Source organism: Roseovarius nanhaiticus (assembly GCF_900156535.1).
GTDB lineage: Bacteria > Pseudomonadota > Alphaproteobacteria > Rhodobacterales > Rhodobacteraceae > Roseovarius > Roseovarius nanhaiticus.
In genome coordinates, this window is record NZ_FTNV01000001.1 from 1,968,252 (window position 1) to 2,023,552 (window position 55,301).

Here is a 55,301-nt window from a genome sequence, read left to right on the forward strand (position 1 = left end):
CGGCTGATGGCACGCGGACAGCTGGGGCGCGATTTCTTTGCCCGGGGCCGCCCCGAAGAGGTCACGCGCACGCGGCGCGTCACCTATACCGCGACGCTCCTGGACCTCATGCAGGGCTATGCGCGCACCCGTACGCGGGACGAGTTTCGCCCATATGCCATGGACCGCGACGCGATCTTCTCGCTTGATCAGGCGCTCGAGCGGATGCGCGGGCTGATCGGCTTTGGCGGGGATTGGACCGATATTTCGACCTACCTGCCCGACGGTTTCGGCACCGATCCGGCGCGGCGCCGCTCGGCCATGGCCTCGACCTTCGCCGCCTCGCTGGAATTGGCCAAGGAGGGCCGGATCGAACTGCGGCAAGGCGATGTCTTTGGGCCTATCGAACTTCGCAAACGGGATGGACAGCGTGGCTGAGGATACCGATATCAAAGAAGAAAGCCTGTTCGCGGCGCCCCCCATGGCCGAGCAGGAGCGGATGATCGAGGCGATCCTCTTCGCCGCGCCCGACCCAGTGACTGTGCGCGAGCTTGAGGCCCGGATGCCCCATGGCTGCGACGCCGCCGAGGCGCTGGTCCATCTGCGCCGCCGCTACGAGGGGCGCGGCGTGCAGCTTTGCCGCGTGGGCGACGGCTATGTCATGCGCACGGCGCCGGATCTCGGCTTTTTGATGGAGCGCGAGACGACCGAGACCCGCAAGCTGAGCCGCGCCGCGATCGAGACGCTGGCGATCATCGCTTACCACCAACCCGTCACCCGCGCCGAGATCGAAGAGATCCGCGGCGTCGCGGTCAGCCGCGGCACCGTCGATCAGCTGCTGGAGTTGGAGTGGATCCGCTTTGGCCGCCGCCGCATGACGCCGGGGCGGCCAGTCACTTTTGTTGTGACAGACACGTTTCTAGCGCATTTCGGGCTGGAAACGCCTCGTGACCTGCCCGGTCTCAAGGAATTGCGCGCCGCTGGTCTTCTCGACAGCCGTCTGCCGCCGATGTCGATGCCGGGTGCGAAATCAGAAGACGACGAGGACGAATTGCCCTTGGAAGAGGGCGATCAGAGTGAACTTTTCGAAGAATGACAGAAAGGCCCTGAAAATTCCTTGTTTAGATGCTAGATATTGAACAGAGGATATAAAGCAGGAGGGCGCAATGAACGCCAATCAGATGATTAACATGGCGATGCGCATGATCATGCGCCGTCTCATGCGGTCCGGCGTGGATGCTGGCATCGGCGCCGTGGGCAAGCGTATGTCCAAGGGCAAAGAGCCGGGTGCGGCACCTTCTTCGGGCGAGACTCAAAAACGCGCGCGCAGCACGATGAAAATCGCGCGCCGCATGGGGCGCATGTAAGAGGCCGATCTCATCCAATACATCAAGGTCGGCTTACACCGATTTGAAATGTTTCGATAGTTTCAGCCCCTGACCCTGATAATTCGAGCTGAGCCCGGCGCCATAGAGCGTAGCGGGCTCTTCGCTCATACGCTCGTATATCAGGCGTCCGACGATCTGCCCGTGCTCCAGCACGAAGGGGGCCTCGTGGCAGCGGACCTCCAGCACGCCGCGAGAGCCGGTGCCTCCCGCCGCACCATGGCCGAAACCCGGATCGAAGAAGCCCGCGTAATGCACGCGGAACTCGCCCACCATGGCCAGATACGGGGCCATCTCTGCGGCGTATCCGGGCGGGATATGAACGGCTTCGCGGCTGACAAGGATGTAGAAGGCGCCGGGATCGAGAATGATCTGCCCGCGCTCCGTATGGACCTCTTCCCAGAACTCGGCAGGATCGTAATGGCCGATATTGTCCAGATCGATCACGCCTGTATGAGGTTTGGCCCGGTAACCGACAAGGGTGCCACTGCTGGGGCAAAGATCGACCGAGAAGCCAAGACCGTCATCGATCACGGGCGCATTGTCGACCAGCGTGTCAGAGGCATGAAGCGCTGCCAATTCGGCATCGGTGAGCGCGGCGGCGCCGCCGCTGAACCGGATCTGGTTCAGGCGCATGCCGGGGCGCACGAGGACTGAAAACGAGCGGGGACAGATTTCGGCATAAAGCGGTCCCGTATAGCCCGGCGGCACGCGGTCAAACTCAGCGCCGCCATCGGTGATGGCGCGCGTCAGCAGATCCAGCCGCCCGGTCGAAGATTTGGCGTTTGCGGTGGCCTGGATACCCTCCGGCAGGTCCAGTGCCTCCATCAGGGGCACCACGTACACACAGCCCTTTTCCAGCACAGCGCCTGCGCTGAGGTCAATGCGGTGCATCTCGAACTCGGCCAGCCGGTCCGACACGCGGCGCCCGGCGCCCGCAAGAAAGGACGCACGTACCCGGTAGGCGACGGTACCAAGGCGCAAGTCGATGCTGGCGGGTTGGATCTGCTCGGGGCGCACAGGCGGGTCGGCTGTGATGGCGCCTTGGGCGATCAGCCGTTCGAGTTGCTGGCTGGAGAGAACCCCGGTCATCGCTGCGCCCCTATCAAACTTTCAACGGTTTACCCGCGTTGGAGGGGCTTTGCAATTGATTGAAAGGCGGTTCCGGCAGAGCGTATGACAGGTGTCGCGGGGTGGAAATGGTCGGGCTAGCAGGACTCGAACCTGCGACCTTCCGTCCCCCAGACGGACGCGCTACCAGGCTGCGCTATAGCCCGACACTGGCGCTTTCATACTTGTTTTCGCGGCGACGACAAGGGGTAAATCCCGATTTTCGCCGCAGCGATCAGGATGATTTCCGGCCATCGCCCATTCGCGCCCGCAGATCTGCGAGGCGCGCCGCGATATCGGCGTATTGTGCTGCGCTCTGGGTGTCGGCCTTGTCCATACCGGTCAGTGCCGAGAGGGGCGAGGGCGGCGCCGCGATATCGTCTGCGGGGTCTTCCGGCGTCTCTACGCTGGCAATCGCGGGCTTTTCCGGCGCTGCCTTGGGCATTTCGGACGCTGGGCTGTCGTTCTCTTGCGGCGCAGGCGTTTCGGTGGTGGCGCCAGCCTCTGATTTTTTGACGGCGGCTACTGCGGGCGATTCGGCAGGCTCCGGCGTTGACGCCGGGGCGGCGTCGGTATCGGAAGTCGCAGCCTCTTGGGGTGCCTGGGGCGTCGCGACCTCTTCGGCGCTTGTTGGCGCGGGGCTGGGCGCTGCATCATGCGGCGCGCGCATGATACGCGGCTTTTCCTTCTCTGCGCTTTTCGATGGCGCATCCGGCTGTGTCACAGGTGTCTTTGCTGTAGGCGCGGCCTCTTGCGGCGTAACCGCGTCTTCTGCGCCCGCAGCCTCATCCTCTGTGGCTGGCTCTTGTGCAACTTCTTCGGTTGCTGTCTCGGCCGTGCCGGCCGAAGGCACCGCCGCAGCGCTCCGGTCAAAACTGACGACTTCGCCGCGGGGCGGCTCGTCCTTGCTATCGACGTCCAGTGCGATGCCCGCCAGCGCCTCATCCTCACCTGTCTGCGCCTCAAGATCCGCCGCCAGGTCGGCATCGAGGGGCGGGGACATGGCGGCGACATGGCGCACGCCTTGCTCGCGCATAACCTTTTGCACGCCTTTGATGGTCATGCCTTCGTCGTGCAGGAGTTTACGGATTCCGCCCAGCAGCTGCATGTCGGCGGGCCGGTAATAGCGCCGCCCGCCAGCACGCTTGACCGGCTTCACCTGGGTGAACTTGCTCTCCCAAAAGCGCAGAACGTGGGCGGGAATGCCCAGCCAGTCTGCGACTTCACTGATGGTGCGAAAGGCATCCGCGGATTTGGCCATGATCAGCGCTTGTTGCCTGCGGCGACGCGTTCCTTCATCAGGTGCGATGGCCGAAAGCTGAGAACGCGGCGCGGATTGATGGGCACTTCTTCGCCAGTCTTGGGATTGCGTCCGACACGCGCCGATTTCTCGCGCACGGAAAAGGTGCCAAAGGATGAGATCTTGACCTGCTCGCCGCGCACCAGCGCGTCCGACATATGGTCCAGCACGGCCTCGACCAATTGGGACGAATCGTTTCGCGACAAACCGACCTCGCGAAAAATTGCCTCGCTCAGATCCATCCGCGTCAGTGTCTTGTCACCCATGGCCATCCCCCGATTGCTTTTGCACGACAATAGGGTGTTAGAAATTTGCGAGTCAATTACAATGGCTTGGAGCGGGCTGTTTAAGCGGGATTTGCGCCGAATGCCGCGCGCTACCAGCGCAGTGCGACGGCGCCCCACGCAAGACCCCCGCCGATCGCCTCGCTGAGAATCAGATCACCGCGCTTGATGCGCCCATCCGCGACACCCACCGACATGGCCAGCGGGATCGACGCGGCGGAGGTATTGCCGTGGTCCTGTACGGTCTGGATCACGCGGTCCATCGGCACGCCCATCTTCTTGGCGGTGCCTTGGATGATGCGGATATTGGCCTGATGCGGCACGATCCAATCAACGGCGTCCGCGCTCACGCCCGTCTTTTCCAGCGCGGCCTCGGCGGTCGAGGTCAGCTTGTCCACGGCCTTGCGGAAGAGAGGGTTGCCCTGCATGCGCAGTTTGCCCGCAGTGCCCGTGGTCGACACACCGCCATCAACATAGAGCATCTCGCGGTAGCGCCCGTCCGAGTTGAGGTCGGTCGCCAGAATGCCGCGATCTTCCGATGTGCCGGCGCCTTCCTCGGCACCCAGGATCAATGCACCGGCGCCGTCGCCGAAAAGAACGCAGGTGCTGCGATCGGTCCAGTCCATGATTCGGCTGAACGTCTCGGCCCCGATCACCAGAAGGCGGTCAGCCTGACCCGATACGATCATCGCGTTGGCATTGCACAGCGCATAGATAAAGCCCGCACAGACGGCCTGCACATCAAAAGCGAAGCCGCGCGTCATGCCCAGTTCGGCCTGCACCATCGTGCCGACCGAAGGGAAGGTCAGATCCGGCGTGGATGTGGCGACGATGATGCCGTCGATTTCGGATACGTCGATGCCCGCATTATCCAGCGCGGAGCGCGCGGCGCGCACGGCGAGATCCGACGTGGTCTGGCCTTCGGCGGCGAAATGGCGCCGCTCGATCCCCGAACGGGTGCGAATCCATTCATCGGACGTGTCGACCAGTTTCTCGAAATGGCTGTTCGGCATGATGCGGTCGGGCAGATAATGCCCAATTCCGAGGGGAACGGCGCGGCGGATCATCGGGACATCTCCGTGCTGCTTTGGCTTGTCACGCCCTCGTCGTCATCCGATAGGGCACTGTCCTGAGCCGGCAGTGTGGCCGAAGCTACGCGGGTGGCCAGTTTCTCGGAAAAGCCGCTTTGCGCCAGCTCGTAGGCCAGCTTGACGGCGGAGGAGACCCCGGTCGCGTCCGCGGCACCGTGGGATTTGACGACTGTACCGTTGAGGCCCAGAAAGACGCCGCCATTGACGCGGCGCGGGTCGATCCGCTTTTTCAGGCGGCGGAGCGACGGGTAGGCCAGCAGCGCGGCGATGCGCGACAGCCAAGAATATCGAAACGCCTCGCGCAGCTCATCGGCGATCAGTGTGGCGGTGCCTTCACCGGTTTTCAGCGCGACATTGCCGGTAAACCCATCGGTCACGATGACGTCCACGGTATCGCCCGGCAGGTCGCGCCCCTCGACGAAGCCGACGAAATCGAAATCCGCGCCGCGCGCATGGGCGGTGATCAGGTCATGTGCCTCGCGCAGCTCGGCGCGGCCCTTGTGCTCTTCTGTGCCGACATTCAGCAGGCCGATGCGCGGGCGCTTCACGCCCTGGCCGTTGCGGGCATAGGACGCGCCCATCAGCGCGTATTGCATCAGATCCTTGGCATCGGCGCTGATATCCGCGCCGCCATCCATCAGGAGGTTAAAGCCTTGCGGATTGCGCGAGGGCCACATGACGGCGATGGCGGGGCGATAGATGCCGGGCAGGCGGCGCAGGCGCAGTACGGACATCAGCATCAGCGCGCCGGTATTGCCGCAGCTGACGCAGACTGTCGCCTCACCGGCGCGCACCGATTCCAGCGCGGACCACATCGAGGTGTCCTTGCCGTGGCGCGCCACATGCCCCGGCTTGTCGTTCATCGTGACCACGCCGGACGCATCGCGCAGGACGCAGCAGTCGCTCAGATTGCGGTGCTTGGCGATAAGGGGGCGCAGCTCGGCTTCGGGGCCGTGCAGGATGAAGGCAATGTCGCTGTTGCGCGCGGCGCTTTCGGCGATGCCGGCAACGACTGTAGCGGGACCCATATCACCGCCCATCGCATCAACCGAGATGACGGTCTTGTCCTTGAACTTCGCAGCGATGTCGGGATCGGGTCGGTCGGCCGAGGCGCCGGATTGGTCATCGGCCGCGTTATCAGTCTTTGCGTCCTTGCCAGCCGATTTGGCGACGTCCCCCGCGCCTGGATCAGGCGCCGGGGACGTCGAAATATCGGCGGTGCCGGACAGGCTTTTGCCCGATTGGCTCGTGCCGGACTGGGCCGGATCTTTGTCTGGACGCGCGGTCATGCGGGCGGTCCGTCCTCAATTATGATCGGGCACGGGCGATCCCGGCGCCGAATGGGCCGGGATGGGGCGGAGGTCAGGCCGCGTCTTCGTCCAGATCGATGTCGTCAGCCATGGCGACGATTTCACGATCTGCATAGTGACCACATGCCGAGCACACGTGATGCGGGCGCTTCAGCTCGCCGCAATTGGGGCATTCGTTGGGGTTGGCACCCGAGAGGGCGTCATGCGCGCGGCGATTGTTGCGGCGCGATTTCGATACTTTGTTCTGCTGGACGGCCATGTCGCGATCCCGATTCCTGTGGGCCGCTTCGGCCCTGTTTCCATGAGGTTGTGCGGCACATAGTCCGCCTTGGGGCGCCGGTTCAACCCCCAATTCCTGTGAGAGCGCGAAAATACAGCGATTTGCCGCGCCCGCAAGCGAATTATCGCGTGGCTACTCGGGATCTTCGTCCTTGGCCGACATTTGGGCGCGCAGCGCGGCCAGCCCGGCAAAGGGCTTGACCGCGTCGTCGTCAAGCGGCGCCTCGCCGGGCGGGGCGGCGATGACGCGGGCCGGCCCGGCATCTTCCTTGCGCGGATAATCCGGCAGCGATAGCGCCAGCGTCTCGATCAGCACGCGCGCAAGGTCGATCACCTCGCCCAGGGGCTCTTCGGTGTCGTCCTGCGGCATCTCGATACCGTCATCGGGTGTCGGCTCCAACTCGGCAGGCCGCGGCATGTCCGACAAAAAACGCCGCTCGACCTGGGTGTCGATGCGCGATGTCACCGGCTGGAGCGTGACGACGCATTCTTGCGTCGCTGTCGCGCCCAGCTGCGCCACAAGGCGCCAGTCGCGCCGGCCCATCGGGGCCAGAGTGCCGCGAAAGGCCACTTTGCGCAGGCCAAGCACGCCCAGTTCCTGCGCCATCGCGCGGCGCGCATCCTCGTCCGGCACGATATCAAAGCTGAGTGTCGTGCCCTTGGGCAGTTCGGCCACGCGCAGCGCGGCGGCATCTGTCAGTGGCTTTGCCATGGCGAGAACCGCTTCCTTTCTTGAACCTTGGGTATGGAGTGTTGTAAGCGGGATAAAAGGCCCAGCGGGCCGGGATGCAAGAGGGCAGTCATGTTCGGGACCCATTTTTCGCTCAAGGCGCGTGCCGCGGGTATCGCCAAAGTCGCGGGGCTTGCCGGGATACTGGCGCTGGCGGGCTGCTCGGCCACCTACCAGAACCACGGCTACGTCCCTCCCGAAGAGGATCTGATGCAGCTGGCGCCCGGTGTCGACACCCGCGCCACCGTGGATGATGTGATCGGCGCACCCTCCGCGTCGGGCATGCTGTCCGAGGGCGATTACTACTATGTCCGCAGCCGCGTGCGCCACTACGGGATGTTCGAACCCGAGGTGATCGAACGGCAGGTGCTGGCGATCAGCTTTGACGGTCAAGGCGTTATCTCGAACATCGAGCGGTTTGATCTGCGCGACGGCAATGTCGTGCCTCTGTCGCGCCGTGTCACCGACTCGACCGTTCAGGGCAAGGGCTTCTTGCGCCAGATGCTGGGCAATATCGGCAACGTCAATCCCGCCGACTTCTTCTAGGGGGCGGTTGCGGGGGCTGGGCACATGACCTCCGTGGATGCAGGGCGGCGCTACATCGCGCGCATCGGGGCAGGGGCCGCAGATCTTGCGGCGGCGCAGGCGCTGCGCGGTCTGGCCTTTGGGCTGTCACAGGCGGATGGCGATGGCTTTGACGAAGGCGCGGTCCATGTTCTGATCGAGGATCGCCGCGAGGGGATATTGGCCGCGTGTTTTCGCTTGGGCCTTTTTGTATCGGGCATAGACGCAGCCGAGAGCAGTTATTCCGCGCAATTCTACGATTTGGCACGGCTCACCGCGTTTCCTGAACCAATGACCGAGTTGGGGCGATTTTGCGTGCGCCCGGGCGCGCGCGATCCCGACATCCTGCGCGTCGCTTGGGGCGCGATCACGGCGCATGTGGATGCGGGCGGCATCACATTTTTGTTTGGCTGTACGTCTTTTGCGGGCACCGACCCGAAACCGTATTCGCAGAGCTTTGCGGCGCTGGCCGCGCAGCATCTGGCGCCGCGCCGCTTTGCGCCCGCGCGCCGCGCGGCGCAGGTGGTTCCGCTGGCGCGCTCCCCGTCAGAACAACCGGGCGATGGGATAGAGGCGCGCATGATGATGCCGCCGCTCCTGCGCAGTTACCTGGGGATGGGCGGCTGGGTCAGCGACCACGCGGTGATCGACCCCGCAATGAATACGATCCACGTCTTTACCGGGCTCGAGATTGCCCGCATTCCCGAAGCACGCAAGCGCCGCCTGCGCAGCACGCTTGACGGCGCCGCCCCGGCACGGTAGCGGGCGCCATGGCAGCACGTCCCCCCCTTTTGCAACTCTCGGATATCTCCCTCACTTTCGGGGGTGATCCGGTATTCGCGGACCTCTCGCTGGTCGTCCAGCCGGGCGATCGGGTCGCGCTCGTCGGACGCAATGGATCGGGCAAGTCGACCTTGATGAAGGTGATGGCCGGTCTGGTCGAGCCCGATGCAGGCACGCGCGTGATCGCGCCCGCTTCCTCGGTCGGCTATATGGAGCAGGATCCGGACATGGCGGGCTTTGCCACGCTGGGCGACTTCGCCGCCAGTCAGCTGGACCCGGCCGAGCATTACCGCGTCGAGATGGCGGGCGAGGGCCTGAAGTTCGATCCCGCCCGCGCGGTCGAGACCGCCTCGGGCGGCGAGCGGCGGCGCGCCGCGCTGGCCAAGCTGATGGCCGAGGCGCCTGAGCTGATGCTGCTGGACGAGCCGACGAACCATCTGGATATCGAGGCGATCGCCTGGCTGGAAAACACGCTGAAAGACACCCGGACGGGATATGTCCTGATCAGCCACGACCGCGCGTTTCTACGTGAGCTTACCCGCGCAACCCTCTGGATTGACAGGGGAATGGTCCGGCGCCAGGAAAAGGGATTTACTCATTTCGAGGAGTGGCGCGACAAGGTTTGGGAGGACGAGGACCAACAGCGCCACAAGCTGAACCGCAAGATCAAATCCGAGGCCCGCTGGGCCGTCGAGGGCATCAGTGCGCGGCGCAAGCGCAATCAGGGCCGCGTGCGCGCCCTGCAGGACCTGCGCGCCGAGCGGTCAAGCCAGATCAAGCGTCAGGGCGCCGCCGCGATGGCGCTGGAGGCCGGGCCGAAATCGGGCAAGAAGGTCATCGAGGCTGAAGGCATTTCAAAGGCTTACGGCGACAAGGTGATCTTGCAGGACTTCTCGCTGCGTGTGCTTCGCGGCGACCGGATCGCGCTGGTTGGGCCCAATGGCGTCGGCAAGACGACGCTTCTGAATATGCTGCTGGGGCAGGAGGCGCCCGATACGGGCACCGTCAGCCTCGGCACCAATCTCATGCCTGCCGTCTTTGACCAGGCGCGCGCGCAGCTCGACCCCGAGATGAGCCTTTGGGATTCGCTGACGGGCGATCCCGACATGCGCGTTTCGGGCAAGGCCGATCAGATCCTCGTGCGCGGATCGCCGCGCCATGTGATCGGCTACCTCAAGGAGTTTCTCTTTGACGAGGCGCAGGCGCGCGCGCCTGTCCGCTCGCTCTCGGGCGGAGAAAAGGCGCGGCTGCTTCTGGCCAAGCTGATGGCGCGCGAATCGAACCTTCTGGTGCTGGACGAGCCGACGAACGATCTGGATATCGAGACATTGGATCTCTTGCAGGAGCTTCTCGACGATTACGACGGCACGATCATCCTCGTCAGCCATGACCGCGATTTTCTGGACCGGATCGCCACGACCACAATTGCGATGGAGGGCAATGGCCGCGCGACGGCCTATGCGGGCGGCTGGACCGATTATCAGGCGCAGCGTCAGCCCGAATGGGCTGCCTCGGCTAGCCCGGCGCCCAAGACAACATCAAAAAGTCAGAGTAACGCTCAGGTTTCAAAAGATAATCCTGAGAAGTTGAGCTTCACCGAGAAGCACCGTCTGGCCGAGTTGCCGGGCGTCATATCACGGCTTGAGGCCGAGATTGCCAAGCTGGAGGGGCTGATGGCCGACCCCGAGCTGTTCACGCGCGAGCCGGTGAAATTCCGCAAGGCGACCGAGGCGCTGACATCGCGCCAAGAGGCGCTGGCCAGCGCCGAGGAAGAGTGGCTGATGCTGGAAGAGAAGGCCGGCTGATCAGCGCAGCCGCGGTCCAAGCGCGCCGATGGCGACGACGGTGATGAGGATGCGCAGGATGTGGTGCATCGCCACAAAGGCCGGATCCGCCGCGAGGCTAAGCGCGATCAGCCCCATCTCGGTCACGCCGCCCGGTGCGAAACTGATCAAAAGCGTGTCGAAGTTTACGCCCATCAGCGGGCGTAACAGCAGCGCGATCGCCGCCGCCAGCGCCAGCATTCCCGCCACGGAGGCCAGCGCCAGCGCGGCACCGCGCAGCAGCATCCTGTGCCCGATTCCCGCAAAACGCAGGCCAAGCGCGGTGCCAATGACAACCTGCGCCAAATTGACGAGCCAAGGCGGCACATCCAGATGCACCAGCCCCGCGAGGTTGAGCGCTGCCGCGACCATTAGCGGCCCTGTCAGCTGCGGCGCAGGTAGGCGCAGCGCCCGGCCCAGGACCCAGCCGACAAAGCCCGCCAGCGCCAGCCAGGGCAGGGCGTTCCACGGGACGGGTGCGCTGGCCATGCTGACCCCTGCCGAGCTTCCGACTGGCGCCCCGAGGTAGAGGGACATGCCAATGGGCAGCACGCTGACCACGACGACGATCCGCAGAAACTGCTGTGTCATGAGGCGGGGCAGGTCGGCGCCCGCCGCCTCGCCAAGTGCGATGCTCTCGTATAGGCCGCCGGGCGCACCCGCAAAGAATGCCGTGGCCCGATCATAGCCTCCGACCCGCCTGAAGAGTGTGTAATTGCCGGCAAGCGCGATGAGCGTGAAGGCGGTAAGGGCTCCAAAGCTGATGAGAAGGTTTGGGAGATCCGCGAAGAGCTCCGGCACAACCTGCGCGCCGATCATCAGGCCGATCATGGCGATGAACGCCTCGCGAAGCGGCTGGGGAAAGCGGTAGCCTTGTGGCACGATGCGCGCCGCGCGGGTTGATATCAGCGCGCCAACGACGATTAGCGGACCCAGCATGAAAGGCAGCGGCACAGACAGCGCGCGTGCCACAAAGGCCGCGATGCTGCCCAAGGCCAGGAGCAAGATTGTCGAGAGGATTCGCACGCCCGGTGTCATGGCAAGTGCCGCATGTCGTGCGTTCCGGCGTCAATAATCAGTCTGGAGCGGGTAACGGGAATCGAACCCGTAACTAAAGCTTGGGAAGCTGCCGTGATACCTTTTCACCATACCCGCCGCGCCTTGCTGGTAGCACCTTGGCACGGCGGCATTCAAGCTGAAAAGAAGGGGAGCGAGCGGCTCTTAGCCGCCCCAGCTCCGGACCACGCCGCAATCCATATGCACGAAATTGGAGCGCGAATATTTGCCGACGCCGCCCGCACGGCACGCCATCGCGGCCCGGCCCATTTGGGTCACAGATCGCGAGCCGAGGCGCAGATCCGCCGCCTGACCCTTGAGGTGGAGCGAATTCTTGGCCACCCCGGAGGATCGGCTGCGCAGCATGTTATTGGTTTTAGGGCTGCGATAACCGGATAGCAGGGTATAGGGCTCGGTCGTGTCCAGAAGGTTGTGGGATGCGGCCATGATATCGACGGTGCGGATATCGATGCCTTTGACATCGTTGGTCCGCCAGTCGCGCATGAAGGCCGAAATCTCGTCCACCGCCTCGCGAATATATTCGCCCTCGATCCAGTAGATCGTGTCGATCTGCTCGCCCGTTCGTGGCGATGTCATCCGCAGGCGGCGTATATCGCCGGCGCCCCGCAGGAAGCCGAACGCGTTGCCATAGCTTGGGGCCGCAATCATTGCGGTTGCCGCGAATGCGCCCAAAAGCGCACGCCGCGACAGGCTGGTCGTCTTGGTGTCAGTCATTAGATTTGCCTGTCTGTCGCTTCAAGTTCTGCCCCCGCTTGGCGCGGGCTGTTCATCTTCCCCCAGATGCGACCTTAGCTATTGCACATTAAGATTCGCTAACCAAGGTCCGGGTTCCCGAATTTTTTGGACGCAACGTATTTCGGCGCAAATCCGCGCATTCGCAGCGTGGCGTGGCGTGAATGCCATGGCTTGGGGCCTTGGCGCAGCAGAGGGCGCTGCAAAGGTCTGATCGCGCGAATTTTAATGGACAATCGCGTTTATAACCGGCTGACTCGCAGCACCGATTTACGATGACTTGGGGAATTTGATGACCTTCGCAGCCTTGATGACCACCACCTTCCGCGCGCGCCGCGCCGTTCTGCCGGCCGTCGCCGCGCTGATGATCCTGGCGGCGCCGCCATCTGCGACTGCTGGTGTGACCGCTTTCAAACAGGCGGTGGCCGAGGGTGCGGCGCGCGCCGATGGGCTGGCCGCGCATTATCGTGCGACGGGTTTCGAGCCGATTTGGACCGCGCAGGACGATCTGGGCCGCGCGCGCCGCCAGGCGCTGATGCAGGCGATCGAGGACGCCCCGTCACATGGCCTGCCGGCCAGCCGATATGACGCACCCGGCCTTATGGCGATGATGCGCGCCGCGCGCACGCCGCGCGATCTGGGTGCGGTTGAAATTGAAATGTCGCGCATTTTCATTCGCTTGGCGCATGATCTTCACACCGGGATGCTGACGCCCTCAAAGGTTGTCGCAGACATCGTGCGCGAAATTCCGGTGCGCAGTGACGAGGATCTGCTGTCCAGCTTTGCGAGCGATCAGGGACCGCCAGCCGGCTTCTTTCGCGCGCTGACGCCCAAATCGGGCGAGTATGCGCGCCTTCTGCGGGCCAAGACGCAGCTGGAAGGCTTGTTGGCCACCGGGGGCTGGGGCCCCGCCGTGCCTGCGGCGTCGTTGGCACCGGGCCAATCGGGCCCCGCTGTCGTGGCTTTGCGCAACCGCCTGATGCGCATGGGGTATCTCGATCGCACTGCGACCGGTACCTACGACATCTCGATCCAGCAGGCGGTACAGCAGTTTCAATCGGCGCACGGTCTGGTCGCCGATGGGACCGCCGGCAGCGACACCATGGCCGAGATCAACAAGCCGATCTCCGAGCGTCTGCCAATGATCCATGTCGCGATGGAGCGCGAGCGTTGGCTGAACAAGCCGCGCGGCGATCGCCATATTCTGGTGAACCTCGCCGATTTCACCGCACGCATCATGGATCACGACCGCCTCACCTTTGAGACCCGCGCCGTGATCGGCAAGGATGCTTCGGGCCAGCGCAGCCCGGAATTTTCGGACGAGATGGAGTATATGGAGATCAACCCCGTCTGGAATGTGCCGCGCTCGATCACCGTCAAGGAATACCTGCCTCAGATGCAGCGCAATCGTGGGGCGGTCAGCCACCTCAAGCTGTACAATTCGCGCGGGCAGCAGGTCAGCCGGGCCAATGTCAATTTCAACGCCTATACTGCGCGGACCTTTCCGTTCGATCTGAAACAGCCGCCGTCCAATCGCAATGCGCTGGGATTGGTCAAGTTCATGTTCCCGAACAAGTACAACATCTATCTCCACGACACGCCGTCCAAAAACCTTTTCAACCGCAATGTGCGCGCTTTCAGCCATGGATGCATCCGCCTGCAGCGGCCCTTCGATTTCGCCTACGAGCTGCTGTCGCGGCAGGAGGCCGAGCCGAAGCCGTATTTCGACCGCATCCTGAATTCGGGTCGCCAGACGCGGGTCAACATGCAGGAACACGTGCCGGTCCATATCATCTATCGCACCGCCACGGCGCCTGCCAAAGGTCCGGTTCAGTACCGTCCTGACATTTACGGGCGCGACGGTCTGATCTGGGACGCACTGCAAAAGGTTGGGGTTTCGCTGCCTGCGGTTCAGGGGTAGATATCGCACCGCCAGACGAGGGGTGCTTTCATGTCCTACACCATTTCCGAAATTGCCAAATCGCTGGGGGCCACGGCCCTTGGCGATGACACCATTCGCGTCGGGGCCCTGGCCGAGCCGGGGGATGCCGGGCCGAATGATCTGGCCCTCGCCACCAAGCCTGAATATGCCGAGGGATTGTCCAACGGTCGTGCCCGCGCCGCGCTGATCTGGGACGGCGCAGACTGGCAAGGGCTGGGGCTGAAGGCGGCAATCGTCGCGCCGCGCCCGCGCTACGCGATGTCCGGCCTGACCGCGATGATGGATCTGGGCGAGGGCTGGGGCGACGGTATTCACCCGTCGGCCATTATTCACGAGACAGCGCAGCTGGGCGAGGGCGTGCATATCGGACCGCTGACGGTGATTGGCGCGCGCGCTGTCATCGGTGCGGGCACGCGTGTCGGCCCGCAGGTCAGCGTCGGGGCGGATGCCGTGATTGGTGAGGGCGGCCTTATCCGCGAAGGCGTACGCATCGCGGCCCGCGTGCGGATCGGCGCACGCGTCATCCTCAATCCGGGCGCGGTTCTGGGCGGCGACGGCTTCAGCTTTGTCACGCCAGAAAAATCCGGCGCCGAAGCCGTGCGCGAGACGCTGGGCGATCAGGGCGACGCGGCGGCGCAATCATACGTGCGTATCCATAGCGTCGGCTCGGTCCGCCTTGGGGACGATGTGGAGGTCGGCGCCAACGCCGCCATCGACCGCGGCACCGTGCGCGACACGGTGATCGGCGACCGGACCAAGGTGGATACGCTGGTGATGGTCGCGCATAATGTGGTCGTCGGCACCGACACTCTGCTGTGTGGCTTGGTCGGAATCGCCGGTTCGTCGCGCATCGGCAATAACGTGGTGCTGGCCGGGCAGGTGGGCGTCGGCGACAACCTTTTCGTCGGCGACAATGTCATCGCCGGCGGCGGCACCAAGATCCTCAGCAACGTGCCCGCGGGCCGTGTCATCCTGGGCTATCCGGCGATGAAGATGGACGCGCATATCGATATGTACAAACATCTGCGCCGATTGGGCCGGCTTGTGGCCGATGTCGCACAGCTCAAGAAAGCGGTTTCAAACGGCGAGCGGAGTGACTAAATCCTAGGCAACCGCTGACGGGGGTTTGGGCGTCCAAGGAGACATTGCATGAGCATTCCGGATCGTGTGATCGCCATCATCGCCGAGCAGGCCATGCTGGATCCGGCGGATGTGACGCTGGACAGCTCGCTCGAAGAGCTTGGCGTCGACAGCCTTGGCCTTGTCGAGAGCATCTTTGCCATTGAGGAAGAGTTCGACATCAACGTGCCGTTCAACGCCAACGAGCCATCATCGGGCGATTTCGATATCTCGACTGTCGGGGCCATCGCCAACGGGGTCCAGCGCTTGGTAGCCGAGCAAAAGACGTGAAACGCGTCGTCATCACCGGCGCCGGCACGATCAATGCGCTGGGGCGCGATGTGCCCCAAACGCTGGAGGCGATGCGCGAAGGACGCAGCGGCATCAGCGAGCTGGAGTTTCGCGACGTTGAGCGTCTGGCGATCCGCATCGGCGGGCAGGTCAAGGGCTATGACCCCGATGGCGATTTCACCCGCCAGCAACTGGCGCTTTATGATCGTTTCACGCAATTCACCTTGATCGCCGCACGGCAGGCCATCGCGCAATCGGGTATCGAGTTCAACGAAGAATTGTCTCTGCGCGCGGGCGTCGTGCTGGGCAATTCGGGCGGCGGCATGACGACGCTCGATGAAAATTACCGAAGCGTTTACGAAGACGGCAAGAACCGGGTCCATCCCTTCGTCGTGCCAAAGCTCATGAACAACGCGGCGGCCAGCCATGTGTCTATGGCTTGGGGCCTGCGCGGCCCGGCCTTTACCGTCTCGACCGCTTGCGCGTCGTCCAATCACGCGATGGCCCAGGCGTTTCAGATGGTCCATGGCGGCCTTGCCCCCGTGATGCTGACGGGCGGGTCGGAATCCATGCTCTGCTTTGGCGGCGTCAAGGCGTGGGAGGGTCTGCGCGTCATGTCCAAGGATGGTTGCAGGCCGTTTTCGGCCAATCGCAACGGCATGGTGCAGGGCGAGGGGGCAGGCATCTTCGTCTTCGAGGAATATGAACATGCCCGCGCCCGCGGCGCCGAGATATTGGCCGAGGTCGCAGGCTACGCGATGACCTCCGACGCGTCCGACATCGTGATGCCCTCCAAGGAAGGCGCCGCGCGCGCCATCTCGGGCGCGCTGCGCGATGCGCGGATCGCCCCCGAGGAGGTGGGCTATATTAACGCTCACGGCACCGGTACCGCCGCGAATGACAAGACCGAATGTGCGGCGGTTGCCGATGTTTTCGGCCGTCACGCGGACAAGCTGATGATGTCCTCGACCAAATCCATGCATGGTCATCTGATCGGCGGCACGGGCGCGGTCGAGCTTTTGGCCTGCATCATGGCGCTGCGCGACGGGGTCATCGCACCCACCATCAATTACGACGAGCCGGACCCCGAATGTGCGCTGGACGTGGTGCCGAACGAGGCGCGCGAGGCGCATGTGGATGTAGCGCTCAGCAACGCTTTCGCCTTTGGCGGACTGAACGCGGTGTTGGCATTGCGGCGCGCGGGGTAGGGCGCGCGCCGCCCGGCCTCACCGGTCAGAGCGCATCCGTGACATTCGGAATATCGACCGTCCCAAAGACGCGGCCCGAGGGCGATCCGCTGGGCGATCCACCGGGTGGCTCTTCCGAGACGCCCAAAGTCAGCGTGCCGCGCACGGCCGCAATCTCGGGCGGCAGGGCCAGGCGCACGGTCTCGCCCGCGTGCCACAGGCCGACGGATTGTGCGGGCTTGTCCGGTCCATGTGCCCAGACTTGTAGAATACGGCCCTCGGGCGCGGCGCCTTGGGTGCGTGTCAGGATAACCTCGTCGCGGATCTTGTCGACCACGGCGACCACGCGAAAATCGCCCTCTTCCGATGCGATCTGCGCGCTATAGAGCGGACCGCTACCCTCGGGTGGTACCGGCTGCCAGAGTGTAACCGCAACGGCGATCAGCGCGGCGAGCGCGCCGCCGCTCAGCGCCTGCCACAGTCCCAGACGCTGCCAGAAAGGCGTTCGTACCGGCGCAGGGAAAAGGCGGGCCAAAAGCGCCGTGCGAACCGCGGCGCGCGGTGCCACCGGATCCAGGTCAGCCATCTGGGCGAGCCGCCCCTCCCACTCGGTGACCTGCCGCGCAAAGGCGGGCTCGGTAGCGGCGCGCTGCCGCGCCTCGCTTTGCTCTGTGCCGGTGAGCAGGCCAATGGCATATTCCGCGGCCAGCATCTCATCTTTGTCCTGATCATCTGTCATTGGCTCATGCACTCCCTCAGGGCGCTGAGGCCGCGGCGTAGCCAGGTGCGCATGGTGTTGAGCGGCACGGCTGCCCGCTCGGCCAGTTCGGCGTAGCTGCGCCCCTCGAGATAGGCGCCGGTAATTGCGGCGCGGCGGTCTTGGGGAAGCTCGCTTAGGCAGGCGCCAATCCGGCCCGCCTCGGACGCGGCGATGGCCGATTGTTCGGGCGTGGCGCCGGGCGCGGGCACTATGTCCTGATAATCAGCCATATCCTTGTCGTCGCGCCGCGCACGGACATGGTCGATGGCGGTGTTGCGGGCGATGGTGATCAGCCATGTCATCGGCGAATGACCGGTCACGCGATAGCGATCCGCGTTCTTCCAGATCTTGATATAAGCCTCTTGCATGGCATCCTCGGCTGCGGCGCGTGTCCTCAAGATACGAAGGCAAACCGCAAATAGTTTCCCGCAGCTCGCATCATAAAGCTCCGCGAAGGCGGCGCGGTCCTTCAAAGCGCATCGGGCAATAAGGTCTTCGAGCCGCGCCAGCGCCGGGTTTGCGGCGGCTGCATTATTATCCGCCATTACCGCCCAACCTGCATAAATCCGTAAATATCGTCACCCCTGAAACTTCCACCCGGTGCCGTCCGTGGTTCAGGCAATTGATCTGCAAAAGGCAGGTCTTTGCAACCGAAAAGGATATTGGACATGACCATCAGGACCACAGCCGCCTTCGCATTCACCGCAGCCACTCTTGCCGCGCCCGCCATGGCGATGGATCACGGCAAGGCCATGGGCTATGCGCTGGCCGAGGATGGCGGCACGCTCGTCACAATGGCTGACATCTCGGCGCCCGGCGACGTGCAGACCTACGCGCTGGAGACACCTTTGCGCGCCATCGCGTACCGCCCCGTCACGGACCAGCTTTTGGGATATGCGGACGGCATGATCTATGAGGTCGATCCGATGACCGGCGCACTGACCGACCTGGGCGCGACTTTCATGGATGATGCCTTGATCGGCGAGGGCGCGGTGGCCTTCGATTTCAACAACAAGATCGACGCCGTGCGCGCGGTTGGCGCCGACGGTGCCAACCTGGTCTACTTCCCTGCAGGTTTTGGCGATGGTGACGACAAGGCCAATTCTGTCCGCCGCTTTACCGATGCGTTTTATGCGGATGGTGACAGCTCGGCCGGTGCGGATCCGATGATCTTTGCCAACGCCTACACCAATGCCATCTCTGGCATGACCGCAGGCTCCACCGCGCAATATGCGCTGGATGCACGCGCCAACGCGCTGGTCACGTTGGCCAATAACGCGGGCGAGCTTGCGACCGTGGGCCTGCTCACCGTCGATGGCGAAGCCGTGGACGTTGTCGATGCCGGGGGTTTCGATATCGTATCGCCCGAGGAGGGCACTGACATGGCCTACGCGATCCTGCAAATCGACGGCGAAGCCACCGCGGGCCTTTACGAGGTGGATTTGAGCACTGGCGCGCTGACGGATCTGGCCGATCTGGGCATGGGCGGCTTTTCCGGCTTCGCCGTATCGCACGGCAAGTAACGATCCCGGGCCCTCAGAGCCTGCAAGATGACGCAGCGAAACAGCAAGCGCCCCGGCTCGAATGGCCGGGGCGTTTTTGTATGCGCGATACCGGCCTCGATACGTAGCAAAAAAGGGGCGCGCCGCTTGGCACGCCCCTTCGGATTTCGGGATGAAGCAAGTTTTACTCGGTGAACGCGCCCACGGCCTCGTAGCCGGCGGTGAACCCGCTGAGCGACACGTCGATGCGCACCTTCTGATCGGGCGCTTGCGCGGGGACGAGGACGATCTGCGCGGTGGCGCCGCGCTTAAACGTGTCGACATCGGCCTGGGTAAGACCCATCTGCGCCACGCAGCCTGCCTCGGTGCAGACACGGTAGGGATAGCTCTTGGCGGTGCCGCCATCGACGGACATCTTCAGCTCTTCGGTCAGCAGCGTGACGAGCGGGACGATTGCGGTGGCACCGGCGACCGCAGGCTCCTGGCCCTCGATGCGAAAGACGCTGAATTCAGCCACGGGGTTGCCGCCTGCCTCGCGCAGCAGCTGGTAGAGCTGGCAGGGATCTTCGCCATCAGGATTGCGGAAGCAGCGCAGGTTCCAGTCGCCGAACTGCTCCTTGATATAGACATTGGGCTCTTGCTGCGCGACTTCGGTGCCCGTCGAGAAGGCATTGCCAGTGCCGGCTGCATCATCGGTTGCAGCATCGCTGGCCTCGTCAGTGGCCGCATCGGTGGGTTCTGTCGCGGGCGCATCGGTTGCCGTGTCGGCCGCGGGCGCGTCGGTGGGTGCCTCGGCAGCAGGCTCGGCCGCGGCGTCGGCCTCGGTGGCAGTGTCCTGGGCCATTGCGGCACCGGCAAGGCCGAGTGCGGCCGCGAAAGACAGGATCGAAATCGAGTTGGGCATATTGTCCCTTTCGGTCATTGAAGTTGCTTTGATTGCAGTTTCTTGGCGCATCTAACATGACGCGCGCGCGCTGTCAGGGGCAAAAAACCTGGCTTTCAAAGCATCAAGGCGAAATTCCGCGCGCGGCTGGCGCCCGTGCGGGAAAAACCGCGCTGTCATCCGCGCAATGAAAAAGGGGCCGCAAGGCCCCTTTCCCGAATTTCTCCCTGCCGGACTTGGCCGACTTATAGCTTGGCCGCGACGCTACGATACGATGGAATCGCCGTCAACAGTCAAAATGAGCCGCGGTCGCTTAGCCCAAAATTGACGTGTTGCACCAGGGGTCTCCAGCGCCGGGCGATCATGGGCCGCGCGGCGAAAAAAGGGCCGCACCCGAAGGCGCGGCCAAGTCTGACAGGGAGGAAGTCATCCCGCCGCCAAGAGGACATGCGCGCCGGAATGAAAATGATACTGGCATGGAAAGGTTAAGATTGTATGGTCTGCCGGCACGCCGCAAAGGCGGCAGGACCGCCTTGGGGAGATTTCAGCGACATGAGTGACGGCATTTTCATTGGCGGCGGCGGGCCAGAGTATTCGGTCGCGCAGCGCCTTAGCCTGAAATACGCCAACCGCCACGGCCTGATCGCCGGCGCGACCGGCACGGGCAAGACCGTGACTCTGCAGATCCTGGCCGAAGGCTTCTCGGCAGCGGGCGTGCCGGTCTTCCTGTCGGACGTCAAAGGCGATCTGTCGGGCCTTGCCGAGGCGGGCAGCGAAACGTTCAAGCTGCACGGCGCCTTCACCAGTCGCGCGGACAAGATCGGGCTGACGGACTATGGCTATCGTGCCTATCCGGTCACCTTCTGGGATCTTTTCGGCCAAGATGGCCATCCCGTGCGCACCACGCTGGCCGAGATGGGCCCGCTGCTGCTCAGCCGCCTGATGGAGCTGAGCGAGGCGCAGGAGGGCATCATGAACATCGCCTTTCGCGTCGCGGATGAGGAGGGCATGCCACTGCTCGATCTCAAGGATCTTCAAGCGCTGCTGGTCTGGGTGGGCGAAAACCGCGATGCGCTGTCGCTGCGCTATGGCAACGTGTCGGTTCAATCAGTCGGCGCGATCCAGCGCCAGTTGATGGTGCTGGAAAATCAGGGCGGCGCCGAGCTTTTCGGTGAGCCTGCCTTGGACCTTTCCGATCTGATGCAGATCCGCGCCGATGGGCGCGGGCAGATCAACATTCTTGAGGCGAGCAAGCTGATGGGCTCGCCACGCCTCTACGCCACCTTCCTTCTGTGGCTGCTGTCCGAGCTGTTCGAAACGCTGCCCGAAGTGGGCGACCCGGACAAGCCCAAGCTCGTCTTCTTCTTTGATGAGGCGCATCTTCTCTTTGATGATGCGCCCAAGGCGCTGGTCGACAAGGTAGAGCAGGTGGCGCGACTGATCCGGTCCAAGGGCGTCGGCGTCTATTTCATCACGCAGAACCCCGATGACGTCCCCGAGGATATCCTGGGTCAGCTGGGCAACCGATTCCAGCACGCCCTGCGCGCCTTCACAGCCCGCGACCGCAAGGCGCTGAGCCGTGCCGCCGAGACCTATCGCCCGAATGAGCGGTTCTCGACCGTGGATGCCATCCGGGATGTCGGCGTCGGTGAGGCAGTGACTTCTATGCTGGAGGACAAGGGCGTGCCCGGCATCGTCGAGCGCACCCTCATTCGCCCGCCATCGTCAAAGCTGGGGCCGATCGACGATGCGGGCCGACGCGGCGCGCTGGCCGCATCGCCGGTGGCCGGCAAATACGAGACCCGGATCGACCGGCAATCCGCCTACGAGATGCTGGCCGCGCGGGCCGAAAAGGCCGCAGCCGATGCTGCCAAGGCCGAGGAGGCCGCCGAGGAGAAATCCGTGGCCGAGCGCGAGTTCAACGCCGGGCGCCGCTACTCGGGCAGCCGTGTCGAGCGGTCGAGCGCGCAGCGCAAAAGCACCGGCGGCGGATTTGGCGAAGCGATCACCGGCGCGCTCTTGAAAGAGCTGAAGGGCACGACCGGACGCCGCATCGTACGGGGGATCCTCGGTGGGCTCTTCAAGGGTCGGTAAGCCAACCCTGCAAGAGTTTCTGGCATAATCGTCGATTCCGCGTTAACCTGTTGACGAGCAGTCAACAATAACAAGATGACGAAAGGGGCAGCCAGATGGCAAGCCGCAAATCGACAGGCAACAAGATGAAATCCAAAGGGCCCAAGCCCAGCCGCGCCAGCGCGTCGGCGCCCAACCCGCCCGCGCCTCTGCGCGGCAAAAGTGGACTGGCAGCCATCGCGCCCAAGCCACTGATCCCGGCGCAAGCGCCGCTGGTCATGGACATGAAGAACGGCGCGCAATCCCATGCAGAAAAGCCCAAAAAGGTGCTTGATGCGGATCTGAAACCCGCCAGAAAGAACGTGGGCAAAGATGCTGCGCTGGCCGCTGTCGATGGCGGCGCACCGCTGAAAAAGCAGGAGTTGATCGCGCAAGTGGTCGAACGCTCGGACATCGCCAAAAAGCATGCCAAGCCGGTCATCGAAGCGATGCTGGAGGTGCTGGGCGAAGCGATCGCCGAAGGGCGGGAGTTGAACCTGCAGCCCATGGGCAAGATCAAGCGCAAGCGGCTCAAGGAAACGGCCAAGGCGCGGGTCGTCGTCGCCAACATTCGCCAGCCTATCGCGGCGCAAATATCCGCACAGGGATCGTCGGTTCAGGATGGCACGCAAAGCGCCGCACCGCTGCCCGGCAGCATCCAAGGCAGCACCTCCGGCCTGAGCGCAACTGCCGCCAGCGCCCAGCCGCGTCATCCGCTGAAAGAAGCGGTTGCAGACGAGGCGGAGTGACGCTAGAAAACCGCCCAAGGGTGATTAGCTCAGTGGTAGAGCGCTTCGTTCACATCGAAGATGTCAGGAGTTCAAATCTCTTATCACCCACCATTTTTTGTCTTGTTGAATTGATTTGACCGCATCGGCGCCCATGGATTGGGCGCCGATTTTGGTTTGGTATCAAGAGGTTGCATCGCGGCCTGGATGCGTAGGTCCGCTAAGCCGCAGGGTCGGCACTGTGCCCGACATCAGGTAGTATCCAGCTACTACCCAGCTTCTCGAATTTCGGCCTAACCTCAAATCTTCAGTCAATGAGGGTATGGGAGATATCATGGCCAAGGCACTACATTCGATGATCCGCGTTCTGGAGGAGGAGCGGAGCGTCGAATTCTATGAACAGGCGTTTGGACTGAAAGTCGCTCAGCGCTTTGACTTTGACGGTTTCACGCTGGTCTATCTATCGAATGACGAGGCCGCGTACGAGCTGGAACTGACCATCAACAAGGACCGCACCGAGCCCTACGATCTGGGCGACGGCTATGGGCATATGGCCTTTGCCGTCGACGATGTCGATGCCGAGCATGCGCGGTTTGAGAAAGCCGGGTGGAGCCCCCGCAAGCTGGTTGATTTCAAGCGCGACGGTACGCTTTTGGCGCGGTTCTTTTTTGTGACGGATCCGGACGGCTACGAGATCGAGGTCATGCAGAAACACGGAAGATACCAATAAATCAATGTCCTAGGGAGGAAAAGGATGACACAGGATCTCAGGAGGATGACACGCCGGCAGCTTTTGTCGCGCGGCGTGGCGGCGGGGGCGGCACTCGTCGTCGGCCCCGGCTTTATCGCGGGCAAGGATGGCGCCTGGGCGTCGACGATGGACGCGCTCAAGCCCGAGACGATGGCGACGCTGGTTCAGATGGCGCGCGATATCTACCCGCATGACCAGTTGGCGGACGAATATTACGTCATCGCGGTCAAGGGCTATGACGTGCCCGAGGCGGTGGACGAAACCGAAGCAGGCATTGCCGCGCTGGACGAGGCCGCGCGAGCGGCAGGTTTCGACAGCTACCTCAAGACAGGCTGGGAAAAGGACCGCGTCGCGATTCTGACCAGCATCGAGGACACGCCCTTTTTTCAAAAGGTGCGCGGGGGCCTGGTGACCGGCCTTTACAACCAAAAAGCGGTCTGGCCGATCTTCGGCTACGAGGGCGAGAGCTATAGCCAGGGCGGCTATATCAATCGCGGCTTCGACGACATCGCTTGGATTTAAGGAGAGGATCGGCACCATGACGGCACCATTTGACCTCACCGACGACAGCGTTGTCGTCATCATCGGAACGGGCGCTGGCGGCGGCGTTCTGGCAAACGAGCTGGCTCAGAAGGGTGTCAGCGTCGTCGCGCTGGAGGCTGGCGGGCGGTATCTGCCCCAGGATTACATCAACGACGAATGGGACAGCTTCGGCCAGCTGGCATGGCTGGACGGGCGCACCACATCGGGCGACTGGCGTGTGGCCAACGATTTCTCGGGCCTGCCCGCATGGATCGTCAAGGCGGTCGGCGGCACCACGACCCACTGGGCGGGCGCATCCCTGCGCTTCCAAGAGCACGAGTGGAAGGCCAGGACGCATTACGGCGCGGTCGAGGGCGCCAACCTGCTCGACTGGCCGATAGATGCCGCCGAGATGGCGCCCTATTACGACAAGGCCGAAAAGAAGCTGAATGTCACGCGCACCAATGGCAATGCGGGCCTGCCGGGCAACAACAACTACAAGGTGTTCGAGGCCGGCGCCAAGAAGCTGGGCTATGAGGAGGTCAGCACCGGCCGCATGGCGATCAACTCGGCCAATTCCGAAGATGGGCGCATGGCCTGCCAACAGACGGGTTTCTGCTTTCAGGGCTGCAAATGGGGCGCCAAGTGGTCTTCGGCCTATACGGACATTCCGGCCGGCGAGGCGACCGGCAATCTGGAGGTGCGCGAAAAGGCCCATGTGCTGCGGATCGAGCATAACGAAGCCGGCAAGGTCACCGGCGTCGTCTATGTCGATGCGGAGGGCAACGAGCAGATGCAAATGGCCCGCATCGTCTGCATCGCCGGCAACTCGATCGAGAGCCCGCGCCTCTTGCTCAACTCCGCCAGCTCGATGTTCCCCGATGGCCTGGCCAACAGCTCGGGGCAGGTGGGGCGCAACTACATGCGGCATCTTACCGGTTCGGTCTACGGCATCTTCGACAAGCCGGTGAAGATGTGGCGCGGCACGACCATGGCGGGCATCGTCCAGGACGAGGCACGGCACGATCCCAGCCGCGGGTTCGTCGGCGGGTACGAGCTCGAAACGCTCAGCCTCGGCATCCCCTTCATGGCCGCCTTCCTCGATCCCGGCGCCTGGGGCCGCGAATTCACCTCCGCGCTCGACCAGTACGAGAATATGGCGGGCATGTGGATCGTGGGCGAGGATATGCCGCAAGAGAGCAACCGCGTGACGCTCAACACCGATGTGACCGATCAATACGGCCAGCCGGTGCCGAACGTGCATTACTCGGACCACGCCAATGATGTCGCGATGCGCAACCACGCGTATGAGCGCGGTCAGGCGATCTATGACGCGATGGGCGCGACGCGAACCTTGCCAACGCCGCCGTACCCGTCGACGCACAACCTGGGCACAAACCGCATGTCGGAAAAGGCGCAGGACGGCGTGGTCAATCGCTGGGGCCAGACCCATGATATCGCCAACCTCTTCGTCTCGGACGGCTCGCAATTCACCACGGGCGCGGCGGAAAATCCGACGCTGACCATCGTGGCGCTGGCCATTCGCCAGGCGGACCGCATCGCGGACGAGATGGGCAAAGGCAACATCTGAGCCGTTGGTTCGTAAGTGAGAAAAGGCCCGGCGCGAGAGGATCGCGCCGGGCCTTCTTGGTGGGTTACTGATGTATGCCGCTCAGTGCTGCTTGCTGTTCGTCGCGCGCGGTTTGACCGCTGCACTGCGTGCCGCGCGCTCTCGGCTAAGGATATCTTCGACGGGCAGCGCCTCGAAATCGGCGGTTTGCTCTCGGGCCAGCAACCCGTGTAGCTGCAACTCGCTGAAACGCATGCAGCAGACGCGCAGGAACGAGCTGAAATTGCCCATATCATGCCCTTCGTCGATCGACTCGTTGTAGAGTTGATGGAGCAACTGCGGCACGTTCAGATCCTGGCGCTGCGCGATATCCTCGAGCGCGCTCCAGAAGATCTGCTCGAGCCGGACAGAGGTGACCATGCCCTCCATGCGGAATGACCGCGTCACGCTTTCCCACAGCTTGGGATCGGCCCCGATGAACAAACGGCACATGACAATCCTCCCTGAAAATCCTGTTTACATGCTAGCTGGCGGCACAGGTTCGGCCAAGAGATCTTTTTGCGCAAACGCGCTGCGCGCTTGATCCTGTCCAGCGCCCCGGTGCATGAGGGTCGGGCCGGTGGATCAGAGCCGGAAACGGCGAAGATCGCAGTGATGAAAGGGGCGCAAGACATGGCGGATCTGGTGATGGAGCGGCCCGGCGATCTGCCTGACTGGCCCGAAATCTGGTTCCTGCGGCACGGCCAGACCGAATGGAACCTCGAGGGTCGCATCCAGGGCCGCCTCGATTCGCCGCTCACCGAACTGGGACGCGCGCAGGCCATCGGGCAAGCGGCACTGATCCGCGATATCGCCGCCCGTGTTGCCGCCGGGCCGGGCGGGATCTACGCCTCACCGCTCGGACGCGCGCGGCAGACCGCCGCGCTGGCCATGCCGGAACACAGCGCAATCATTGACGACCGGCTTGCCGAAATCGACACCGGCGAATGGGAGGGTCAGCGCAAGGCAGATCTTCCGCAGGGGCCGAACGACTTGGCACTTTATTCTGCGGCGCCGGGCGGCGAGGGTCTGGCAGCGCTGATCACGCGTCTGCGCGCCTTCGGGAATGATCTGCGGGGGCCCAGCATCGTTGTGGCGCACGGCCTTGCGGGTCAAGTGTTGCGCGGCCTCGCCACGGGCCTTGCGCCGGACGAGATGGGCCTACAGGACAATGTGCAGGGTTGTCTTTACCATCTGACGGACGGACGCGCGCAACGCATCGACCCGGCATGACTCAAGAGGCGACTCACTGCGCAGGCGGATGACCCGCCAAGGTGTAGGATACTGGCTGCGCGCTGCACGCTAGCCCTTGCAGGGGCGCAAGGATGCCGTTAATTCAGGCGGCGCGGGTGGTTAGCTCAGTTGGTAGAGCGTTTCGTTTACACCGAAAATGTCGGGGGTTCGAGCCCCTCACCACCCACCATTCCCATTATATTACAATGCGCTACGCCTCATTTTTGAAGTGAAATTTGTTGACATCCGAGCGGCCCGCGCCTGATATTTGCATTTTGGCCTTTCCCAACGGCAGGGTGTGCGCTACGCAGGTCATGCTTCGGTCCGGGATGTCACAGACCTGGATAATAGGGAACGCGGTTCGGCACATCATCGCCAAATCCGCGACTGCCCCCGCAACTGTAGGCGGTGAGCGAAGCCGGACTTACGTCACTGCCGCACATTCGCGGTGGGAAGACCCGGCCAAGCGTTGACCCGCAAGTCAGGAGACCTGCCGAAGTGTTCACCCTGTCCGGACGCGGGGCGCGTCATGGGCAACGGATCCTTCCGTTGTGGTGGCATTCTCGCCGCCTGCGGAAGCGTACGACGCTTCTCCGCATGCAAGACACGCATCATCGCCCCCTTTTTGAATAATGGGCGATTCCGGGGACTTCACCTATGAAACGCATCCTACTGACATCCACCATTCTCACTGGGGCATTGGCCCAGTCTGCGGCCGCCCAGCAGACCTTCGATCTGGGCACAATTGTCTTTAGCGCCGCGGCGCAGCCCATCGAGAAATTGCGCTTCGGCGCTTCGGTCGAGGTGCTCGGCGACGGCGAGCCTGTCGGGGAGGATGGAGATGTAGAACTCAAATCGTCGCTCCAGCGGTTGCCTGGCATCACCGCCGAGCAGAATGGCCCTCCTGGAACGACGACAAATGTCTCTATTCGTGGCGCGCAAGAGCGCTACACCTCGGTCTATGTCGATGGCATCAAGGTGAATGATCCCTCTTCGACGTCGGGTCAGTACGGTAATTTCGGCGGGTTTTCCGTTGCAGGTATCAATCGGGTCGAAGTCCTGAAAGGCTCTCAGTCAGCACTTTATGGCGGTTCCGCAATAGCAGGTGTGATCGATATTTCCACTTTACCAGATTTGGATGGGCCCCTGGGAACGCAGCAACAGGCCGAGATCATGTTCGGCAGCTACGGTACCTTCGCAAGCTCCTATGCCTTCAGCCGAACCTTTGATCGTCTGAGCTTGTCATTCGGTATCTCGCATGCGGAGAGCGATGGGTTTTCGGCAGGCGACGAAGCGCGCGGCAACACCGAGGACGACGGCTACAGCAGCGACCGCCTCAGCTTTGGTGTGGCTTATCAGGCCAGTGAAGCTGTCCGCATCGGATTCAACGGTTTCTACTCCGAGGGCCGCGCCGAGTTCGACGAGGGAACAGGCGTCGGGCCGGTTGACGGAACTCCCGGCGACGAGCTTGGGAAACGCGTCGAGCGGGGGCTGCGACTCTTTACGGACATCGACCAAGGCGGCGCTTGGACTCATCAGGCCTCAGTATCTTACTTCGATGTTGACCGCAGGCAATCTTCGGGCACAGTTGCGCCCGGCAGCTTCAGCGCCTTTTCTAGCCGCTTCGAGGGCGAGCGCCGTCGTCTGGAATGGCAGTCCAACGCAAATATCAGTGACCAACTCGACCTGAGTTTGGGTGCGGATTACGAGAAACTCACGTCCAAATCGACATCTATCCCAGGTGGGAGTGCCAGCACCGAAAATATCGGGCTATTTGCAGAAGCGATCTATAGCCCCCGTGATGATCTCGATGTGGTCGCTACCTTGCGCTATGATGATAATTCGCAGTTTGGAGACAAGACAACTGGACGCGTCGCCGTCAGCTATCGTGCGACGGATGCGCTGACCATTCGCGGCGCCGTTGCCAACGGTTTCCGGCCCCCGGTTCCGTCCGAGCTTTTCAGCTCGTTCCCAGACCCGCTCTATCCATATCAGGGCAACCCGAATCTAGCGCCTGAAGAAAGCCAGAGCGCCGAGATCGGTTTCGACCTCGCTTTGACCAGCAACACTGAGATCAGCACGACTCTGTTTTACAAGGGAATTGAGAATCTCGTCCAATTCGCGCCATGCCCCGTAACGATCGATTTTGTACTGTTCTCTTGCGATCCAGGCACCTTCTCTACCGTGCGGAACACGCCCGGGACCACAAACTACCAGGGTTTGGAGTTCGAGCTTCGGCATGAATTCTCCGATAGGCTGGAGGCGACGTTGGCTTATACATATCTGGACGCTCAGACATCGGCGGGCGCTTTATTGGCGCGCGTGGCAAAACATGAAATCTACGCCAGCTTGGATGCGGCGCTCTCCAATAGGGTCAACGGACGGCTTGGCGTCACACATGTCGCAGATCGCGCGCCTGACAGTAGTCCGGCGCAGGCGCTAGCGGATTACACTGTCGTCGACTTGGGTTTCGTCTACGAAATTAGCGAAGATGCCACGGCTTACGTCACGCTTCAAAACGTCTTTGACGAGCAGTACCAGCAGATTGCCGGGTATGGCACTTCGGGCCGGGCAGTGTTTCTGGGGCTACGTGCTTCCTTTTGATCGCATACGCACCATCGTTGCTTTTGCTTTTTTTGCAGGGGCAACGCCGGGCATGCCGCACGCGGTTGCGGCGCAGACGCCGCAGCGCGTGGTGTCGATCAACCTCTGCACCGATCAGCTGGCCATGCTGCTGGCAGCAGAGGATCAATTGGTCTCGGTCAGCCGTATCGCGCTTGATCCGCGCGTGTCGCCCATGGCGGAGGAGGCGCAGGCCTATATCATCAACGCGGGCCGAGCCGAAGAAGTGCATGCGCTGACGCCCGATCTGGTCGTCGCGGGCGTTTACACGTCGCGCGACACCATCGCCATGCTGCGACGCCTCGGTATCGAGGTGCAGCAGTTCGATATCGTGCATTCGCTGGACGATGTGCGCGAACGCATCCTCGAAATGGGCAAGGCGTTGGGGCAGGAGGCCCGCGCCGAGGCGATGGTGGCGCGCTTCGATGCCGACCTCGCCCAGCTTAAGGAAACGCGTCAGGGCGGCGATGCCCCTCGCGCGGCGCTCTACTATGCTAATGGCTATACCTCCGGCGCCAAATCTCTGGCCACGGATATCCTGAACGCAGCGGGCCTGCGCAATGCACCAGCCGAGGCGGGTTACGACTGGGGCAAGCTGCCGCTCGAGATGCTGGCCATGCTGGACCCGGACATCGTCATCACCGCGCGCCGTTACCCCGGCGGCAGCCGCGCGGAGGAGGTGATGGATCATCCTGTCGCGCGCGGACTACGCGGGCAGGGGGCTGGCATGAGCGATCAGGATTGGGTCTGCGGCACTCCTTTCGTGCTGCGCGCGGTGCGTGACATGGCCGAAGCGCGCCGCGCCTATGACGCGGGCCGTCCGGATGCCGCCGAGTGAGCCGCGTGATGATCCCTCTGGCGCTTGGCATGCTGGCGCTCTTCGCAGCGTCGCTTTTGATCGGGCCCGCCACGATTGGCATTGGCGATAGCCTTGTCGCCCTATGGCGCGGCGGGGACGGCCCCGAGGCCATGGTCATGCGCCAGATCCGCCTGCCGCGCGCTATCCTGGCCGCATTGATCGGGGCTAGCCTCGGTCTCGCCGGGGCGGCGATGCAGGGTTACTTGCGCAATCCTCTGGCCGAGCCGGGCCTGATCGGCGTGTCCAGCTCGGCGGCCCTTGGCGCGGTTCTGGCCATCCAGACGGGGCTGGCCGCCGCCTTCACGCTGGGCCTGCCGCTTGCGGCACTGGCCGGGGCGCTGGCGGGTGTCGTGCTGGTCATGGCGCTGGCCGGGCCGCGGGGTGGGGCGCTCACGCTGATCCTGGCCGGCATCGCCATATCCGCGCTTGCCGCCGCGCTGACCTCGCTTGTGCTGAACCTTTCGCCCAATCCCTTTGCCGCGAACGAGATCGTCTTCTGGATGATGGGCTCGCTCTCGGATCGCTCGATGCTGCATGTCTGGCTGGCGCTGCCGCTCTCGTTGATCGGCTGGGCGCTGCTGGCAACCCTGGGCAGGGGGCTCGATGCGCTGACGCTGGGCGAGGATGCGGCAGGGGCCATGGGCATCAGCCTCACGCGCATGCGGCTGGTGCTCGTGATCGGGACGGCTTGTGTCGTGGGCGCGGGCACGGCGGTGGCGGGGGCCATCGGCTTTGTTGGGCTGGTGGTTCCGCACCTCTTGCGCCCGCTTGTGGGCGCGCGGCCCTCGCGCCTTCTATGGGCGTCGGCGCTTGGCGGGGCGATCATGCTGCTTGCCGCCGATATTGCCGTGCGGCTTATCCTGCCGTCGCAGGATCTGAAGCTGGGCGTGCTGACCGCCATCGTCGGCGCGCCGGTGTTCCTGCACCTTATCTTCAAGACGCGGAAGGACGGGATATGAGTTTGCTGACGCTCGATCGCCTCAGCGTACGGATGCGCGGCCGTGCCATTGTGTCGGATGTCAGCCTGACGATCGAGCCCGGCGAATTCGTCGGGCTGATAGGCCCGAATGGCGCGGGCAAGACGACATTGATGCGCGCCGCGCTCGGACTGATCCCGGCGCAGGGGCATAGCAGTCTAGCCGCAATGGCACCGAGGGAACGGGCCCGCGCCGCCGCCTGGATGCCCCAGGCCCGCGAAATTGCCTGGCCCGTGACCGTCGAGACGCTGGTCATGTTGGGCCGCGTGCCGCATTTGGGCGCGGGTCAGCGCGCCAGTCCCGAAGATCGCGCTGCAGTCGATGCCGCCATCGCTCAAATGGGCCTTCAGCCGCTTCGGGGCCGGGCCGCCACGCGCCTTTCGGGCGGCGAGGCGGCGCGCGTGCTGATCGCGCGGGCTTTGGCGCAGCAGACGCCTCTTTTGATGGCGGACGAGCCGACGGCGGGCCTCGATCCCGCGCATCAGATCTCGACGATGGAGACGTTCGCCGCACTGGCCGCAGAGGGCAAATCCTGCCTCGTGTCGCTGCATGATCTGGGCCTTGCGGTGCGCCATTGCACGCGGCTGATCCTGATTGCGCCGCAGAGCGCCATGGAGGACGGGCAGGGCGGCCTGGTCGCCGATGGCGCGCCCGAGGATGTGCTGACACCCGAGAGGCTTGACCACGTCTTCGGGATCGAGGCGGCCTTTCGCCGCGGCGAGGATGGCCCCCTCTTTCAGCCGCTGCGCGTCACCAGATGAGCGGCGTCACCTTGAATGCGCCGTGGCTGGAATTTGATCTGGGAGCGCCGATGCGCGTCCTTAGCTGGGCGGTCCATCGCCCCGGTTTTGTCGAGGCGCGGCGCATCCTCTGGCGCGAAGTGCGCAACGCCGATCTGCCTGCGGATCTCGATGTCGAATCGTGGCTGACAGCGGCCCTTGAGGCGCGGGGCGCGCTGGACGCGGTCACGTTTCTGACATCACGCCACATTGCCTGCCACCATGTGGCCGAGGTGCGGGTCGAGGGCGCGACCGCAACGGCCGTGGCCACTGTCGGGCTGTCAAATGCCGAGGCCATCGGCACCCGGCTCGATCGCAGCGGGCACGAGTGGGGCACGATTAACATTGCGCTGCGCCTCACAACGGCCGAGGCAGGTCTCGAGGGTGGCGGCCTGACCGACAGTGCCATGATCGAGGCGCTCAGCATCGCCGCGTCCGCGCGCACTGTGGCTGTTGCGGAGGCCGGCTACACTCTGCCAACGGGATGCGCGACAGGCACGGGAACCGATTGTATTGCCGTTGCGGCGCCCCCGGGCAAGGTGGCCTATGCGGGCATGCACACCGCGCTTGGCGAGGCTGCGGGCCGCGCCGTGCATGAGGCGGTGCGCGCGGGCGCGCAGGAATGGATGCGTACCGTGCGCAGGACACTCTGAGACGCGGATGAAGCCCGCAAACGTGACGGGCCGCATTTAACGCATTCTGGCGCTTGACGCCTCTGGCGGGGGCCTCTAAAGACGTCGCATCGCGGACAGGGCAACGGCCTGGGACGCGGATGCAGTGGGCGGTTGTAGCTCAGTTGGTTAGAGTACCGGCCTGTCACGCCGGGGGTCGCGGGTTCGAGCCCCGTCAACCGCGCCACCGCTGCTTTTCTCCGAAGGTTTGTTGGCAATGATGGGCCTGTTGGCCCCGGTCGCGGCCTGTCGTGTGGCCACCTTTCGCGTCAAAGCCAGCAGTTTGAAAAAACGCGAACAGCGGCGCAAAACCCGCCGTTTCGCCATTGACGGATACGGTCTGCTCAATTACTCAGCCCACACGCGCGGTTGTAGCTCAGTTGGTTAGAGTACCGGCCTGTCACGCCGGGGGTCGCGGGTTCGAGCCCCGTCAACCGCGCCACTTTCCCTCTCCACTAGGCCTCGTGTCTGCTTCATGGCTTATAGCCGCGCTGCAGGGATCTGTCCGGGCTCAGCGCCTCGGGCCAGCCCCAAATGCGTTCGACCGCGTAAAGAGCGACGCATATCCCAATGATCGCGAAGACGAATTTGACGCGCCCCGCGCTTGGTGGGTTCTGCGCCCAGCGGGTCATCCGCAAGAGCCATCTGCTATTCATGTCCGGCCCTTTGCCCAATGCGCGCGCAACCATGCGGGGCTGCCATGCGTTTGCTGCCATCTGACGCAGTCCGGAATAGTGGCCGCGCCCTTGCCATTTCGCCCCGGTCCACGACATATGGGGCATAATAATGCGATAACATTCCGGAGGCGGCCTTGCCCACCCATTCCGAAACACGTCACCTGCCTTACAGCGCACAGCAGATGTATGATCTGGTCGCCGATGTAGGCAATTACCCAGAGTTCCTGCCATGGACCGCCGCCGCGCGCGTCAAGAGCCGCAAGGAGCAGCCGGACGGCTCGGAAGTGATGGAGGCCGATCTGGTCATCAGCTTCAAGGTCTTTCGCGAGAAATTCGCCAGCCGCGTCGTGCTCTATCCCGAAGAGGGCAAGATCGACACGAAATACCTCGATGGTCCGTTCAAGCACATGATTTCCAATTGGAAGTTCACCGATACCGAGGATGGCTGCACCGTCGATTTCCATGTGGATTTCGAATTCCGCAACCGTATCTTGCAATCGGCGGCGGGTTTGTTCTTCTACGAGGCGATGCAGCGCATCGTGCGCGCGTTCGAGCGGCGCGCAAATGCGCTTTACGGCTGATCCAGCGCCTCGGTGAGAAGGTGCAGCGCGTGATCACGGGCGGCTTGCCGCACCTTGCCGCGGCCTAGCGCACCAAATTCCTGCGTATCTGTGATCACATCACGTCCCTGCCGGGCGACCCCAAAGCAAACGCGCCCTTCCGGCTTGTGCTCGGACCCGCCGGGCCCCGCGATGCCGGTAATGGAGACAGCGAGTTGCGCGTCGGAGGCCGCCAGCGCGCCGCGCGCCATTTCAGCCGCCACCTCGGGGCTCACGGCGCCATGCGCCTCAAGCGTCTGCGGCAAGACGCCAAGAAGCTGTATTTTTGCATTATTAGAATAGGTTACGAAGCCTCGTTCAACCACGTCCGAGCTGCCCGGCACGTCGGTCAGTGCAGCCATGACCATGCCTCCCGTGCAGCTTTCGGCGGCGGCGATCATGACGCCTTTCGCCCGCGCCAAGGCAAGAAGATCGGCCGCGCTCATAGCGCCATGATGCCATGTGCGAGCGCCGCCAGCAGGACAACGCCAAGCGCCGCAAGCACGCCCGCGATCACATCGTCCAGCATGACGCCCATGGCGTCATGGCGCCGGTCGGCCCAGCCGACCGGGCCGGGCTTGAGAATGTCGAAAGCCCGGAACAGCACAAAAGCCGCGATCCAGCCGGGCCAGAGTGCGAAAATGGACGCGCCCACGTGCCACGCGCCAAAGGAAAGCGGCAAAAGCGCGACCCACTGGCCAACGACTTCGTCGATCACCACGCGCGACGGGTCGTGATCCGCGCTGCCGCGCGTCACCTCAGTCGTGGCCCAAAGACCAGCGACAAACGCGGCGATGGCGGCGGCCCCCAGCAGCCAAGGCCCGCCGATCAGGTGGAGAAAAGCCGCCAGCGGCAGTGCGGCCAGAGACCCCCAGGTGCCCGGAGCGGGGCGCAGATTGCCTGCACCCAAGACAGTGGCGATGGCCTCGGCCGGCTTCACCCTGTCACCAGAAGGACGCTGGCCATCGCCGCGATCCCCTCCTCGCGGCCCGTAAAGCCGAGCCGTTCGGACGTGGTCGCCTTGACCGAAACGCGTCCCATCTCAAGCCCCGTCATCTCGGCCAGCGCGGCGCGCATCGCGGCGGAATGGGGGCCGATCTTGGGCTCTTCGCAGACAAGAGTGACGTCCAGGTTGCTGATCGAAAACCCTTTTTCCTTCGTCAACGCAACAGCATGGCGAAGGAAAACATGGCTCTCGGCGCCCTTCCACTTGGCATCACTTGGCGGAAAATGCCGACCGATATCCCCCTCGGCCAAGGCGCCGTAGATTGCATCGCAGAGCGCATGCAACCCCACATCGGCATCCGAATGGCCCTGCAGGCCGCGCGCATGTGGCACGGCCACGCCGCAGAGCGTCACATGATCTCCGGGGCCAAAGCGATGAACGTCGTAGCCCGAGCCGATGCGTATATCCATGCTACCTCTCAGAAGGGCCTCGGCCCGTGCGAAATCAGGGGGATAGGTGATCTTGAGGTTCGAGTCATCGCCCGGCACGATCACCACGTCAAGCCCGGCGGCCCGCGCCACGGCCACGTCATCGGCCGCGTCGCCCGGATGGGCGCGGTGCGCCTCAAGAATGGCGTGCAGGTCAAAGCCCTGGGGGGTTTGAGCCCGGTAAAGACCGCTGCGGTCCTGCATTCCGGTCACGCGGCCATCCGCGCCCGTCCAGAGTGCGTCGGTCACCGGCAGAGCAGGGGCCGCAGCCTGCGCTCCGCCGCGCAATGCCTCAAGCACGCGGTCAATCAATGCGCGAGAGGTGCAGGGGCGCGCGACATCATGGATCAGCACATGGGTGCAATCTCTGCCAAGGGTGCTGGCCGTGATCGCCTCCAACCCGGCGCGGACCGAGTCCGCACGTGTGGCGCCGCCCGCGGTCACGTCAATCCCGGGAGGCGCGGAAAACTTCGCCATATCATCGGGATGCAGGGCGATCATGATCTGTGCGGCTTCAGACAATTCTCGGAACAGACGCAAGGTCCAGTCGATCACGCGGGCACCGGCCAGCGGTTCCCATTGCTTGGGCCGCTCCGTTCCGGCACGGGTGCCGCGCCCTGCGGCAACAATGAGAATAGCGATTTTCATGCCGCAAAGCTATCCTGCCGCGGCGCAGCGTGCAATTCATTGCGCAATGGGACCGCCCCGGATAAATAGAAGGCCGAGCCATTGGGACCGATCCACATGCAGCCCTCGAAAAGTCCGCTCCAGCCCAAGCCAAGCAAGGGTGTTCGCTTGGGCGATATGACCCTCGATCCGCCCGTTCTGCTGGCGCCGATGGCGGGCATCACCGATCTACCCTTTCGCAATCTGGTCTCCAGCTTCGGGGCGGGGCTGGTGGTAAGCGAAATGATCGCAAGTCAGGAAATGGTTCAATCAAAGCCTTCGGCGCGCGACAAGGCCGAACTGGGCCTGGGTGCCGCTGCGACGGCTGTGCAAATCGCCGGATGCGAGGCGCATTGGATGGCCGAGGCCGCGCGCATGGCCGAAGCGGACGGCGCCCGCATCATCGATATCAACATGGGCTGTCCAGCCAAGAAAGTCACACGTGCGGCCGGCTCGGGCGCGGCCGGATCTGCGCTAATGCGCACCCCCGATCATGCCTGCCGCCTGATCGAGGCGGTGGCCGAGGCGGTGCGAGTGCCCGTGACGCTCAAGATGCGGCTGGGTTGGGACGACGCTCTGCGCAACGCGCCTCAAATCGCCCGCATGGCCGAGGCGGCGGGTATTGCGATGGTTACCATTCACGGGCGCACGCGCTGCCAATTCTACAAAGGCCGGGCCGATTGGTCCGCCATCCGGGAGGTGCGCGACGCCGTGCGTATTCCCGTCATTGCCAATGGCGATATTGTCGATCCCGCCTCGGCCCGACAAGCAATGAGCGCGTCGGGCGGTGCGGGTGTCATGGTCGGGCGCGGCGCGCAGGGGCGCCCTTGGATATTGGCGCAGATCGCGCATGAATTGGGATGGGGATCTGCACCCCGAATTCCCCAAGGAAATGCGCTTACTGATATGATTTCAGAACATTACGAGGCGATGCTCGCCTTTTATGGCAAGGAGTTGGGCGCGCGTGTGGCGCGCAAGCATCTGGGTTGGTATCTGGAGGGCGCCGATCCTGGGCTGAGGCGACTGGTCCTGACGGCAGACGGCCCCGACAAAGTCTTGGGCCTTATCCCCGCCGCCGTGGCCAGCGGCGCCAGGTTGGCGGCATGAGCCGGGATCATGACGCCCTCTGGGCGGTGCTGCCGGTGCCCGCGCTGCTTCTCGATGCCAAGGATTGCACCCGGCAGGCCAACCCGGCGGCCGAGATCTTTCTCAACGCGTCCGAGCGTGCGCTCGTAGGGCAGCCGATCTGGCCGCTTCTGGACATGGACGCGCCCATTGCGCCCGCGCTGGCGCGTGCCCGCGCCGCGGGCGGCCCGCTCTTCATCGGCGACGTCTCCGTCAGCGCCAGGGGGCATCCTCGCATGCAGTGCAGCGTGCAGATCGCGCCGTACAATGCGGATGCGGATCAAGAGCTGATGCTGATGCTGATCACCCCGCGCGAATTTTCGGGCCAGATGACGCACGATCCGCGGGCTCGGCCAGCCGAGCGCGCAGCCATTGGCATGGCTGAAATGCTGTCGCACGAGATCAAGAATCCGCTGGCGGGCATCACCGGCGCGGCGCAGCTGCTGTCCATGAATCTTGGCCCAGACGATTGCGAGTTGACCGACCTGATTGTCAGCGAAAGCCGCCGTATCGCGGCGCTGCTCCACCGGGTCGAGAGCTATGGCAACATCCCGCCCCCGCGCTTTGCCTCCCTCAACGTCCATGACGTGCTGCGCCGCGCGCGCCAAAGCGCGTCATTGGGCCTTGCCGCCGATATGCGCATTGTCGAGGCCTACGATCCCTCACTGCCCGAGGCGTGGGCGGATGCCGATATGTTGCTGCAAGTTCTGCAAAACCTGATCAAGAACGCGGCCGAAGCGGCGGGCGCCGAGGGCGGGACGATCACATTGCGCAGCGCATTCGAGCAAGGCGCGCGCCAGCGCGGCGCCGATGGCTGGACCGCGCCCTTGCCACTACAGATCGAAGTGATCGACGACGGTCCCGGCGTGCCGCCGGATCTGGCGACCAGCCTATTCGAGCCTTTCGTGTCGGGCCGCGAGAACGGCACCGGTCTGGGCCTCGCGCTGGCGGCGCGGATCATGGCGGCCCATGGCGGCTGGATCGGGGCCACATCGCGGCCCGGACGCACCGTGTTTCGCCTGTCGCTGCCGCTTGCTGCCCATAAGGAGGAGACAGTCTGATGGACGGCACCGTTCTGATCGCCGATGACGATCGCACCATCCGCACGGTCCTTAGCCAGGCACTGACGCGCGCGGGCTGCAAGGTGCACGCGACATCCAGCCTGACCACGCTGATGCGCTGGGTTGGCGAAGGGATGGGCGATGCGATCATCTCGGATGTGGTCATGCCCGATGGCAATGGGCTGGAAATGCTGCCCAAGATCGCGGCCGAGCGTCCGGGTCTGCCGGTGATCATCATCTCGGCGCAAAACACCGTCATGACCGCCATTCGTGCGACCGAGGCCGAGGCATGGGATTACCTGCCCAAGCCCTTCGATCTGCCAGACCTGATGGCCCGCACGGCCCGCGCGCTCGACAGTCGCCGCAGCGCGCGCGCCCCGGCGCCCGAACAGCCGCCCGAGGCATTACCTCTTGTCGGGCAAAGCGCGCCGATGCAGGCGCTGTTCCGCGATCTGGCGCGGGTCATAAACTCGGATCTGCCCGTCTGGATTGCCGGCGAGTCGGGCACGGGCAAGTCCCTTGTCGCGCGGGTGATCCACGACGTATCGGACCGCCGCCGCCGCCCCTTCGTGACCATTGGCCCCGGCGATCTGGCCGGTCCTGCTGCGCCGGCTCAGATTCTCGATCGGGCGGGCGCTGGCACCATCGTATTGGACGGTCTGCAGGATTTCACAGCTGATGCACAGTTGGGCGCGTTGATGCTGATCGACGCCGCCGCGCGCTCCGAGGCGCCGCCGCGCCTGATCGGAACGGCGCAAAACGCGGACGACCTGCGCAGTGACCTCTATTACCGTCTCGCAGGCGCCGTGATCGACGTGCCGCCGCTGCGCGAGCGGCGCGAGGACATCCCGCTCCTTGCGACGCATTTTCTTTTTCTTGCCGAAGAGACGGGCGCGCCTGCACGCCGCCTTGCCCCGGCTGCGCTCGACGCGCTGCGCGCCCATGACTGGCCCGGCAATCTGCGCGAGTTGGAGCATGCCGCCCGGCGTCTGGCCCTATCGGCCCGCGTGCCGGAGATCGCCCGCAGCGAGGTGGACGCGCTTTTGGCCGCGCGCTCAGCGGCGCCGCAGGCGCCCGCCGCTGCCGCCATGGCCGAAACGCTTCCCCAAGCGGTCGCCGCCCATGTTCAGCGTTATTTCGATCTGCATGGTCAGGACTTGCCGCCCGCCGGGCTCTATGCCCGCGTTCTGCGCGAGGTCGAAGCACCACTTTTGCGAATCGCGCTGGACTCTGTGGGTGGCAATCAGGCGAAATGCGCCGAGCTTTTGGGCATAAATCGCAATACTCTGCGCAAAAAGATGACCGATCTTGATATTGAGGTGACACGCCGCCGCAAGTTGATGTAAAAGCGCAACATGACTGTGGCGCAAATGGGAGCTTTCCCGCCCGCGCCACCACATCTGGTAGGCCCGAGGGTGATCGGGTCGATGCGCTGGGGGGTGCGAGTGGCCGCAAGGACACGCAAGATGGGCTGGGAGCGGATCTCGCGTCTGCGCCGCGCCAAGCGTTTTCAGACCGCTGCCACGTTCGGACTGGTCGTTCTGGGCCCTGTCCTCGCGCTTGTCACCTATCTCGTCATGGGCCCGCTCGATCAGGATGCCCAATCCGATGTGCTGCGCATCGTTCTTCTGGCCGATCTGATCTACGTCATCGCAATCGCTGCGTTGGTCATGCAGCGCGTGGTCAAGATGGTCTCTGCCCGGCGTTCGCAAAGTGCTGGATCGCGCCTGCACCTGCGCCTGACCGGCGTGTTCGCCATCATGGCCCTTTTGCCCACCATCACGGTCGCCGTCTTTGCCACGCTGTCGGTGAACATGGGCCTCGAGGCTTGGTTTTCCGACCGGGTCGGGCGGGTGGTCAGCAATTCGGTCGCCGCCGCCGAAGCCTATGAGGACGAGCACCGCCGTGATCTGATCATCGACGCGCAGGCTGTCGCGCGGTTTCTAGAGGATGTGAAACAGCGCAGCGTTTTTCTCGATGACGGCGACATCCGCCAGATCCTGTCGGAAGGCCAGCGCGAGATTCAGCGCGGCCTCCGCGAGGCATTCGTCATCGACGGCACCGGCGAGATCCGCGCCCGCGGCGAAAGCTCGTATCTTTTCGACTACGAAGAGCCGAGCGCCGAAACGCTGGCGGAGGCCCGTGAAGAGGGTCTGTTGATCATACAGGATTGGGACAACAACGAGTTCCGCGCGCTCATTCCACTCGAAGGCTTTGCGGACCGCTATCTCTATGTCAGCCGGAATGTTGACGGCGACATCCTGAACCTGCTGGACGAGACCAAGGAAACCGCGAATTTCTATCAGCAGCGCGAGAGCGAGCGGGGCAGGGTGCTCTTCGAGTTCGGCCTGCTCTATCTGGGCTTCGCCGTTATTTTGATCCTCGCCGCCGTCTGGCTGGGCCTGTGGTTCGCCGAGCGTCTGGCGCGTCCCGTGGGCCGCCTGACCAGCGCGGCGCAGCGCATCGGGGCCGGCGATCTGGATGTGCAGGTCCGCGAGGAGGAGGGCGATGACGAGATCGCGCAGCTATCGACCTTCTTCAACCAGATGACGCGGCAGCTGAAAGGCCAGCGGGCGGCGCTTTTGTCCAATACCGAGCAGATCGAGCGGCGCAGGCGCCTCTTCGACTCGGTGCTGGGGTCCGTGTCGTCGGGCGTTGTCGGCCTGGATGCCAAGGGGCGCATCACCTTCGTCAACCGTGCCGCCGAAAAGCTGCTCGACTGGCAGGAGGACCGTCAATCTGTCGATTTGTCAGTCGCGGTCCCGGAATTCGCCGAACTTTTCAAACGCCTGCGCAAAAGCGCGGGCGGCTTCGTTCAGGATGAGATTCGCGTCACGCGCGGCGGCGAACAGGAGAGCCTGCTTGTCCGCATGTCCACCCGCCGCACCGAGGCGGGCAAGCGCGAGGGTTATGTGGTTGCCTTTGACGACGTGACCGATCTGGTCAGCGCGCAGCGCATGGCCGCCTGGGGCGACGTCGCGCGGCGCATCGCGCATGAGATCAAGAACCCGCTGACGCCCATCAAGCTGTCGGCCGAGCGCACACAGCGCAAATTCTCCAAGCTGCTGAGCGACGAGGATGCCGAGAGCCTGACCCAGCTGACCGGCGTGATCGTGCGCCAGACAGATGATCTGCGCCGGATCGTGGACGAGTTCAGCAAATTCGCCCGCATGCCCGAACCTCAGCGCAAGCCCGAAAGCTTGACGCGCCTTCTACGCGAGGCGGTTCTGCTGCAAGAGGCGGGCCAGCCGGATGTGCGCATCGAGACCGATCTGGCGGACGTGCCCCTTTGGGCCGATATCGACGCGGGGATGATCTCCCAGGCGCTGACGAACCTCATCAAGAACGCCGGAGAAGCAACGGAAACCTTCATCGAAAAGGGCCTGGCGCCTGAGGGCTATCAACCCGTGATCCGCGTGCGTAGCACCCACGCAGAGGGCCGTGCCGAGCTGAGCATATCGGACAATGGCACCGGCCTGCCGGAAGACCGCTCGCGCCTTTTCGAGCCTTATGTGACGACGCGCGACAAAGGCACCGGACTGGGCCTGCCCATCGTCAAGAAGATCATCGAAGAGCATGGCGGCACCCTCAGCCTGATGGACGCCGCCCCCTTTGAGGAGGGCGCGCATCAGGGCGCCATGGCCGTGATCCGGCTGGATTTGACCGAAATGATTTCAGAACAGGAAAGCGCCGACAAGGCGGTGGGAGCATGACACGCATGAGCGACATTCTGATCGTGGACGACGAGCGGGACATCCGCGAACTGATTTCCGACATTCTGCAGGACGAAGGCTATACCACGCGCCTTGCCGGCAATTCCGACGATGCGATGGCGGCAATCGCCGCCGAGCAGCCGGGCCTTCTGGTGCTGGATATCTGGCTGAAGGACAGCAACATGGATGGCATCGACATCCTCAAGGCGGTCAAGCGCGACTACCCCGAGGTGCCGGTTGTCATTATCTCGGGGCATGGCAATATCGAGATCGCCGTCGCCGCGATCAAGCAGGGGGCTTATGATTTCATCGAGAAGCCCTTCAACATCGACCAGCTGATGGTCGTGATCCGCCGCGGCATGGAAACCAGCCGCCTGCGCCGCGAAAATTCCACCCTTAAACGCCGCGAGACGACGCCCGCCGACATGCTGGGCGACAGCGCCGTTTTTCGCGCGCTTCTGGGCCAGTTGGACAAGGTCACACGCTCGAACGGGCGCGTCATGCTCTCGGGCCCGGCGGGCGCGGGCAAGGAACTGGCGGCGCGATATATCCACGTCAATTCGGGCCGCTCGGGTGCGCCCTTCGTCACCGCGCCCTGCGCCTCGATCGAGGCCGAGCGCATGGAGGAGGTGCTTTTCGGCCGCGAGAGCGAGGAGAAGGGCATCGAGCCGGGCCTTCTGGAAGAGGCCAATGGCGGCGTGATCTATTTCGACGAGGTCGCGGATATGCCATCCGGCACGCAGTCCAAGATCCTGCGTGTGCTGGTGGATCAGCAATTTCTGCGCGTGGGCGGGTCCGATAAGGTGCAGGTTGATCTGCGGGTCATCTCCTCCACTTCCCGCGATCTGGAACAGGAGATCGCCGAGGGCCGCTTCCGCCGCGAGCTCTATCACCGGCTGAACGTCGTGCCCATTGCGGTCCCTTCGCTGGAAGAGCGGCGCGACGACATCCCGCTTCTGGCGGAGTATTTTATCGAAATGCTGAACAAGACCCAAGGTTTGCCTTTGCGCAAGCTGGGCGCCGAGGCGCGCGCGCAGCTTCAGACGATGTCTTGGCCCGGAAACGTGCGCCAGCTGCGCAACGTGGTCGAGCGGGTGCTGATCCTCGGCGATGGCGCGGGCGAGATCGAGGCGCGCGAATTGCCGGGCGAAACCGATAGCGCGCCCTCGGATGGCCGCGTTGTCCTTTCCGGCTCTCTTTCGACAATGCCGCTGCGCGAGGCACGCGAGGCGTTCGAGCGAGAATACCTGCTGACGCAAATCAACCGCTATGGCGGCAATATCAGCCGCACCGCGGAATTCGTCGGGATGGAGCGGAGCGCATTGCACCGCAAGCTGAAATCATTGGGAGTCGTGACCTCATCCAAGGCGGGCGCACGCACGGGCTAGGCGCCAGGACCGCAGTGGCGCGACACCAGAACATTTGACCCCCCCGAGAATGTCAGGCACACCCTGCTTTGCGGATTTGAAAGGCAGGGCATGAAGGTCATTATTTGCGGCGCGGGGCAGGTCGGCTGGCAGATCGCGCGGCACCTCTCGGGCGAGAATAACGATGTGACGGTTGTGGACAACAACCCCGATCTGGTGCGCCGCGCCACCGATACGCTGGACGTGCAGGGCCTGTGCGGCTTTGCGAGCTATCCGGACATTCTCGAGCGGGCGGGCGCGCGCGATGCGGATATGATCATTGCGGCGACGCATTCGGATGAGGTCAACATGGTGACCTGCCAGGTCGCCCATTCGGTCTTCGCCATCAGCCGCAAGATCGCGCGACTGCGCAGCCAATCCTATCTGGATGCGATCTATTCCGACCTCTACCGGCGCGACCACATGCCCATCGACGTCGTCATCAGCCCCGAACGGGAGGTGGCCGAGGCCGCGCTGCAACGCCTTGCCGCACCTGCCGCCTTTGATACCGAGAAATTCATGGGCGGGCACGCGCAGCTGATGGGCCTGCGCCTCGACGATGATTGTCCGGTCGTCAACACGCCGCTGCGCCAGCTTTCCGATCTGTTCTCGACCCTGCGGGTCGTCGTTCTGGCGGTGCGCCGCGATGGGCGGCTCTTTGCGCCGGAGGCGGGCGATCAGCTCTTTGTCGGGGATGAATGCTATGTCTTTGCCCCGAACGAGGATATCCCGCGCACGCTCGAAGTCTTCGGCAAGAAGGCCCACAAGCAGGAACGTGTTGTGGTGTTGGGCGGCGGTAATGTCGGCCTTGCCGTGGCCACGGCGCTCGAGGCGAAAGGGCGCGGCATTCGCGCCAAGGTGATCGAGCGCGATCGCCGCATCGCCGAGCGGGCCGCCGACGCGCTGGAGCGGACCATCGTTCTGAATGGCGACGCACTGGACCGGACCATCCTGACCGAGGCAGGCATCGGCAAGGCCGACGCGGTCCTTTGCGTAACCGACGACGACAAGACGAACCTTCTCGCGGCCGTGCGCGCCAAGTCCGAGGGCTGTCCCTTTGCCATTGCGCTGATCAACGATCCCACGCTCATCCCGCTGCTAGAGCCGATCGGCGTCGACGCCTATATCAACCCGCGCGCCACCACGGTCAGCAGCATCCTGCGCCATATCCGGCACGGGCGCGTGCGCGGCGTCTATTCCATCGGCGACGCCGAGGCCGAGGTGATCGAGGCACAGGTGATGTCCACCTCATCCATAGCGGGCAGCATGATCCGCGACATCGATTTTCCCGAAGGGGTTCTGGTGGGCGCCGTGCAGAAGGGGGGCAAGATCCTGAAACCGACCGGCGCGCTGCGCATCGACGAGGGCGATGTGATCGTGATTTTCGCCATGGCCGCGGATGTCGAGCGGGTGGAGCAGTTGCTTCAGGTCTCGATCGACTTCTTCTAACGGATGAGCCGTCGCCCCCGTCTCTTGCGGCAATCGCCGCTGGCCCGGATGCCGCTGATCCTAATTCTTGGCGCCATTGCCTCTGCCGCGATGTTCGTGCCTGCATTGCATGCGCTGGCACAGGGCAATCATACCGTGTCACGCAGTTTCGGCTACTCGGGCGCGCTGGGACTCGTGGTGATCGGACTGATCGCGTTGGCGATGGGTGGCAATGCGCGGCGTGAGGCCAGTGATCTGGACAACCTGATGTCGCTCAGCCTGGCCTTCATCGCGCTGCCTGTCTTCCTTGCCATCCCGTTCTACGAGGGATTGCGCACGACCACGTTTCTTAACGCCTATTTCGAGATGGTGTCGTCCATCACCACCACCGGGGCCACGCTGTTCGACAAGCCGGGGCGCCTGACCGGCAGCCTGCATCTGTGGCGCGGCATGGTGGGTTGGATGGGCGGCCTTTTGATGTGGATCGCGGCCTCCGCCATCCTCGCGCCGCTTAACCTCGGGGGGTTCGAGGTGACGGCCACGGCCGAGCCGGGGCAGGGCGACGATCAGCAGGGGCGCTTCCAGCGCGCGGGCTCGGGCCGGCGGGTCTGGCAGGTGACCTCGGCGCTGGCGCCCATTTATATCGGGCTGACCGGCGCGCTGTGGCTGTTTCTGGCCATCGGCGGCGACCGCCCGCTTGTGGCACTGATCCATGCCATGTCCACAATGGCGACCAGCGGCATTTCCCCAATTGGCGGGGTCGAGCGCGCGGGCTCGGGCATCGGCGGCGAGGTTGTGATCTTTTTCTTCATGATGTTCGCCCTGTCGCGCCTGACCTTCTCCGCCGACACCGTTACCTCGGCCCGTCCAGGCCTGCATAACGATCCCGAGTTTCGCCTCGGCATGCTGATCGTGCTGGGTGTGCCCCTGCTTCTCTTCTCGCGGCACTGGATCGGCGCGGCCAGTGCGGATCAGGTTGAGGATATTCCCCAGGCGCTGAGTGCGCTTTGGGGCGGCATGTTCAGCGTTGCGTCCTTTGTCACCACGACCGGCTTTGAAAGTGCGCATTGGGACATCGCGCGCGACTGGTCGGGTCTTGGCACGCCAGGGCTGATCCTGATGGGCGCCGCCCTGATCGGCGGCGGTGTCGCCACCACGGCGGGCGGGGTCAAGCTTTTGCGGGTCTATGCCCTGTACCTCAATGGCCAGCGCGAGATGGAGCGTCTGGTCCATCCCAACTCGGTCGGGCGGGCAGGCGCGCGCAGCCGCCGGATGCGGCGGCAGGGTGCGTTCGTCGCCTGGATCTTCTTCATGCTTTTCGCCATGACGCTGGCGTTGGTGACGGTCGTTCTGGCCGCGCTGGGGCTGGAATTCGAGCAGGCGATCATTCTCGCCATCGCGGCGCTTTCGACCACGGGGCCGCTGACCCAGATCGCGGGTGAGGTGCCCATCGCGCTCAACCTCATGGCGCCGGGGGCCAAGCTGGTCGTCTGCGCCGCGATGGTGCTGGGGCGGCTCGAGACTCTGGCAATCATCGCGCTCATCAGCCCCAGCCTCTGGCGCGACTGATCGCACGGCGCCGCCAGCCGCCACTCGCAAGTTTCCGCCATTTGGCCAAACCCCGGCAGTCATTTGATTTTAGGGCTGGAAACTCTGCGTATGCCGCTCCATATTGGGGACTATCACATTCAGAAACCCGAAATGCCGGTCCGCGGCATATTACAAGAATAATGGATTTTGGGGACCAATATGGCAACTGACCGTCAGAACCTGCAGGACGCTTTTCTCAATCAGGTGCGCAAGACCAAGACTCCGGTGACGGTGTTCCTTATCAACGGCGTGAAATTGCAGGGTGTCATCACCTGGTTCGACAATTTCTGCATTCTTCTGCGCCGCGACGGTCAATCCCAGCTGGTCTACAAACATGCGGTTTCGACCATCATGCCGTCGCAGCCCATCAGCCTTTATGACGGTGATGATGCGGCCTGACCGGCGCACAAGAAAGCCATTACATGATTGACGACGACGAGTTCGAGCTGCGTCCCGACGCGGATGGCAGCTATGACACGCGTACCCGCGACACCCGCGCATGGGTGGTGCATCCCGATATCTGGAAATCCGGCGGCAATGCCCGCAAGCCTGAATTGGCGCTGGAAGAAGCCGAGGCACTCGGTCACGCGCTTCCGGGGCTAGAGGTGCTGGGCGGCACCGTCGTGCGTCTGCCCAAGGTCCATCCCGGCAAGCTTTTCGGCAAGGGCAAGATCGCGGAGCTGAAAGCGCATTTCGCCGCGCATGAGATTGAGCTGGTGCTGATCGACGGGCCGGTCACGCCGGTTCAGCAGCGCAATCTTGAAAAAGAGTGGGGCGTCAAGATCCTTGATCGTACCGGCCTCATTCTCGAGATCTTCAGCGACCGCGCCGCAACCCGCGAGGGCGTGCTTCAGGTGGAAATGGCCGCACTCAGCTATCAGCGCACGCGCCTTGTCCGCGCCTGGACTCACCTCGAGCGCCAGCGCGGCGGCCTTGGCTTTGTCGGCGGCCCCGGCGAGACGCAGATCGAGGCGGACCGCCGCGCGATCGACATGCAACTGGTGCGCCTGCGCCGCCAACTGGACAAGGTTGCCAAGACGCGCACGCTGCACCGTGCGGCGCGGGCCAAGGTGCCGTTTCCGATCATCGCGCTGGTCGGCTACACCAATGCCGGGAAATCGACGCTGTTCAACCATCTGACGGGCGCCGAGGTGATGGCCAAGGACATGCTGTTCGCCACGCTCGATCCGACGATGCGGCGCATCGCGCTGCCCGGCGGCGGGCCGGAGGTCATTCTCAGCGACACGGTGGGTTTCATCAGCGATCTGCCGACCGAACTGGTCGCCGCCTTCCGCGCCACGCTGGAGGAGGTGCTGAGCGCCGATATCATCTGCCATGTGCGCGACATCTCGCACCCCGAGACCGAGGCGCAGAAGAGCGATGTCGAAGCCATCCTCGAAAGCCTCAAGGTCAGTGCGGACGTGCCGCGTATCGAGATCTGGAACAAGATCGATTTGATGCCCGCCGACGAGCGCGCCGCGCTGATCAACATCGCCGAGCGAACCGAGGGGGTTCAAGCGCTCAGCGCCATCACCGGCGAGGGGATGGAGGCGCTTATCAGCCGGATCAGCGTGATGGTCATGGGCGATGCGCGCGTCGAACAGATCGAGCTGAGCTATGCCGAGGGCCGCAAGCGCGCTTGGTTGCACGAGCAGGGCGTGATCGAGGACGAGGCGCAAGGCGAGGAGGGCTATCAGCTGACCCTCCGTTGGACGCCGCGTCAGCGCGCTGAATTCGACGCGTTGAAATAGGTTATTCGCCCTGGGGCGTCAGTACCGTGATTCCCACTGCCCCGGCGCGGGCCAGCTCCGGATCCAGCGACATCGGGATGTATTCGCCGCGCCGCCAGAGCTGCGCCAGATCGTCATAATGGCGGCTGAGGAAATGGCCCGATTGCCCCGTGGACACGATAAAGACGCTGCTGCCGGGATCCGCAAAATCATAGACCCCGCGATAGCCCGCTGCATGAACATTGGTGAAGGGCGCGTCTCCGGTGCCCGATGTGCGCCCGCGCTGGAGCGTGTGATCGCCGCCGCCGGTGGATTGGCGGATGTTCACGAAATAGCGCAGGCCGGGTACCGTGCCCAGAACAGGATGGTCCTGCGCCGCCTGATGCGCGTCGCCCCAGCGCAGCGATTCCAGAGCAGTGCCGTAGCGATCCGTTATCCAGACCAGCGCATCATCCAGCGCGAGGCGTGATATGTCGGTGCAGGTCTCGACCGGGCTGGATTGCTTGACGTCGCACCAGGCTGATGCGCCGTCGACATCTCGAAAGACACGCTCGACAAAGACGGGATCGGTATGGGTGAACTCGTCCGCAAGCGGCCCCAATTCGTCCTGGATCAGACGCTGACCCAGTGCGCGCAGCCATGCGGCATAGATCAGCGGTTCGGGGCGGTGCTCGTTCATCTCACCATTCCACTCGGCCAGCAATTCAAGCGCGCGCTGGCGCAGGCGCTGTGGCGTGCCTTCAGGCGCACTTTCGCCTGTGAACCACAGATCGGCCCCGATCAGAGGCAAGAGTGAGCGGGCGGTGAAGCTGACCGTGTCCAGCTGCGCTTCGACAAAACTGTCGCGCGTGTGCACCTCGCGGCCCTGCATCAGGCGCTGCCAGCGGTGGATGCGCTGCGTGTCGCCCCAGAGGTGGCTGACATGGCTGGGAAAGGGGCGGTCGACGATCTTGTTGTTCGTATTGCCCAGGATGCCGCCCGGCGGGTCGACGAATTCGGGATTGGCCGAATAGGGATAGCGCCCTTGCCAGCGGTTCTGCGGCAACCAGCCGCGGCTGGGCAGGCGCCCTTCGGTGTCGTGCGCCGCACTGCGCCGGGGCATGGCGCCGACCAGCTTCATCGCGATGCGCCCCTCGTCCACAACGGTCAGGATCTGCGCGGGTGCCACGAAATTCTCGCCCGCGGCCAGCGCCTCTTCGATGCTGCTGGCGCGCATCAGGGCGATCCCGGCGCTCATCGTGGTGTCGCGCGGACTGAGCGCGGTCCAGGCGACGCTGGCGACATGGCCCGGCGGCGTGATGGTGCCAAGCCCGTATTGCGAGCCGGGCAGCACCGGGCCGTTCTCGGTGCGCCGCAGGGTCAGCGTCACAGGCGTCTCGCCCGCGATGGTGATGATGCTGCGACGCGTCTCGAATTCGGCCCAGCCGTCCGGTGTTTTGTATTGGTTTGGATTGTCGGGATTGATCCTCTCGATATGCACGTCGAGATCGTCCAGATAGGCCGAGGTAATGCCCCATCCCAGCCGGTCGCTGCGCCCCGAGAGGACCAGCGGCACACCCGGGATCGTGGCGCCGATCACACCGCCCGAGGCCAGCTCGAGCCGGGCCAGATACCAGATCGAGGGCGCGGTCAGACCAAGATGCGGATCGTTCGCCAGAAGCGTGCCGCCCGAGGCCGAGCGCGCAGGTGCGGCGGCGAAGGCATTGGACGCACCTGAAAGGTTGGCCGGCGCGATGGGCGACAGCGGATCACGGGGCAGGCGGGGCACCTCGGCAAAGCGCGGTAAATCGCCGGGCTCGAAATACGAGGCGTATTTCGGCAGTGCGGCAATCCCGCTGCCGGGCGCGTCGGGCATGATGTCCTTGAGCCGCTCGGGATCGTCCAGGGCCAGCGAGGTGCGCGCGCGCAAAACCTCGTTTTGCAGATGCGGCGACAGCTGGACCGCCATCAGCTTTATGATGGCGATGGAATCGGCAGGCACCCAAGGCGCGATGGGCGCGTTGAAAAGAAACATCTCGGGCGCGCCACGGCCGAGGGCGCTGTCGTTGATTTCACTGAGCCGCGCGTTGACGCCGCGCGCATAGGCATTGAGCGCGGCGCGCGTGGCGGGATCCTGCCACTGGAGCGAGCGACGCGCGGCGCCGTAGATGTCAAAGCGGCGGAGCAGCTGGTCGATGGCCAGGCTGCGCTGCCCGAAAACCTCGGACAGGCGCCCCTGCGCGCTGCGCCGCAGGATGGTCATCTGCCAGAGCCGGTCCTGTGCATGGGCATATCCCAGCGCCTGAAACACATCCTCTTCGGATTGGCCGAAGATATGGGGCACATTGGCATTGTCGCGCACGATCTCGACCGGGGCCGAGAGACTGGGCACGGTCAGTGTCTGATCGTAATCGGGCAGGGAGCGCGACAGCAGGAAGTAAAGACCAAGCGCGGCCAGCACGGCCAGTACCACCAGTGTACCCGCGATCCGCAACAGCCATTTGAACATCAGTGCCATGCTATGCTGCCGTGCCTTTTTGCCCCGCGGCGGATGTGCCGCGCACTTGCCGCCTCAAGGCCGAGGGGATAGTCAGAAAGGACGCACAAGACAATGGCCGCGCAAGGCAATGTGAACGTAAGGAGAGACGAATGGCAAAGCTGGCATTTCTGGGCCTCGGGGTGATGGGCTATCCGATGGCGGGCCATCTGGCCGCGGCCGATCACGAGGTTTGCGTCTATAATCGCACCACCTCCAAGGCCGAGGCTTGGGTTGCCCAGCATGACGGGGCGTTTGCGACAGCGCCGCGCGAGGCGGCCGAAGGCGCCGATTTTGTCATGGCCTGCGTCGGCAACGACGACGATCTGCGAGAGGTGTGCCTGGGGCCGGACGGCGCCTTTGCGGGGATGGCCAAGGGCGCAACATTCGTCGATCATACCACCGTTTCCGCCGCCGTGACGGCCGAGCTATACGCCGCCGCCAACGAGGCCGGGATTGCCTTTGTCGATGCGCCTGTCTCGGGCGGGCAGGCGGGCGCGGAAAACGGCCAACTTTCGATCATGTGCGGCGGCGATCAGCCGGCCTATGATGCGGCCGAGCCGATCATGCAGATCTATGCCAAGCTCTGCCGCCGGATCGGCGCCTCGGGTGCGGGCCAGATGACCAAGATGTGCAATCAGATCGCCATTGCCGGACTGGTGCAGGGCTTGAGCGAGGCACTGCATTTCGCCGAGAAGGCGGGGCTCGACGGCGCATCGGTAGTCGAGGTGATCAGCCAGGGTGCTGCAGGCAGCTGGCAGATGGCCAACCGCTCGGAGACGATGCTGGACGGGCATTTCGACCACGGATTCGCGGTGGACTGGATGCGCAAGGATCTGGGAATCTGCCTCAAGACCGCCGATGAGAACGGCGCGTCGCTGCCGGTCACGGCGCTGGTAGATCAGTTCTACAAGGATGTGCAGAAAATGGGTGGCGGGCGCTGGGACACATCCAGCCTGATTGCGCGGCTGCGCCAGATGGGCTGACGCGCGCGCCGGTATTCAGCGGCGGAATTGAGTATTTTTAGAACAAAGAAAGAGGGTGCGCGGCGATTGCCGGCGCGCCCTTTTTGCTCTTTGGGCTGGGTTTACTCGGTCAGATAGGGGATCGGATCGAGACTGTCGAACCCGTTGCGTACTTCGAAATGGACGGCGGCGGCCCCGGTCGACGGAATTTTGGCCAACGTCTGCCCGCGGCTGACGCTGTCGCCTGTCTTGACCGCGACATTGTCGACATTGGAATAGACGGTCAGCAGATTATTCGCATGTTTGACGACGATGATCGGCGTGCCCTTGGTGTCTTTGGTAATCGCGGCGACCGTGCCGCCATCGGCAGCCTTGACGGCGGTCCCGGGGCTGGCCGCGATATCAATGCCGTCATTCTTGCCCTTGGAATAAGGGCGCACGATGTCGCCGACCACCGGATAGCTCATTCGCGCCTTGGGCGCCGAGGCAGTCGTCTGTTGCTGTCCAAGGTCAGGCGCCTCCTTGGGCGTCGTTGCCGCAGCGGTTGCGGCGGGCACGGTGTCCTCCTCGGGCAACGGCGTCGCCGCGCTGGGAGGCTCTGGCGTAGGGGTCCCGGCGCCGGGTGGCTGCGTGGTGACCGGCACATCGCTGGCGTCGAAGGTGGCGGTCCGCTCGCCCGGAAGGGCAACGGGTATGATCAGGAACTGGCCCTCGCGCACCGCGAAGTCGGAGCCAAGGCCGTTCCATTCCGCCAGGCTGCGGATCGAGACATTGTAGAGCCGTGCGATGGTATAAGCCGTCTCGCCGCGCGCAACCTTGTGGCGCACCGGTTCTACCCCGCTTTGGGCGGTGGTGGCGGCGGGCGACAGGCTGCTGGTTTCGATCTGGCTGGAGGAGGCATTCTCGATCGCGGCGCCCGCGATCTGGGTGATGTCGCCATCGCCGGGTCGGATGGGGCCGCCGGCCGGCTCGGCCACGCGGCCGGGTAGGGCGATCACCTCGCCGGCGCGCAATGGATCGCCCGGCTGAATGCCATTATAGCTGGCCAGCGCGGTGGCGTCGGTGCCGATGCGCTGTGCGAGGCTGGAAAGCGTGTCGCCGCGGCGCGCCACGGCGACCTGGTAGCCGGGATACGAGATGATGCCGCGCGCGTCGGGCTGCGGCCGGTTCGCCGTCGCGGTGCGTGCTGCGCCGGCGGTGTCGAGCCCACCGATGGGGCCACGCATATCGAGATCCATGGTGTCGCCGCAGGCCGAGAGCGCCAGCGCGCAGGAGCCTGCCAGAAGCACGGCGAGGCGCGGGCGCCGGGCGGCGGCGCGATGTGCACGAAAATGGGGGCGCAAATGGCTGCTCATATCGGTCTCGTCCTCACGTTCGGCCCCGTTTTGTACCGGGACATGCGTCGTTTCTGTTACGGCCGCTGCGCCTGACGCGCGCGCCGTGCCTTGCGCGCTAAAATGCCCCGAAAAGGGGAGGGATGGCAACCGTTTCAGGCAGTATCGCGCCCCAGCCCCTCGATCAGCGGAACAAAGCGGACGGGGCGCAGCTCGTCATAGTCGAAACCGCGCTCCAGGCGGGTCACGCGGATCAGGCGCTGCACCGTGTCGGATTGGCCCACGGGCACCACCATGATGCCGCCCACCTTGAGCTGCGCCAGAAGTGGCCCCGGCGGATCCTCGGCCGCCGCCGTCACCAGAATACGGTCGAAAGGCGCCTGATCGGGCAGGCCGAAACTGCCATCCGCGGTGAGCGCCGTGATATTGGTCAGATCGAGCGCCGAGAAGATCTGCATCGCCTCCTGCACCAGGCGGCGATGGCGGTCCACCGTGTAGACGCGCCGGGCCAGAAGGCTGAGGATCGCGGCCTGATAGCCCGAGCCGGTGCCCACCTCCAGCACCTTGTCGCGCCCGGTGAGCTTGAGCGCCTGGGTCATCAGCCCGACCACGGAAGGCTGGCTGATCGTCTGCCCGCACGCTATGGGCAGGGGCATGTCCTCATAGGCGCGGTCGGCGAAATAGCCGCGGATAAACGGGCCGCGATCGATCCGTTCCATTGCATCGAGCACGCGATTGTCGGTGATCCCCTTCGAGCGCAGCGCGAAGAGGAACTGCATCTTGCGTTCGGCTGGGTCGTCGTCCGCGTCCATCATTCGATAGCTTTCAAAGGCTCCAGGATGTCGTGCGCGGTCAGATCCGCGCGCATCGGCGTGACCGAGATGTAGCCATCCAGATTGACGGCCGCGTCCGATCCGGGCGAGGTCGGCTCTTGCTGCGGTGCGCCCGTGACCCAGAGAAACCGGCGCCCCGATGGCGCCACATGCGGCTGCACGCCAAAGCCGATATCGCGGCGAAAGCCTTGGCGCGCGGCACGCAAGCCCTTGACGCCGCTGGCCGGCACAGGCGGAAAATTAACGTTGTAGAAAATGCCGTAATCGTCATCCGTCCAGACGCCCTTGTCCAATAGGCGCTGCAGCGTGCTTAGCCCGTGCTGGCGCGACGCCTCGAACGTGTCATCGAGATCCTTGTTGGCGGGCCCGTAGAATTGGCTGAGCGCGATGGCGCGGATGCCTTGCAGGGCCGCCTCCATCGCGGCGCCCAAGGTGCCGGAATACACCGCGTTCTCGGCGGCGTTGTTGCCGCGATTGACACCCGACAAAACCAGATCGGGGCGCGCTTCCTTCATCACATCGTGGAGGCCCGCGAGGACACAATCGGCGGGACTGCCCTCGACCGCGTAGCGGCGCGGGCCCATTTTGCTCACCATCATGGGGCGGGTGTAGGAAATGGCGTGTCCGACGCCCGATTGCTCGAAGGCGGGCGCGACGCACCAGACCTCACCATCCGGTCCGGCCAACGCCTCGGCCATTTCAGTCAGAACGGCAAGACCGGGCGCGTTGATTCCATCGTCATTGGTGATGAGTATGCGCATTCTCGCCTATTCCTCTTGCCGCGTCGTCTTGACATCCTCTCTATCGGGCGCGCCGCAGGCGGGCAAGCGGTTGGGCCGGCCCTTGTGAGGCATCGGCCTTGATCCTTGAAGCTTGGCGGCATATCCAAAGGCTTTACTGCAGGGAGTTTGCCGCGATGAGCAGCCGCAGAATGACCACCGCTTTCGAGATCTCCGGCTCGGTCCTTGCCATGGCATATGCCTTGCTGATCGCGTCCAATACCGGCAATGAAATACTGGGGTTCAGCCTGTTGCTGGTCTCTTCGGCGCTTTTTGCGGGCTGGGCGGTGATCGACGCGCGCTGGACCTTCCTGCTGCTTCAGGCCTTCTACGCTACATCCGCCATCATCGGGCTGGTGCGCTGGGGCTAAATGGCCTTTGGCCGCAGTGCTTAGCCCATCAATGCCAAAAGCCGCCGCGCCTCGTCCTGCGCGTTCGCCAATGCGTCCCGG

Annotated in this window: 56 protein-coding genes, 6 tRNA genes and 1 riboswitch (2 of these 63 cut by a window edge); of the genes, 38 read left to right on the top strand and 24 right to left on the bottom strand. The window is 64.0% G+C overall.

Annotated elements, in window-relative coordinates; translation table 11 throughout:
* The 3 genes from BW975_RS09535 to BW975_RS09545 form a co-directional block, all read left to right on the top strand.
* Positions 1–417, top strand: the 3' portion of a protein-coding gene (locus BW975_RS09535; RefSeq protein WP_076533607.1) for a segregation and condensation protein A. It extends 378 nt beyond the left edge of the window; 417 of the gene's 795 nt are visible here — the last part of the coding sequence; its start codon lies off the left edge, out of view; the stop codon is at positions 415–417.
* Positions 401–1,075, top strand: a complete 675-nt coding sequence (gene scpB / locus BW975_RS09540) for an SMC-Scp complex subunit ScpB (protein WP_170846569.1) — start codon at positions 401–403, stop codon at positions 1,073–1,075. The genes BW975_RS09535 and scpB overlap by 17 nt, the downstream gene beginning before the upstream one ends.
* Before the next feature lie 70 nt (positions 1,076–1,145).
* Entirely contained in the window at positions 1,146–1,346 is a 201-nt protein-coding gene (locus BW975_RS09545; RefSeq protein ID WP_076532969.1) for a hypothetical protein, read from the top strand.
* Positions 1,347–1,379: 33 nt separating this feature from the next.
* Here the strand turns inward: BW975_RS09545 and BW975_RS09550 are convergent, their stop codons facing one another.
* The 8 genes from BW975_RS09550 to BW975_RS09585 all read right to left on the bottom strand — a co-directional run bounded on the left by BW975_RS09550 (position 1,380) and on the right by BW975_RS09585 (position 7,450).
* Complete coding sequence (locus tag BW975_RS09550; RefSeq protein WP_076532971.1) at positions 1,380–2,456, bottom strand: 2'-deoxycytidine 5'-triphosphate deaminase; 1,077 nt, start codon at positions 2,454–2,456, stop codon at positions 1,380–1,382.
* Positions 2,457–2,564: 108 nt separating this feature from the next.
* Positions 2,565–2,641 (bottom strand) — tRNA-Pro (locus tag BW975_RS09555).
* Positions 2,642–2,709: 68 nt separating this feature from the next.
* Positions 2,710–3,735, bottom strand: coding sequence for a MerR family transcriptional regulator (locus BW975_RS18245; RefSeq protein WP_076532972.1), 1,026 nt, complete (start codon positions 3,733–3,735; stop codon positions 2,710–2,712).
* 2 nt (positions 3,736–3,737) lie between these two features.
* Positions 3,738–4,040, bottom strand: a complete 303-nt coding sequence (gene ihfA, locus BW975_RS09565) for an integration host factor subunit alpha (protein WP_076533609.1) — start codon at positions 4,038–4,040, stop codon at positions 3,738–3,740.
* A 110-nt stretch (positions 4,041–4,150) separates the two neighbouring features.
* Entirely contained in the window at positions 4,151–5,125 is a 975-nt protein-coding gene (locus BW975_RS09570) for a beta-ketoacyl-ACP synthase III (RefSeq protein WP_076532973.1), read from the bottom strand.
* Positions 5,122–6,438: a phosphate acyltransferase PlsX gene (plsX, locus tag BW975_RS09575; RefSeq protein ID WP_272482019.1), complete on the bottom strand. Its 1,317-nt coding sequence runs from the start codon at positions 6,436–6,438 to the stop codon at positions 5,122–5,124. The genes BW975_RS09570 and plsX overlap by 4 nt, the downstream gene beginning before the upstream one ends.
* Positions 6,439–6,511: 73 nt before the next feature.
* Positions 6,512–6,718, bottom strand: coding sequence for a 50S ribosomal protein L32 (rpmF, locus tag BW975_RS09580; protein WP_076532974.1), 207 nt, complete (start codon positions 6,716–6,718; stop codon positions 6,512–6,514).
* Between the two features lie 153 nt (positions 6,719–6,871).
* The gene (locus BW975_RS09585) at positions 6,872–7,450 is read right to left on the bottom strand and encodes a YceD family protein (protein ID WP_083687034.1); all 579 of its coding nucleotides are present in this window, start codon (positions 7,448–7,450) and stop codon (positions 6,872–6,874) included.
* A 90-nt stretch (positions 7,451–7,540) separates the two neighbouring features.
* On the opposite strand from BW975_RS09585, the gene BW975_RS09590 reads away from it, so the two are divergent.
* The 3 genes from BW975_RS09590 to BW975_RS09600 are packed head-to-tail and all read left to right on the top strand — an operon-like array spanning position 7,541 to position 10,620.
* Positions 7,541–8,014, top strand: a complete 474-nt coding sequence (locus BW975_RS09590) for an outer membrane protein assembly factor BamE (protein WP_083687035.1) — start codon at positions 7,541–7,543, stop codon at positions 8,012–8,014.
* A 24-nt stretch (positions 8,015–8,038) separates the two neighbouring features.
* On the top strand, positions 8,039–8,794 hold the full coding sequence (locus BW975_RS09595) for a GNAT family N-acetyltransferase (protein WP_076532975.1): 756 nt from the start codon (positions 8,039–8,041) through the stop codon (positions 8,792–8,794).
* Positions 8,795–8,802: 8 nt separating this feature from the next.
* Positions 8,803–10,620, top strand: a complete 1,818-nt coding sequence (locus BW975_RS09600; protein WP_076532977.1) for an ABC-F family ATP-binding cassette domain-containing protein — start codon at positions 8,803–8,805, stop codon at positions 10,618–10,620.
* Here BW975_RS09600 and BW975_RS09605 read toward each other — a convergent pair whose 3' ends face one another.
* From BW975_RS09605 to mepK, 3 genes are all read right to left on the bottom strand, one after another.
* On the bottom strand, positions 10,621–11,676 hold the full coding sequence (locus BW975_RS09605) for an AbrB family transcriptional regulator (protein ID WP_076532978.1): 1,056 nt from the start codon (positions 11,674–11,676) through the stop codon (positions 10,621–10,623). It abuts the gene before it with no gap.
* A gap of 43 nt (positions 11,677–11,719) precedes the next feature.
* Positions 11,720–11,793 (bottom strand) — tRNA-Gly (locus BW975_RS09610).
* Between the two features lie 66 nt (positions 11,794–11,859).
* Entirely contained in the window at positions 11,860–12,429 is a 570-nt protein-coding gene (gene mepK, locus BW975_RS09615; protein ID WP_076532979.1) for a peptidoglycan L,D-endopeptidase MepK, read from the bottom strand.
* A gap of 310 nt (positions 12,430–12,739) precedes the next feature.
* Here mepK and BW975_RS09620 point away from each other — a divergent pair, with 310 nt between their 5' ends.
* Genes BW975_RS09620 through BW975_RS09635 form a run of 4 tightly spaced genes read left to right on the top strand, consistent with a single transcriptional unit; the run spans position 12,740 to position 17,007 of the window.
* Positions 12,740–14,368 (top strand): L,D-transpeptidase family protein, encoded by a 1,629-nt coding sequence (locus BW975_RS09620; protein WP_244512448.1) that lies wholly within the window; start codon positions 12,740–12,742, stop codon positions 14,366–14,368.
* 30 nt (positions 14,369–14,398) lie between these two features.
* Positions 14,399–15,490 (top strand): UDP-3-O-(3-hydroxymyristoyl)glucosamine N-acyltransferase, encoded by a 1,092-nt coding sequence (gene lpxD / locus BW975_RS09625; RefSeq protein WP_076532981.1) that lies wholly within the window; start codon positions 14,399–14,401, stop codon positions 15,488–15,490.
* Positions 15,491–15,538: 48 nt separating this feature from the next.
* A complete protein-coding gene (locus BW975_RS09630) occupies positions 15,539–15,799 on the top strand; it encodes an acyl carrier protein (RefSeq protein WP_076532982.1) in 261 nt (86 codons plus the stop codon).
* Positions 15,796–17,007 (top strand): beta-ketoacyl-[acyl-carrier-protein] synthase family protein, encoded by a 1,212-nt coding sequence (locus BW975_RS09635; protein WP_076532984.1) that lies wholly within the window; start codon positions 15,796–15,798, stop codon positions 17,005–17,007. The genes BW975_RS09630 and BW975_RS09635 overlap by 4 nt, the downstream gene beginning before the upstream one ends.
* A 25-nt stretch (positions 17,008–17,032) precedes the next feature.
* Here the strand turns inward: BW975_RS09635 and BW975_RS09640 are convergent, their stop codons facing one another.
* Entirely contained in the window at positions 17,033–17,725 is a 693-nt protein-coding gene (locus BW975_RS09640; RefSeq protein WP_076532986.1) for an anti-sigma factor, read from the bottom strand.
* Positions 17,722–18,291, bottom strand: a complete 570-nt coding sequence (locus tag BW975_RS09645; protein ID WP_076532988.1) for a sigma-70 family RNA polymerase sigma factor — start codon at positions 18,289–18,291, stop codon at positions 17,722–17,724. Before BW975_RS09645 ends, BW975_RS09640 begins: the two co-directional genes overlap by 4 nt.
* Before the next feature lie 123 nt (positions 18,292–18,414).
* Here BW975_RS09645 and BW975_RS09650 point away from each other — a divergent pair, with 123 nt between their 5' ends.
* Positions 18,415–19,269: a DUF4394 domain-containing protein gene (locus BW975_RS09650; RefSeq protein ID WP_076532990.1), complete on the top strand. Its 855-nt coding sequence runs from the start codon at positions 18,415–18,417 to the stop codon at positions 19,267–19,269.
* A 163-nt stretch (positions 19,270–19,432) separates the two neighbouring features.
* Here BW975_RS09650 and BW975_RS09655 read toward each other — a convergent pair whose 3' ends face one another.
* Positions 19,433–20,170 (bottom strand): invasion associated locus B family protein, encoded by a 738-nt coding sequence (locus BW975_RS09655; protein WP_083687036.1) that lies wholly within the window; start codon positions 20,168–20,170, stop codon positions 19,433–19,435.
* Between the two features lie 513 nt (positions 20,171–20,683).
* Here BW975_RS09655 and BW975_RS09660 point away from each other — a divergent pair.
* The 6 genes from BW975_RS09660 (at position 20,684) to BW975_RS09685 (ending at position 25,835) form a co-directional block, all read left to right on the top strand.
* Entirely contained in the window at positions 20,684–22,225 is a 1,542-nt protein-coding gene (locus BW975_RS09660; protein WP_076533621.1) for a helicase HerA-like domain-containing protein, read from the top strand.
* Positions 22,226–22,320: 95 nt separating this feature from the next.
* Positions 22,321–22,992 (top strand): HU family DNA-binding protein, encoded by a 672-nt coding sequence (locus BW975_RS09665; protein ID WP_076532992.1) that lies wholly within the window; start codon positions 22,321–22,323, stop codon positions 22,990–22,992.
* 18 nt (positions 22,993–23,010) lie between these two features.
* Positions 23,011–23,085: transfer RNA gene (locus BW975_RS09670), tRNA-Val, on the top strand.
* A gap of 220 nt (positions 23,086–23,305) precedes the next feature.
* Positions 23,306–23,701 carry a VOC family protein gene (locus tag BW975_RS09675; protein ID WP_076533624.1) on the top strand — a complete coding sequence of 132 codons (396 nt, stop codon included), beginning with the start codon at positions 23,306–23,308 and terminating at the stop codon, positions 23,699–23,701.
* A 24-nt stretch (positions 23,702–23,725) separates the two neighbouring features.
* Positions 23,726–24,244: a Twin-arginine translocation pathway signal gene (locus BW975_RS09680; protein WP_076532994.1), complete on the top strand. Its 519-nt coding sequence runs from the start codon at positions 23,726–23,728 to the stop codon at positions 24,242–24,244.
* 16 nt (positions 24,245–24,260) lie between these two features.
* Complete coding sequence (locus BW975_RS09685) at positions 24,261–25,835, top strand: GMC family oxidoreductase (RefSeq protein WP_076532996.1); 1,575 nt, start codon at positions 24,261–24,263, stop codon at positions 25,833–25,835.
* Positions 25,836–25,916: 81 nt separating this feature from the next.
* On the opposite strand, the gene BW975_RS09690 is transcribed toward BW975_RS09685, so the two are convergent.
* Positions 25,917–26,306 carry a ribbon-helix-helix domain-containing protein gene (locus BW975_RS09690; protein ID WP_076532998.1) on the bottom strand — a complete coding sequence of 130 codons (390 nt, stop codon included), beginning with the start codon at positions 26,304–26,306 and terminating at the stop codon, positions 25,917–25,919.
* 162 nt (positions 26,307–26,468) lie between these two features.
* Between BW975_RS09690 and BW975_RS09695 the strand changes: the two genes are divergently transcribed.
* The 9 genes from BW975_RS09695 (at position 26,469) to BW975_RS09735 (ending at position 33,436) form a co-directional block, all read left to right on the top strand.
* Complete coding sequence (locus tag BW975_RS09695) at positions 26,469–27,086, top strand: histidine phosphatase family protein (protein WP_170846525.1); 618 nt, start codon at positions 26,469–26,471, stop codon at positions 27,084–27,086.
* Between the two features lie 114 nt (positions 27,087–27,200).
* Positions 27,201–27,276: transfer RNA gene (locus BW975_RS09700), tRNA-Val, on the top strand.
* A 113-nt stretch (positions 27,277–27,389) separates the two neighbouring features.
* Positions 27,390–27,598, top strand: a riboswitch (cobalamin riboswitch).
* 145 nt (positions 27,599–27,743) lie between these two features.
* On the top strand, positions 27,744–29,690 hold the full coding sequence (locus BW975_RS09705) for a TonB-dependent receptor plug domain-containing protein (protein ID WP_076533000.1): 1,947 nt from the start codon (positions 27,744–27,746) through the stop codon (positions 29,688–29,690).
* Between the two features lie 52 nt (positions 29,691–29,742).
* Positions 29,743–30,546: an ABC transporter substrate-binding protein gene (locus tag BW975_RS09710; protein ID WP_076533002.1), complete on the top strand. Its 804-nt coding sequence runs from the start codon at positions 29,743–29,745 to the stop codon at positions 30,544–30,546.
* A gap of 8 nt (positions 30,547–30,554) precedes the next feature.
* Positions 30,555–31,526, top strand: coding sequence for a FecCD family ABC transporter permease (locus BW975_RS09715; protein ID WP_092746219.1), 972 nt, complete (start codon positions 30,555–30,557; stop codon positions 31,524–31,526).
* Positions 31,523–32,305, top strand: a complete 783-nt coding sequence (locus BW975_RS09720; protein ID WP_076533007.1) for an ABC transporter ATP-binding protein — start codon at positions 31,523–31,525, stop codon at positions 32,303–32,305. Before BW975_RS09715 ends, BW975_RS09720 begins: the two co-directional genes overlap by 4 nt.
* Positions 32,302–32,976, top strand: a complete 675-nt coding sequence (locus BW975_RS09725; RefSeq protein ID WP_076533009.1) for an adenosylcobinamide amidohydrolase — start codon at positions 32,302–32,304, stop codon at positions 32,974–32,976. The genes BW975_RS09720 and BW975_RS09725 overlap by 4 nt, the downstream gene beginning before the upstream one ends.
* A 128-nt stretch (positions 32,977–33,104) precedes the next feature.
* A tRNA-Asp gene (locus tag BW975_RS09730) sits at positions 33,105–33,181 on the top strand.
* 178 nt (positions 33,182–33,359) lie between these two features.
* Positions 33,360–33,436, top strand: a tRNA-Asp gene (locus BW975_RS09735).
* Between the two features lie 31 nt (positions 33,437–33,467).
* On the opposite strand, the gene BW975_RS09740 is transcribed toward BW975_RS09735, so the two are convergent.
* A complete protein-coding gene (locus BW975_RS09740; protein ID WP_076533628.1) occupies positions 33,468–33,650 on the bottom strand; it encodes a hypothetical protein in 183 nt (60 codons plus the stop codon).
* Between the two features lie 155 nt (positions 33,651–33,805).
* Here BW975_RS09740 and BW975_RS09745 point away from each other — a divergent pair, with 155 nt between their 5' ends.
* Entirely contained in the window at positions 33,806–34,252 is a 447-nt protein-coding gene (locus BW975_RS09745; protein WP_076533011.1) for a type II toxin-antitoxin system RatA family toxin, read from the top strand.
* Here BW975_RS09745 and BW975_RS09750 read toward each other — a convergent pair.
* From BW975_RS09750 to BW975_RS09760, 3 genes are read right to left on the bottom strand one after another with little or no spacing between them, the layout of a single operon-like run.
* Entirely contained in the window at positions 34,243–34,716 is a 474-nt protein-coding gene (locus BW975_RS09750) for a CinA family protein (RefSeq protein WP_076533013.1), read from the bottom strand. The two genes, BW975_RS09745 and BW975_RS09750, sit on opposite strands and share 10 nt — an antisense overlap.
* A complete protein-coding gene (locus BW975_RS09755) occupies positions 34,713–35,210 on the bottom strand; it encodes a phosphatidylglycerophosphatase A family protein (RefSeq protein ID WP_076533015.1) in 498 nt (165 codons plus the stop codon). The genes BW975_RS09750 and BW975_RS09755 overlap by 4 nt, the downstream gene beginning before the upstream one ends.
* Complete coding sequence (locus BW975_RS09760; RefSeq protein ID WP_076533017.1) at positions 35,207–36,352, bottom strand: bifunctional 2-C-methyl-D-erythritol 4-phosphate cytidylyltransferase/2-C-methyl-D-erythritol 2,4-cyclodiphosphate synthase; 1,146 nt, start codon at positions 36,350–36,352, stop codon at positions 35,207–35,209. The genes BW975_RS09755 and BW975_RS09760 overlap by 4 nt, the downstream gene beginning before the upstream one ends.
* A 156-nt stretch (positions 36,353–36,508) precedes the next feature.
* Between BW975_RS09760 and dusB the strand changes: the two genes are divergently transcribed.
* The 9 genes from dusB (at position 36,509) to hflX (ending at position 48,444) form a co-directional block, all read left to right on the top strand.
* Entirely contained in the window at positions 36,509–37,477 is a 969-nt protein-coding gene (gene dusB, locus BW975_RS09765) for a tRNA dihydrouridine synthase DusB (protein ID WP_092746218.1), read from the top strand.
* Positions 37,474–38,556, top strand: coding sequence for a two-component system sensor histidine kinase NtrB (locus BW975_RS09770; RefSeq protein ID WP_076533021.1), 1,083 nt, complete (start codon positions 37,474–37,476; stop codon positions 38,554–38,556). The genes dusB and BW975_RS09770 overlap by 4 nt, the downstream gene beginning before the upstream one ends.
* Positions 38,556–39,902 (top strand): response regulator, encoded by a 1,347-nt coding sequence (locus BW975_RS09775; protein WP_076533024.1) that lies wholly within the window; start codon positions 38,556–38,558, stop codon positions 39,900–39,902. Before BW975_RS09770 ends, BW975_RS09775 begins: the two co-directional genes overlap by 1 nt.
* 120 nt (positions 39,903–40,022) lie before the next feature.
* Positions 40,023–42,269, top strand: a complete 2,247-nt coding sequence (locus BW975_RS09780; protein ID WP_076533026.1) for a sensor histidine kinase NtrY-like — start codon at positions 40,023–40,025, stop codon at positions 42,267–42,269.
* A gap of 5 nt (positions 42,270–42,274) precedes the next feature.
* On the top strand, positions 42,275–43,657 hold the full coding sequence (gene ntrX, locus BW975_RS09785; protein WP_076533630.1) for a nitrogen assimilation response regulator NtrX: 1,383 nt from the start codon (positions 42,275–42,277) through the stop codon (positions 43,655–43,657).
* Between the two features lie 90 nt (positions 43,658–43,747).
* The gene (trkA, locus tag BW975_RS09790; RefSeq protein WP_076533028.1) at positions 43,748–45,124 is read left to right on the top strand and encodes a Trk system potassium transporter TrkA; all 1,377 of its coding nucleotides are present in this window, start codon (positions 43,748–43,750) and stop codon (positions 45,122–45,124) included.
* 3 nt (positions 45,125–45,127) lie between these two features.
* On the top strand, positions 45,128–46,672 hold the full coding sequence (locus BW975_RS09795; protein ID WP_076533030.1) for a TrkH family potassium uptake protein: 1,545 nt from the start codon (positions 45,128–45,130) through the stop codon (positions 46,670–46,672).
* 180 nt (positions 46,673–46,852) lie between these two features.
* Positions 46,853–47,092: an RNA chaperone Hfq gene (hfq, locus tag BW975_RS09800; RefSeq protein ID WP_076533031.1), complete on the top strand. Its 240-nt coding sequence runs from the start codon at positions 46,853–46,855 to the stop codon at positions 47,090–47,092.
* Positions 47,093–47,115: 23 nt separating this feature from the next.
* Positions 47,116–48,444 (top strand): GTPase HflX, encoded by a 1,329-nt coding sequence (gene hflX, locus BW975_RS09805; protein WP_083687038.1) that lies wholly within the window; start codon positions 47,116–47,118, stop codon positions 48,442–48,444.
* Position 48,445: 1 nt separating this feature from the next.
* On the opposite strand, the gene BW975_RS09810 is transcribed toward hflX, so the two are convergent.
* Entirely contained in the window at positions 48,446–50,920 is a 2,475-nt protein-coding gene (locus tag BW975_RS09810) for a penicillin acylase family protein (RefSeq protein ID WP_076533033.1), read from the bottom strand.
* 35 nt (positions 50,921–50,955) lie between these two features.
* Between BW975_RS09810 and BW975_RS09815 the strand changes: the two genes are divergently transcribed.
* Positions 50,956–51,924: an NAD(P)-dependent oxidoreductase gene (locus tag BW975_RS09815; protein WP_272482021.1), complete on the top strand. Its 969-nt coding sequence runs from the start codon at positions 50,956–50,958 to the stop codon at positions 51,922–51,924.
* 101 nt (positions 51,925–52,025) lie between these two features.
* Here BW975_RS09815 and BW975_RS09820 read toward each other — a convergent pair whose 3' ends face one another.
* The 3 genes from BW975_RS09820 to surE all read right to left on the bottom strand — a co-directional run bounded on the left by BW975_RS09820 (position 52,026) and on the right by surE (position 54,831).
* On the bottom strand, positions 52,026–53,258 hold the full coding sequence (locus BW975_RS09820) for a LysM peptidoglycan-binding domain-containing protein (RefSeq protein ID WP_076533036.1): 1,233 nt from the start codon (positions 53,256–53,258) through the stop codon (positions 52,026–52,028).
* A 134-nt stretch (positions 53,259–53,392) separates the two neighbouring features.
* Entirely contained in the window at positions 53,393–54,052 is a 660-nt protein-coding gene (locus BW975_RS09825) for a protein-L-isoaspartate(D-aspartate) O-methyltransferase (protein WP_092746195.1), read from the bottom strand.
* Positions 54,049–54,831, bottom strand: coding sequence for a 5'/3'-nucleotidase SurE (surE, locus tag BW975_RS09830; RefSeq protein WP_076533039.1), 783 nt, complete (start codon positions 54,829–54,831; stop codon positions 54,049–54,051). Before surE ends, BW975_RS09825 begins: the two co-directional genes overlap by 4 nt.
* A gap of 155 nt (positions 54,832–54,986) precedes the next feature.
* Between surE and BW975_RS09835 the strand changes: the two genes are divergently transcribed.
* Positions 54,987–55,220: a hypothetical protein gene (locus BW975_RS09835; protein ID WP_076533041.1), complete on the top strand. Its 234-nt coding sequence runs from the start codon at positions 54,987–54,989 to the stop codon at positions 55,218–55,220.
* Between the two features lie 20 nt (positions 55,221–55,240).
* Here BW975_RS09835 and BW975_RS09840 read toward each other — a convergent pair whose 3' ends face one another.
* Positions 55,241–55,301 carry the end of an SDR family NAD(P)-dependent oxidoreductase gene (locus BW975_RS09840; RefSeq protein WP_076533634.1) on the bottom strand. It continues 578 nt past the right edge of the window, so the window shows 61 of its 639 coding nt (coding positions 579–639); its start codon lies beyond the right edge, outside the window — the gene reads right to left on this strand; it ends in the stop codon at positions 55,241–55,243.

Coding starts and splice junctions, on each gene's coding strand:
- scpB (WP_170846569.1), top strand. CDS start 401: ATGGACAGCGTGGCTGAGGATACCGATATCAAAGAAGAAAGCCTGTTC.
- BW975_RS09545 (WP_076532969.1), top strand. CDS start 1,146: ATGAACGCCAATCAGATGATTAACATGGCGATGCGCATGATCATGCGC.
- BW975_RS09550 (WP_076532971.1), bottom strand. CDS start 2,456: ATGACCGGGGTTCTCTCCAGCCAGCAACTCGAACGGCTGATCGCCCAA.
- BW975_RS18245 (WP_076532972.1), bottom strand. CDS start 3,735: ATGGCCAAATCCGCGGATGCCTTTCGCACCATCAGTGAAGTCGCAGAC.
- ihfA (WP_076533609.1), bottom strand. CDS start 4,040: ATGGGTGACAAGACACTGACGCGGATGGATCTGAGCGAGGCAATTTTT.
- BW975_RS09570 (WP_076532973.1), bottom strand. CDS start 5,125: ATGATCCGCCGCGCCGTTCCCCTCGGAATTGGGCATTATCTGCCCGAC.
- plsX (WP_272482019.1), bottom strand. CDS start 6,438: ATGACCGCGCGTCCAGACAAAGATCCGGCCCAGTCCGGCACGAGCCAA.
- rpmF (WP_076532974.1), bottom strand. CDS start 6,718: ATGGCCGTCCAGCAGAACAAAGTATCGAAATCGCGCCGCAACAATCGC.
- BW975_RS09585 (WP_083687034.1), bottom strand. CDS start 7,450: ATGGCAAAGCCACTGACAGATGCCGCCGCGCTGCGCGTGGCCGAACTG.
- BW975_RS09590 (WP_083687035.1), top strand. CDS start 7,541: ATGTTCGGGACCCATTTTTCGCTCAAGGCGCGTGCCGCGGGTATCGCC.
- BW975_RS09595 (WP_076532975.1), top strand. CDS start 8,039: ATGACCTCCGTGGATGCAGGGCGGCGCTACATCGCGCGCATCGGGGCA.
- BW975_RS09600 (WP_076532977.1), top strand. CDS start 8,803: ATGGCAGCACGTCCCCCCCTTTTGCAACTCTCGGATATCTCCCTCACT.
- BW975_RS09605 (WP_076532978.1), bottom strand. CDS start 11,676: ATGACACCGGGCGTGCGAATCCTCTCGACAATCTTGCTCCTGGCCTTG.
- mepK (WP_076532979.1), bottom strand. CDS start 12,429: ATGACTGACACCAAGACGACCAGCCTGTCGCGGCGTGCGCTTTTGGGC.
- BW975_RS09620 (WP_244512448.1), top strand. CDS start 12,740: ATGACCTTCGCAGCCTTGATGACCACCACCTTCCGCGCGCGCCGCGCC.
- lpxD (WP_076532981.1), top strand. CDS start 14,399: ATGTCCTACACCATTTCCGAAATTGCCAAATCGCTGGGGGCCACGGCC.
- BW975_RS09630 (WP_076532982.1), top strand. CDS start 15,539: ATGAGCATTCCGGATCGTGTGATCGCCATCATCGCCGAGCAGGCCATG.
- BW975_RS09640 (WP_076532986.1), bottom strand. CDS start 17,725: ATGACAGATGATCAGGACAAAGATGAGATGCTGGCCGCGGAATATGCC.
- BW975_RS09645 (WP_076532988.1), bottom strand. CDS start 18,291: ATGGCGGATAATAATGCAGCCGCCGCAAACCCGGCGCTGGCGCGGCTC.
- BW975_RS09650 (WP_076532990.1), top strand. CDS start 18,415: ATGACCATCAGGACCACAGCCGCCTTCGCATTCACCGCAGCCACTCTT.
- BW975_RS09655 (WP_083687036.1), bottom strand. CDS start 20,170: ATGACCGAAAGGGACAATATGCCCAACTCGATTTCGATCCTGTCTTTC.
- BW975_RS09660 (WP_076533621.1), top strand. CDS start 20,684: ATGAGTGACGGCATTTTCATTGGCGGCGGCGGGCCAGAGTATTCGGTC.
- BW975_RS09665 (WP_076532992.1), top strand. CDS start 22,321: ATGGCAAGCCGCAAATCGACAGGCAACAAGATGAAATCCAAAGGGCCC.
- BW975_RS09675 (WP_076533624.1), top strand. CDS start 23,306: ATGGCCAAGGCACTACATTCGATGATCCGCGTTCTGGAGGAGGAGCGG.
- BW975_RS09680 (WP_076532994.1), top strand. CDS start 23,726: ATGACACAGGATCTCAGGAGGATGACACGCCGGCAGCTTTTGTCGCGC.
- BW975_RS09685 (WP_076532996.1), top strand. CDS start 24,261: ATGACGGCACCATTTGACCTCACCGACGACAGCGTTGTCGTCATCATC.
- BW975_RS09690 (WP_076532998.1), bottom strand. CDS start 26,306: ATGTGCCGTTTGTTCATCGGGGCCGATCCCAAGCTGTGGGAAAGCGTG.
- BW975_RS09695 (WP_170846525.1), top strand. CDS start 26,469: ATGAAAGGGGCGCAAGACATGGCGGATCTGGTGATGGAGCGGCCCGGC.
- BW975_RS09705 (WP_076533000.1), top strand. CDS start 27,744: ATGAAACGCATCCTACTGACATCCACCATTCTCACTGGGGCATTGGCC.
- BW975_RS09710 (WP_076533002.1), top strand. CDS start 29,743: ATGCCGCACGCGGTTGCGGCGCAGACGCCGCAGCGCGTGGTGTCGATC.
- BW975_RS09715 (WP_092746219.1), top strand. CDS start 30,555: ATGATCCCTCTGGCGCTTGGCATGCTGGCGCTCTTCGCAGCGTCGCTT.
- BW975_RS09720 (WP_076533007.1), top strand. CDS start 31,523: ATGAGTTTGCTGACGCTCGATCGCCTCAGCGTACGGATGCGCGGCCGT.
- BW975_RS09725 (WP_076533009.1), top strand. CDS start 32,302: ATGAGCGGCGTCACCTTGAATGCGCCGTGGCTGGAATTTGATCTGGGA.
- BW975_RS09740 (WP_076533628.1), bottom strand. CDS start 33,650: ATGAATAGCAGATGGCTCTTGCGGATGACCCGCTGGGCGCAGAACCCA.
- BW975_RS09750 (WP_076533013.1), bottom strand. CDS start 34,716: ATGAGCGCGGCCGATCTTCTTGCCTTGGCGCGGGCGAAAGGCGTCATG.
- BW975_RS09760 (WP_076533017.1), bottom strand. CDS start 36,352: ATGAAAATCGCTATTCTCATTGTTGCCGCAGGGCGCGGCACCCGTGCC.
- dusB (WP_092746218.1), top strand. CDS start 36,509: ATGACCCTCGATCCGCCCGTTCTGCTGGCGCCGATGGCGGGCATCACC.
- BW975_RS09770 (WP_076533021.1), top strand. CDS start 37,474: ATGAGCCGGGATCATGACGCCCTCTGGGCGGTGCTGCCGGTGCCCGCG.
- BW975_RS09775 (WP_076533024.1), top strand. CDS start 38,556: ATGGACGGCACCGTTCTGATCGCCGATGACGATCGCACCATCCGCACG.
- BW975_RS09780 (WP_076533026.1), top strand. CDS start 40,023: ATGGGCTGGGAGCGGATCTCGCGTCTGCGCCGCGCCAAGCGTTTTCAG.
- ntrX (WP_076533630.1), top strand. CDS start 42,275: ATGAGCGACATTCTGATCGTGGACGACGAGCGGGACATCCGCGAACTG.
- trkA (WP_076533028.1), top strand. CDS start 43,748: ATGAAGGTCATTATTTGCGGCGCGGGGCAGGTCGGCTGGCAGATCGCG.
- BW975_RS09795 (WP_076533030.1), top strand. CDS start 45,128: ATGAGCCGTCGCCCCCGTCTCTTGCGGCAATCGCCGCTGGCCCGGATG.
- hfq (WP_076533031.1), top strand. CDS start 46,853: ATGGCAACTGACCGTCAGAACCTGCAGGACGCTTTTCTCAATCAGGTG.
- hflX (WP_083687038.1), top strand. CDS start 47,116: ATGATTGACGACGACGAGTTCGAGCTGCGTCCCGACGCGGATGGCAGC.
- BW975_RS09810 (WP_076533033.1), bottom strand. CDS start 50,920: ATGGCACTGATGTTCAAATGGCTGTTGCGGATCGCGGGTACACTGGTG.
- BW975_RS09820 (WP_076533036.1), bottom strand. CDS start 53,258: ATGAGCAGCCATTTGCGCCCCCATTTTCGTGCACATCGCGCCGCCGCC.
- BW975_RS09825 (WP_092746195.1), bottom strand. CDS start 54,052: ATGATGGACGCGGACGACGACCCAGCCGAACGCAAGATGCAGTTCCTC.
- surE (WP_076533039.1), bottom strand. CDS start 54,831: ATGCGCATACTCATCACCAATGACGATGGAATCAACGCGCCCGGTCTT.
- BW975_RS09835 (WP_076533041.1), top strand. CDS start 54,987: ATGAGCAGCCGCAGAATGACCACCGCTTTCGAGATCTCCGGCTCGGTC.